At 73.7% G+C, this 45,713-nt stretch carries 42 protein-coding genes, 4 tRNA genes and 1 pseudogene; 29 read left to right on the top strand and 18 right to left on the bottom strand.

What is annotated here, in order from left to right:
- Positions 1-33 precede the first annotated feature (33 nt).
- From nuoI to FHL80_RS13555, 8 genes are all read left to right on the top strand, one after another.
- Positions 34-675, top strand: a complete 642-nt coding sequence (gene nuoI, locus FHL80_RS13520; RefSeq protein WP_138733929.1) for an NADH-quinone oxidoreductase subunit NuoI — start codon at positions 34-36, stop codon at positions 673-675.
- Positions 672-1,565 (top strand): NADH-quinone oxidoreductase subunit J, encoded by an 894-nt coding sequence (locus FHL80_RS13525; protein WP_138733930.1) that lies wholly within the window; start codon positions 672-674, stop codon positions 1,563-1,565. The genes nuoI and FHL80_RS13525 overlap by 4 nt, the downstream gene beginning before the upstream one ends.
- Complete coding sequence (nuoK, locus tag FHL80_RS13530; RefSeq protein ID WP_138733931.1) at positions 1,562-1,861, top strand: NADH-quinone oxidoreductase subunit NuoK; 300 nt, start codon at positions 1,562-1,564, stop codon at positions 1,859-1,861. Before FHL80_RS13525 ends, nuoK begins: the two co-directional genes overlap by 4 nt.
- A gap of 13 nt (positions 1,862-1,874) precedes the next feature.
- Positions 1,875-3,779, top strand: a complete 1,905-nt coding sequence (nuoL, locus tag FHL80_RS13535; protein ID WP_216870702.1) for an NADH-quinone oxidoreductase subunit L — start codon at positions 1,875-1,877, stop codon at positions 3,777-3,779.
- A gap of 28 nt (positions 3,780-3,807) precedes the next feature.
- Positions 3,808-5,433 (top strand): NADH-quinone oxidoreductase subunit M, encoded by a 1,626-nt coding sequence (locus FHL80_RS13540; RefSeq protein ID WP_138733932.1) that lies wholly within the window; start codon positions 3,808-3,810, stop codon positions 5,431-5,433.
- Positions 5,433-6,977: an NADH-quinone oxidoreductase subunit NuoN gene (nuoN, locus tag FHL80_RS13545; protein WP_138733933.1), complete on the top strand. Its 1,545-nt coding sequence runs from the start codon at positions 5,433-5,435 to the stop codon at positions 6,975-6,977. The genes FHL80_RS13540 and nuoN overlap by 1 nt, the downstream gene beginning before the upstream one ends.
- A gap of 124 nt (positions 6,978-7,101) precedes the next feature.
- Positions 7,102-8,112 (top strand): polyprenyl synthetase family protein, encoded by a 1,011-nt coding sequence (locus FHL80_RS13550; protein ID WP_246078659.1) that lies wholly within the window; start codon positions 7,102-7,104, stop codon positions 8,110-8,112.
- A 60-nt stretch (positions 8,113-8,172) separates the two neighbouring features.
- Positions 8,173-9,381 (top strand): PQQ-dependent sugar dehydrogenase, encoded by a 1,209-nt coding sequence (locus FHL80_RS13555; RefSeq protein ID WP_246078660.1) that lies wholly within the window; start codon positions 8,173-8,175, stop codon positions 9,379-9,381.
- Here the strand turns inward: FHL80_RS13555 and FHL80_RS13560 are convergent.
- From FHL80_RS13560 to FHL80_RS13570, 3 genes are all read right to left on the bottom strand, one after another.
- Entirely contained in the window at positions 9,353-10,678 is a 1,326-nt protein-coding gene (locus FHL80_RS13560; protein ID WP_246078661.1) for a cytochrome P450, read from the bottom strand. The two genes, FHL80_RS13555 and FHL80_RS13560, sit on opposite strands and share 29 nt — an antisense overlap.
- A 142-nt stretch (positions 10,679-10,820) precedes the next feature.
- Positions 10,821-11,939 (bottom strand): 2-oxoacid:ferredoxin oxidoreductase subunit beta, encoded by a 1,119-nt coding sequence (locus tag FHL80_RS13565; protein WP_246078662.1) that lies wholly within the window; start codon positions 11,937-11,939, stop codon positions 10,821-10,823.
- Positions 11,936-13,915 carry a 2-oxoacid:acceptor oxidoreductase subunit alpha gene (locus FHL80_RS13570; protein ID WP_246078663.1) on the bottom strand — a complete coding sequence of 660 codons (1,980 nt, stop codon included), beginning with the start codon at positions 13,913-13,915 and terminating at the stop codon, positions 11,936-11,938. The genes FHL80_RS13565 and FHL80_RS13570 overlap by 4 nt, the downstream gene beginning before the upstream one ends.
- A 212-nt stretch (positions 13,916-14,127) precedes the next feature.
- Between FHL80_RS13570 and htpX the strand changes: the two genes are divergently transcribed.
- Both htpX and FHL80_RS13580 read left to right on the top strand, forming a co-directional pair.
- Positions 14,128-14,988 carry a zinc metalloprotease HtpX gene (gene htpX / locus FHL80_RS13575; protein WP_138733934.1) on the top strand — a complete coding sequence of 287 codons (861 nt, stop codon included), beginning with the start codon at positions 14,128-14,130 and terminating at the stop codon, positions 14,986-14,988.
- A gap of 88 nt (positions 14,989-15,076) precedes the next feature.
- Positions 15,077-15,859, top strand: coding sequence for an SGNH/GDSL hydrolase family protein (locus FHL80_RS13580; RefSeq protein WP_138733935.1), 783 nt, complete (start codon positions 15,077-15,079; stop codon positions 15,857-15,859).
- Between the two features lie 93 nt (positions 15,860-15,952).
- Here FHL80_RS13580 and FHL80_RS13585 read toward each other — a convergent pair whose 3' ends face one another.
- Positions 15,953-17,227, bottom strand: coding sequence for an MFS transporter (locus FHL80_RS13585; RefSeq protein WP_216870704.1), 1,275 nt, complete (start codon positions 17,225-17,227; stop codon positions 15,953-15,955).
- Positions 17,228-17,330: 103 nt separating this feature from the next.
- A complete protein-coding gene (locus FHL80_RS13590) occupies positions 17,331-17,726 on the bottom strand; it encodes an ArsR/SmtB family transcription factor (protein WP_138733937.1) in 396 nt (131 codons plus the stop codon).
- Positions 17,727-17,824: 98 nt separating this feature from the next.
- Here FHL80_RS13590 and arsB point away from each other — a divergent pair, with 98 nt between their 5' ends.
- Positions 17,825-18,955, top strand: a complete 1,131-nt coding sequence (gene arsB / locus FHL80_RS13595; protein WP_138733938.1) for an ACR3 family arsenite efflux transporter — start codon at positions 17,825-17,827, stop codon at positions 18,953-18,955.
- 59 nt (positions 18,956-19,014) lie between these two features.
- Positions 19,015-19,434, top strand: a complete 420-nt coding sequence (locus tag FHL80_RS13600) for an arsenate reductase ArsC (protein WP_138733939.1) — start codon at positions 19,015-19,017, stop codon at positions 19,432-19,434.
- Between the two features lie 57 nt (positions 19,435-19,491).
- Here the strand turns inward: FHL80_RS13600 and FHL80_RS13605 are convergent, their stop codons facing one another.
- On the bottom strand, positions 19,492-20,721 hold the full coding sequence (locus FHL80_RS13605; protein WP_246078664.1) for an MFS transporter: 1,230 nt from the start codon (positions 20,719-20,721) through the stop codon (positions 19,492-19,494).
- Positions 20,718-22,130, bottom strand: a complete 1,413-nt coding sequence (locus FHL80_RS13610) for an FAD-dependent oxidoreductase (RefSeq protein WP_138733940.1) — start codon at positions 22,128-22,130, stop codon at positions 20,718-20,720. The genes FHL80_RS13605 and FHL80_RS13610 overlap by 4 nt, the downstream gene beginning before the upstream one ends.
- Positions 22,131-22,229: 99 nt before the next feature.
- On the opposite strand from FHL80_RS13610, the gene FHL80_RS13615 reads away from it, so the two are divergent.
- Together FHL80_RS13615 and FHL80_RS13620 are read left to right on the top strand one after the other, a co-directional pair.
- Positions 22,230-22,589: an ArsR/SmtB family transcription factor gene (locus FHL80_RS13615; protein ID WP_138733941.1), complete on the top strand. Its 360-nt coding sequence runs from the start codon at positions 22,230-22,232 to the stop codon at positions 22,587-22,589.
- 55 nt (positions 22,590-22,644) lie between these two features.
- On the top strand, positions 22,645-23,088 hold the full coding sequence (locus FHL80_RS13620) for a MerR family transcriptional regulator (protein ID WP_138733942.1): 444 nt from the start codon (positions 22,645-22,647) through the stop codon (positions 23,086-23,088).
- 692 nt (positions 23,089-23,780) lie between these two features.
- Here the strand turns inward: FHL80_RS13620 and FHL80_RS13630 are convergent.
- Positions 23,781-24,272 carry a YajQ family cyclic di-GMP-binding protein gene (locus FHL80_RS13630; RefSeq protein ID WP_138733943.1) on the bottom strand — a complete coding sequence of 164 codons (492 nt, stop codon included), beginning with the start codon at positions 24,270-24,272 and terminating at the stop codon, positions 23,781-23,783.
- Positions 24,273-24,366: 94 nt separating this feature from the next.
- On the opposite strand from FHL80_RS13630, the gene FHL80_RS13635 reads away from it, so the two are divergent.
- Positions 24,367-24,448 (top strand) — tRNA-Tyr (locus FHL80_RS13635).
- 64 nt (positions 24,449-24,512) lie between these two features.
- Here the strand turns inward: FHL80_RS13635 and FHL80_RS13640 are convergent.
- The gene (locus tag FHL80_RS13640) at positions 24,513-24,953 is read right to left on the bottom strand and encodes a pilus assembly protein TadG-related protein (RefSeq protein ID WP_138733944.1); all 441 of its coding nucleotides are present in this window, start codon (positions 24,951-24,953) and stop codon (positions 24,513-24,515) included.
- A gap of 163 nt (positions 24,954-25,116) precedes the next feature.
- Here FHL80_RS13640 and FHL80_RS13645 point away from each other — a divergent pair, with 163 nt between their 5' ends.
- The 9 genes and pseudogenes from FHL80_RS13645 (at position 25,117) to FHL80_RS13685 (ending at position 33,388) form a co-directional block, all read left to right on the top strand.
- On the top strand, positions 25,117-25,398 hold the full coding sequence (locus FHL80_RS13645) for a WXG100 family type VII secretion target (RefSeq protein WP_138733945.1): 282 nt from the start codon (positions 25,117-25,119) through the stop codon (positions 25,396-25,398).
- Positions 25,395-27,413, top strand: coding sequence for a hypothetical protein (locus FHL80_RS13650; protein WP_138733946.1), 2,019 nt, complete (start codon positions 25,395-25,397; stop codon positions 27,411-27,413). The genes FHL80_RS13645 and FHL80_RS13650 overlap by 4 nt, the downstream gene beginning before the upstream one ends.
- Positions 27,414-29,031: 1,618 nt before the next feature.
- Positions 29,032-30,416 (top strand): annotated as a pseudogene (locus FHL80_RS26265) (putative bifunctional diguanylate cyclase/phosphodiesterase).
- Between the two features lie 165 nt (positions 30,417-30,581).
- Positions 30,582-30,654 (top strand) — tRNA-Thr (locus FHL80_RS13660).
- A gap of 50 nt (positions 30,655-30,704) precedes the next feature.
- Positions 30,705-30,778, top strand: a tRNA-Met gene (locus tag FHL80_RS13665).
- A 117-nt stretch (positions 30,779-30,895) separates the two neighbouring features.
- Positions 30,896-31,060: a 50S ribosomal protein L33 gene (rpmG, locus tag FHL80_RS13670; RefSeq protein ID WP_026844873.1), complete on the top strand. Its 165-nt coding sequence runs from the start codon at positions 30,896-30,898 to the stop codon at positions 31,058-31,060.
- Positions 31,061-31,092: 32 nt separating this feature from the next.
- Positions 31,093-31,539 (top strand): MaoC family dehydratase N-terminal domain-containing protein, encoded by a 447-nt coding sequence (locus FHL80_RS13675; RefSeq protein WP_138733947.1) that lies wholly within the window; start codon positions 31,093-31,095, stop codon positions 31,537-31,539.
- The gene (locus tag FHL80_RS13680; RefSeq protein WP_138733948.1) at positions 31,536-31,958 is read left to right on the top strand and encodes a MaoC family dehydratase; all 423 of its coding nucleotides are present in this window, start codon (positions 31,536-31,538) and stop codon (positions 31,956-31,958) included. Before FHL80_RS13675 ends, FHL80_RS13680 begins: the two co-directional genes overlap by 4 nt.
- Before the next feature lie 20 nt (positions 31,959-31,978).
- Positions 31,979-33,388, top strand: a complete 1,410-nt coding sequence (locus FHL80_RS13685; RefSeq protein ID WP_138733949.1) for a gluzincin family metallopeptidase — start codon at positions 31,979-31,981, stop codon at positions 33,386-33,388.
- Between the two features lie 11 nt (positions 33,389-33,399).
- Here the strand turns inward: FHL80_RS13685 and FHL80_RS13690 are convergent, their stop codons facing one another.
- Positions 33,400-34,677: a pyridoxal phosphate-dependent aminotransferase gene (locus FHL80_RS13690; RefSeq protein WP_216870705.1), complete on the bottom strand. Its 1,278-nt coding sequence runs from the start codon at positions 34,675-34,677 to the stop codon at positions 33,400-33,402.
- Between the two features lie 201 nt (positions 34,678-34,878).
- Between FHL80_RS13690 and FHL80_RS13695 the strand changes: the two genes are divergently transcribed.
- The 5 genes from FHL80_RS13695 to rplA all read left to right on the top strand — a co-directional run bounded on the left by FHL80_RS13695 (position 34,879) and on the right by rplA (position 37,807).
- Positions 34,879-34,954: transfer RNA gene (locus tag FHL80_RS13695), tRNA-Trp, on the top strand.
- A gap of 32 nt (positions 34,955-34,986) precedes the next feature.
- On the top strand, positions 34,987-35,472 hold the full coding sequence (gene secE, locus FHL80_RS13700; RefSeq protein WP_138733950.1) for a preprotein translocase subunit SecE: 486 nt from the start codon (positions 34,987-34,989) through the stop codon (positions 35,470-35,472).
- A gap of 44 nt (positions 35,473-35,516) precedes the next feature.
- On the top strand, positions 35,517-36,413 hold the full coding sequence (nusG, locus tag FHL80_RS26735; RefSeq protein WP_138733951.1) for a transcription termination/antitermination protein NusG: 897 nt from the start codon (positions 35,517-35,519) through the stop codon (positions 36,411-36,413).
- 109 nt (positions 36,414-36,522) lie between these two features.
- Entirely contained in the window at positions 36,523-36,951 is a 429-nt protein-coding gene (gene rplK, locus FHL80_RS13710) for a 50S ribosomal protein L11 (RefSeq protein ID WP_138733952.1), read from the top strand.
- 136 nt (positions 36,952-37,087) lie between these two features.
- On the top strand, positions 37,088-37,807 hold the full coding sequence (gene rplA, locus FHL80_RS13715) for a 50S ribosomal protein L1 (protein WP_138733953.1): 720 nt from the start codon (positions 37,088-37,090) through the stop codon (positions 37,805-37,807).
- Positions 37,808-37,868: 61 nt separating this feature from the next.
- Here the strand turns inward: rplA and FHL80_RS13720 are convergent, their stop codons facing one another.
- The 8 genes from FHL80_RS13720 to FHL80_RS13755 form a co-directional block, all read right to left on the bottom strand.
- Positions 37,869-38,222: a histone-like nucleoid-structuring protein Lsr2 gene (locus tag FHL80_RS13720; RefSeq protein ID WP_026847317.1), complete on the bottom strand. Its 354-nt coding sequence runs from the start codon at positions 38,220-38,222 to the stop codon at positions 37,869-37,871.
- 140 nt (positions 38,223-38,362) lie between these two features.
- Positions 38,363-39,958, bottom strand: coding sequence for a lysine--tRNA ligase (gene lysS / locus FHL80_RS13725; protein ID WP_246078665.1), 1,596 nt, complete (start codon positions 39,956-39,958; stop codon positions 38,363-38,365).
- Positions 39,959-39,968: 10 nt separating this feature from the next.
- Positions 39,969-40,781, bottom strand: a complete 813-nt coding sequence (locus tag FHL80_RS13730) for a type III pantothenate kinase (protein WP_138733954.1) — start codon at positions 40,779-40,781, stop codon at positions 39,969-39,971.
- A gap of 3 nt (positions 40,782-40,784) precedes the next feature.
- Positions 40,785-41,720, bottom strand: coding sequence for a carboxylating nicotinate-nucleotide diphosphorylase (nadC, locus tag FHL80_RS13735; RefSeq protein ID WP_138733955.1), 936 nt, complete (start codon positions 41,718-41,720; stop codon positions 40,785-40,787).
- A 70-nt stretch (positions 41,721-41,790) separates the two neighbouring features.
- Positions 41,791-43,461 (bottom strand): L-aspartate oxidase, encoded by a 1,671-nt coding sequence (locus FHL80_RS13740; protein ID WP_138733956.1) that lies wholly within the window; start codon positions 43,459-43,461, stop codon positions 41,791-41,793.
- Positions 43,458-43,964, bottom strand: coding sequence for an aspartate 1-decarboxylase (gene panD, locus FHL80_RS13745; RefSeq protein WP_138733957.1), 507 nt, complete (start codon positions 43,962-43,964; stop codon positions 43,458-43,460). Before panD ends, FHL80_RS13740 begins: the two co-directional genes overlap by 4 nt.
- Positions 43,961-44,803, bottom strand: a complete 843-nt coding sequence (panC, locus tag FHL80_RS13750) for a pantoate--beta-alanine ligase (protein WP_138733958.1) — start codon at positions 44,801-44,803, stop codon at positions 43,961-43,963. The genes panD and panC overlap by 4 nt, the downstream gene beginning before the upstream one ends.
- The coding region (locus tag FHL80_RS13755; protein WP_439331093.1) for a Rossmann-like and DUF2520 domain-containing protein at positions 44,800-45,713 on the bottom strand (914 nt) is incomplete at its 5' end. The genes panC and FHL80_RS13755, both read right to left, overlap by 4 nt.

Genomic DNA, 45,713 nt, shown 5'->3' on the forward strand with positions numbered 1-45,713 from the left:
CCACCGACCCCGCCCCCACCAGCGAGGACGGCGATGTCTGAGAACACCCCGGCCCGGCGCCAGTCCGGTGAGCTCGACCGGCCCACCGGCGGCGCGGCCCCGGCGTCCACCGGCAAGCGCACCAGCTGGCTGCCCGGCCCCGCGCAGGGCTTCGGCGTCACCTTCGCGACGATGTTCAAGAAGGTGACGACCGAGGAGTACCCCGACGTCCCGAAGCAGACCAAGCCCCGCTACCACGGCCGGCACGTGCTGAACCGGCACCCCGACGGCCTGGAGAAGTGCGTGGGCTGCGAGCTGTGCGCCTGGGCCTGCCCGGCCGACGCGATCTACGTCGAGGGCGGCGACAACACCGAGGAGGCCCGCTTCTCACCCGGGGAGCGGTACGGCCGCGTCTACCAGATCAACTACCTGCGCTGCATCTTCTGCGGGCTGTGCATCGAGGCCTGCCCGACCCGGTCGCTGACGATGAGCAACGACTTCGAGCTCGCCGACGACGACCGGCAGGCCTTGATCTACACCAAGGAGCAGTTGATGGCCCCGCTGCTGCCCGGGATGGAGCAGCCGCCGCACCCGATGCGGCTCGGGAACGACGAGAAGGACTACTACGTGCGCGACCCGCGGGCAGCGGCCCCGGCGGCGCAGCCCGCCGAGCCGGTGCTGGAGGAGCGGGCATGAGCGTGCTGGCCGCCGCGGCCGACACCGGCGTGCAGATCGGCACCGGGGAGGCCGTCGTCTTCTGGGTGCTCGGGCCGATCGCGCTGGCCGGGGCGCTGGGCATGGTGCTGTCGAGGAACGCCGTCCACTCGGCGTTGTGGCTGGTCAACACGATGCTCGCGCTGGGCGTGCTCTACGTCGTCCAGGAGGCGCCGTTCCTCGGCGCGGTGCAGATCATCGTCTACACCGGCGCGATCATGATCCTCTTCCTCTTCGTGCTCATGCTGGTCGGCCGGGACACCTCCGACTCGGTGGTCGAGACGCTGCGCGGGCAGCGGGTCGCCGCGATCGTGCTGGGCATCGGGTTCGCCGGGCTGGTCGGCGCCGGCATCGCCGAGGCCACCCGGGACACCCCGGTGACCGGCCTGGAGTCGGTGCAGGGAGGCGCCGGGGGAGCGGCCGACGGCAACGTCCAGGCGATCGCCGAGCTGCTGTTCACCCGCTACCTGCTGGCCTTCGAAGTCACCAGCGCGCTGCTGATCACCGCCGCGGTGGGCGCCATGGTGCTGGCGCACACCGAGCGCGAGCCCGGCACCCGGCAGTCGCAGAAGGAGCTCTCCCGGGCCCGCTTCCTCACCGCGCACCACCCGCAGACCCTGCCCGGCCCCGGCGTGTACGCGCGGGCCAACTCGATCGCCGCCCCCGGTCGGCTGCCCGACGGCCGCCCGTCGCAGGCCAGCTTCAGCACCGGCGTCGAGCCGCAGGTGGTCGACGAGCTGCCGCCGACCGGCTCGACCGGCGCCGAGCGGTCGGGGTTGTCGCACGCCGGCGGGACCGACGCGGCGCTGGGCACGCTCGGCGGCCGGACCACCGGACCCACCCCCGGCAGCGGAGAGGCAGCGCCCCGATGAGCATCGCGAACTACCTGGTGCTGGCGGCGGTGCTGTTCACCATCGGTGCCGTGGGCGTGCTGGTGCGGCGCAACGCCATCGTCGTCTTCATGTGCGTCGAGCTGATGCTCAACTCGGTGAACCTGACGCTGGTCACCTTCGCGCGGTCCACCGGGACGGTCGACGGCCAGCTCATCGCCTTCTTCGTGATGGTGGTGGCCGCAGCCGAGGTCGTGGTCGGCCTGGCGATCATCATGAGCGTCTACCGGACCCGCCGTTCGGCGTCGGTCGACGACGTCAACCTGCTGAAGTACTGAGCGGAGCCGGCTGATGGAGACCCTCCCCGCGACCGGGCTGCTCAGTGCGTCCTGGTTGCTCATCGCGCTGCCCCTGGCGGGTGCCGCCGTGCTGCTGCTCGGCGGCCGGCGCACCGACCGCTGGGGCCACCTGCTGGGCACCGGCACCGTCGTCGCCGCCTTCGCCCTCGGGCTGGCCTGCACCGTGCAGCTGGCCGGGCTGGACGAGCGGTCGGCGGACGTCGACCTGTTCACCTTCATCTCCACCGGCAACCTCGACGTCGGGGCCGGACTGCTGTTCGACCCGCTGTCGGCGGTCTTCGTCCTGCTGATCACCGGCGTGGGTGCGCTGATCCACGTCTACTCGATCGGCTACATGGCGCACGACCCCGCGCGCCGGCGGTTCTTCGCCTACCTGAACCTGTTCGTCGCGGCGATGCTGCTGCTGGTCCTCGGCAACAGCTACGTGGCCCTCTACGTCGGCTGGGAGGGCGTCGGTCTGGCGTCCTACCTGCTCATCGCCTTCTGGTACACCCGCCCGGCCGCGGCCACGGCGGCGAAGAAGGCCTTCATCATGAACCGGGTCGGCGACGTCGGCCTGGCGCTGGCCATCTTCCTGATGTTCGCCCAGCTCGGGACGACGTCCTACGCCGGCGTCTTCGGCGAGGTCGGGCTGCTGGCCGGCGGCACCGTCACCGCGATGGGGCTGCTGCTCCTGCTCGGCGCCTGCGGCAAGTCCGGCCAGTTCCCGCTGCAGGCCTGGCTGCCCGACGCGATGGAGGGCCCCACGCCGGTCTCCGCGCTGATCCACGCCGCGACCATGGTCACCGCCGGGGTCTACCTGATCGCCCGCAGCGCCCCGGTGTTCGACGAGACGCCGACCGCCCGCACCGTCGTCCTGGTCGTCGGCGCGATCACGCTGATGATCGGCGCGATCGTCGGCTGCGCCTACGACGACATCAAGAAGGTGCTGGCCTACTCCACGGTCAGCCAGATCGGCTACATGTTCCTGGCCGTGGGGCTGGGCCCGGTCGGCTACGCCGCCGGGATCGCGCACCTGCTGGCGCACGGCTTCTTCAAGGCCGGGCTGTTCCTCGGCGCCGGGTCGGTCATGCACGCGATGAACGACCAGGTCGACATGCGCCGCTACGGCGGGCTGGCGAAGAAGCTGCCGGTCACCTTCGTCACCTTCGGGTTGGGCTACCTGGCGCTCATCGGCTTCCCGCTGCTGTCGGGCTGGTGGACCAAGGACGCCATCATCGAGGCGGCCCTCGACCGGGGTGGGGCCTCCGGCTGGCTGCTCGGCGGGGTCGCCGTCCTCGGCGCCGGGCTCACCGCGTTCTACATGACCCGGCTGATGCTGATGACCTTCTTCGGCCGGGCCCGGTGGGAGGAGGGGGTGCACCCGCACGAGTCGCCCCCGGTGATGACCGCGCCGATGGTCGTGCTGGCGGTCGGCTCGGTCCTCGCCGGTTTCCTGCTGGTGCAGGCCTTCCCGCTGCAGGCGTGGCTCGAGCCGGTCTTCGGCGAGCCGGAGGAGGCCGCCCACGTGGTCGCCCCGGTGACCGTCGGGCTCGTGGTGTTCCTCGTCATGGCGCTCGGCATCGGCGCGGCGTGGCTGTTCGTCGGCCGTCGCGAGGTGCCCACCACCGCGCCGGCCCGGGTCTCGCCGGTGGTCGTCGCCGCCCGCCGCGGGCTCTACGCCGACGCGGTCAACGAGTCGCTGTTCATGCGCCCCGGCATGTGGCTCACCCGCGCGCTCGTCTGGCTGGACAACCGCGGCGTCGACGGCGTCGTCAACGGGACGGCGGCGGCCCTCGGCGGCTCGTCGTCCCGGCTGGGTCGCGCGCAGACCGGCTTCGTCCGCAGCTACGCCCTGGGCATGCTCGGCGGCGCGGTGCTGGTCGCCGGCGCACTGGTCGCGGTGACGACGGCATGACCGTCGCCGGATTCGGAGGAGTGACCCGGTGAGCGACTTCCCGTTCCTGCTGGCGATGATCGTCGTGCCCGCGGTCGGTGCTGCGGTCCTGGCCGCCCTGCCGCCGACCCGGCAGGCGCTGGCCCGGCAGCTGGCCATGGCGGTGAGCCTGCTCGTGCTGCTGCTCGCGGTGCTGGCCACGGTCGCCTTCGACCCCGCCGGCGACCGGTTCCAGCTGACCACCTCGGTCACCTGGATCGCGGACTTCGGGGTGAGCTTCGCCCTCGGCGTCGACGGCATCGCCCTGGTGATGCTGCTGCTGATCGGGGTGCTGGTGCCCGTGGTCATCGGCGCGTCCTGGGACGAGCAGGCCGAGTCGGACGGGAAGCGCGGTCCCAGGTCGATGCGCACCTACTGGGCCTGGCTGCTGCTGCTCGAGTCGATGATGGTCGGGGTCTTCGCCGCCACCGACGTCTTCCTGTTCTACGTCTTCTTCGAGGCCATGCTCATCCCGATGTACTTCCTGATCGGCAGCTTCGGCGGTCCGAACCGGCAGTACGCCGCGGTCAAGTTCTTCCTCTACAGCCTGCTCGGCGGGCTGGTCATGCTCGCCTCGGTCATCGGGCTGTACGTGGTCAGCAACTCCCAGCTCGGCCAGGGCACGTTCGCCTTCGACGCGCTGCGCCAGCTGGACATCGACCCGAACGTGCAGAAGCTGCTGTTCCTGGGCTTCTTCGTCGCCTTCGCCATCAAGGCACCCCTGGTGCCCCTGCACACCTGGCTGCCCGACGCCGGTGCCGAGGCCCCCGTCGGCAGCGCCGTCCTGCTGGTCGGCGTGCTGGACAAGGTGGGCACCTTCGGGTTCCTGCGCTACTGCCTGCCGCTGTTCCCCGACGCCTCCCGCGACCTGGCCCCGCTGGTCCTGGTGCTGGCGGTGATCGGGGTGCTGTACGCCGCGCTGGTGGCGATGGGGCAGTCGGACATGAAGCGGCTGGTGTCCTACACCTCGATCGCGCACTTCGGCTTCATCGCGCTGGGCATCTTCGCCTTCAGCACCGAGGCGGCCACCGGCGCGGTGCTGTACATGGTCAACCACGGCATCGCGACCGGCCTGCTGTTCCTGGCCGTCGGCATGGTGATCACCCGCGGCGGTTCCCGGCAGATCCGCGACTACGGCGGCCTGGCCGCCAAGGCACCGCTGCTGGCCGGGGTGTTCCTGCTCGCCGGCCTGGCGTCGCTCGCGCTGCCCGGGACCAACAGCTTCGTCAGCGAGTTCCTGGTGCTCATCGGGTCGTTCCCGCGGGAACCGGTGTTCACGGTCCTGGCCACCGTCGGGATCGTGCTGGCCGCGCTCTACGTGCTGCTGATGTACCAGCGGGTCTTCCACGGGCCGCCCCGCGAGGTGCTCGGCGACGCCGAGGCGCAGCCCGAGGCGACGGGCGGCGGCTCGACCGCCGTGCTCACCGCGCCGGCCCCGGCCCGGACGTCGCGGGTGCTGGACCTGTCCCGGCGGGAGCTCGCCGTCGTGGCGCCGCTGGTGGCGCTGGTCATCGGGCTCGGCGTGTACCCGCAGCCGCTGATCGACCTGATCGACCCGGCGGTGCAGGCCACGATGAGCGACGTCGGCGTCGACCCCGGGGGCAGCGCTCCCGAAGCCCCCGGAGGAACCGACTGATGGGTCCGATCACCGCCCCCTCGCTGTCCTACACCGCGCTCTCGCCGCTGCTGTTCGTGTTCGGCGCCGCCGCGGTCGGGGTGCTGGTCGAGGCGTTCGCGCCCCGCGCCGTCCGGCACCCCGTGCAGGTGGCGCTCGCGCTGGTCGGCACCGTCGGGGCGTTCGTCGCCACGCTGCTGCTGGCCGGCACGGAGGAGGTCACCGCCGGCGGGGCGCTCGCCGTCGACGGCGCCGCGCTGTTCCTGCAGGGCACGATCGCCGTCCTCGGGGCCCTGTCGGTGCTGCTGTTCAGCGAGCGCGCGGTCGACCCGGCGCGCTCGGCGTTCGTCGCCGTCGCCGCGGTGCCGGCCGGCAGCGTCCGCGACCGCGAGCTGGCGACCTCGTCGCGGGTGCAGACCGAGGTCTACCCGCTGGCGACCTTCGCCATCGGCGGGATGATGCTGTTCACCGCGTCGAACGACCTGCTCATCATGTTCGTCGCGCTCGAGGTGCTCAGCCTGCCGCTGTACCTGCTCTCCGGGCTGGCCCGGCGGCGCCGGCTGCTGTCGCAGGAGGCCGCGGTCAAGTACTTCCTGCTGGGCGCCTTCGCCTCCGCCTTCTTCCTGTACGGGCTGGCGCTGGTCTACGGCGCTACCGGCAGCGTCCGGCTCAGCGCCATCCGGGACGCCGCGGTCACCGAGGGCGGGGACACCCTGCTGGTGCTGGGCCTGGCCCTGCTGGTGGTCGGCCTGATGTTCAAGGCCAGCGTCGCGCCGTTCCACACCTGGACGCCGGACGTCTACCAGGGCGCCCCGACGGCGGTCACCGCGTTCATGGCCGCGGCCACCAAGGTCGCCGCGTTCGGTGCGGTGCTGCGCCTGCTGTACGTCGCCTTCGGCACCGCCGACTGGACCTGGCGGCCGCTGGTCTACGGCCTGGCCATCGTGTCGATGCTGGTCGGGGCCGTCCTCGGGCTCACCCAGACCGACCTCAAGCGGATGCTCGCCTACTCCTCGATCGCGCACGCCGGCTTCCTGCTGACTGGCGTGATCGGGCTGGGGCCCGGCGACAGCGGGTACGGGCTGGCCGCCACGATGTTCTACCTGCTCATCTACGGCCTGACCACGCTGGGCGCCTTCGGGCTGCTCACCCTCGTCCGGGACGGCGACGGCGAGGCCACCCACCTCTCCCAGTGGGCCGGGCTCGCCCAGCGCTCCCCGGTCGTCGCCGCGCTGATGGCCTTCTTCCTGCTGGCCCTCGCCGGGATCCCGCTCACCAGCGGCTTCACCGGCAAGTTCGCCGTCTTCCGAGCGGCGATCGAGGACGGTGCCTGGCCGCTGGCGGTCGTCGGGCTGGTGGCCAGTGCGATCGCCGCCTTCTTCTACCTGCGGGTCGTCGTCCTCATGTACTTCTCGCCGGCGGCGCCGGACGGGCCCACCGTCGGCGTGCCCGGTCTGCCCACCACGATCGTGCTGGCGATCACCGCGGCCGCCACGCTCGTGCTCGGCGTCCTGCCGGGGGCGGTGCTGGACCTGGCCGAGTCGGCCGCGGTCCTGGTCGGCTGAGCTGCCCGCTCGGAGGTCGTCCATGAGGACCCGGGGCGGCGGGCTGTATCTTCAGCGGTTGATGACCGGAGCCGGTACCACCAGCCCTCGGGCCCGTGGACGCACTGACCACCAGGAGACCCCGTTGCGCCGGCCTTCCACGCCCGCCTCGACCATCGGGCCCTGGCTGCCCGAGGGTGAGCTGGGGGACGCGCTGGCCGAGGGGATGGCGCGGGTCGAGGCGTCGCTGGGCACCGCGGTCACCAGCGACCACTCCTTCGTGAGCGAGGCGGCCGGTCACCTGATGGCCGCCGGTGGCAAGCGGCTGCGCCCGATGCTCGCCCTGCTCGCCGCCCAGCTCGGGGACGCCGACGCGCCCGAGGTCGTCCAGGCGGCCGTGGTCTGCGAGCTCACCCACCTGGCCACGCTGTACCACGACGACGTGATGGACGAGGCGTCCGTGCGCCGCGGGGCGCCCAGCGCCAACAGCCGGTGGAGCAACAGCGTCGCCATCCTCACCGGCGACTTCCTCTTCGCCCGGGCGTCGGACCTGCTCGCCGACCTCGGTCCCGAGGCCGTGCGGGTGCAGGCGCAGACCTTCGAGCGGCTGGTGATCGGCCAGCTCCGGGAGACCGTCGGCGCACGCCCGGGCGAGGACCCGGTCGACCACTACCTCGGCGTGCTGGCAGACAAGACCGGCTCGCTGGTCGCCACCTCGGCCCGCTTCGGGGCCGCCTTCGCGGGCGTCCAGCCGCAGATGGTGACCGCCCTGACCTCCTTCGGCGAGGAGTTCGGCGTCGCCTTCCAGCTCTCCGACGACCTGATCGACATCGTGAGCGAGGGCGGGACGTCGGGGAAGTCGCCGGGCACCGACCTGCGGGAGGGGATCGCCACCCTGCCGGTGCTGTTCGCCCTCGCCGGGGACGACCCGGCCGAGGCCCGGCTGCGCGAGCTCGTCGCCGGACCGGTCGTCGACGAGGCCGAGCACGCCGAGGCCCTCGAGCTGCTGCGCCGGTCGCCGTCGCTGGCCCGGGCCACCGCTGTGCTGGGCGACTACGCCGACCGGGCCCGCGCCCGGCTGGACGCCGTCCCGGACGGCCCGGTGCGCGAGGCGCTGGCCGCGCTGTGCACCTACGTGGTCACCCGCACCAGCTGAGGAAGGACCCCCGTGCCCCCCGCCCTTCGCAGGCTCAGGGCGGGACCCTGCACGGGGGCCGTGGTGCTCTCCGCCGTGCTGCTCGTGCTCGCTGCCTGCGGCGGTGACGCCCCTGGCGCGGAGGGGGACGAGGCGGCCACCGACGTGCCGGACCGCGCGCAGCCCTCGTCGACGGCCGGCGTCCCGGCGCTCGACGTGCAGGTGCTCGCCGACGGCCTGGACCACCCGTGGGACGTGGCGCAGGCGCCGGACGGGACGCTGCTGGTCGACGAGCGCGGTGGCGGGTTCACCGCCGTCCGCCCCGACGGGTCGGTCCGCTCGGTCGACGCCGACCTCGACGACCTCTTCGCCACCGGGGAGACGGGCCTCATGGGCCTGGTGCTCGACCCCGCCTTCGCCGACAACCGGCGCTTCTACACCTGCCAGGGCGTCCAGCAGGACGGCGACGCCGAGATCCAGGTCATCGCCTGGACCGTCGACGAGGGCTGGAGCTCGGCCACCCGGGTCGCCGACCCGCTGCTCGGCGGCATCCCGGTCAACCAGCGCAGCGGCCGGCACGGCGGCTGCCGCCCGCGGTTCGACCCCACCGGGCAGCTGCTCGTCGGCACCGGCGACAACGCGGTGGGCAGCAACCCGCAGGACCTCGGCACGCTGGCCGGCAAGGTGCTGCGGATCGACCCGCAGACCGGGCAGCCCTCGGCCGGCAACCCGTTCCTGGACGCCGACGACCCGACCACCCGGCTGATCTGGAGCTACGGGCACCGCAACGTCCAGGGCATCGCGACCCAGCCGGGGACGCAGCAGGTGTACACGGTCGAGCAGGGCACCGACCGCGACGACGAGGTCAACCGGTCGGTCGCCGGTGGCGACTACGGCTACGACCCGGACGGCCCACCCCCCGGCCCCGACGGCAGCTACGACGAGAGCGTGCCGATGACCGACCCGGACATCCCGGGCGCCATCCCCGCCGTGTGGTCCTCCGGGGACCCGACGATCGCCACCAGCGGCGCGACCTTCCTCGACGGCGCCCCGTGGGGCGGGTACGCCGGGGTGCTGCTGGTGGGCGTGCAGAAGGACACCGGGGTGCTCGGGCTGCGCATCGACGACCAGGGGCAGCTGGTCGAGCAGTTCCGGGTGCCCGAGCTGGAGGACTCCTACGGCCGGGTCCGCTCCCCGGTGCTGGGCTCGGACGGCGCGCTGTACCTCACCACCGACAACGGCGACGGTGCGGACCAGCTGCTCAGGGTGCGGCCGTCACCGGCAGGCTGAGCGGTCCGCGGAGCACCGTCGCGACCCGGGGCACCGCACGGCCGGCCAGGCGCAGCCGTGGCGCCCGCTCGGCCAGCACGCGCAGCGCCACCTCCCCCTCCAGCCGGGCCAGGGGCGCACCCAGGCAGTAGTGCACCCCGCCGGAGAACGCCAGGTGCGGCGCCGCCTGCTCGCGGTGCAGGTCGAACCGGTCCGGGTCCGGGTGCACCGCCGGGTCGCGGTTCGCGGCGGCCAGCAGCACCAGGACGCCGCTGTCCCGGCGCAGCGGTACGCCGCCGACCTCGACGTCGGCGTGCGCGAACCGGGCGGTCAGCTGGACCGGCGGGTCGTAGCGCAGCGTCTCCTCCACCGCGGCCGCCGCGAGGGACGGGTCCTCGACCAGCGCGGCCCACTGGCCGGGCGTGCGCTGCAGGGCCTGCACCGCGTTGCCGATCAGGTTGGTGGTGGTCTCGAAGCCGGCGACGAGCAGCAGCTGGGCCAGCGCCAGCACCTCGTCGGCCGTGGCGGTGCCGCCGTCGACGGCGGCGGCGAGGGTCGAGACGACGTCCTCGCCCGGGTGCGCGCGGCGCTGGTCGAGCAGGTCCGCGAAGAGCCGGCGCAGTGAGCCGGTGGCCTCGGCGAGCTCGCGGGCGTGGCCGGGGGAGCGGACGCCGTCCAGGGCCGAGCCGACGGCGCGTCCCCAGCGGGCGAACCGCTCGCTGTCCACGTCCGGCACGTCGAGCAGGGCGGCGATGACCGTGATCGGCAGCGGGGAGGCGAGGTCGCGGACCAGGTCGAAGCGGCCCTCGCGGCGGCCCCGGGCCAGGGCGTCGTCCAGCAGCTCCGCGGTGACCCGCTCGGCCACCGCCCGGTAGTGCTCGAGCCGGCGCGGCGCGAAGGCGGGTTGGGCGAGCCGGCGCAGCCGGGTGTGGTCGGGCGGGTCGAGGGTCAGCAGCGAGAGGTCGACCGGCTCGAGCAGTGAACCGCCCCCGGCCTCCTCCGCCGTCCCGCCGAGCCGGCTCGCTCCCGCGGAGGGCTGGACGCCGAACCGGCGGTCACGGAGCACCGCCTCGCACGAGGCGTGCGTGGCCACCGAGGTCAGCCCGGTGCGGCTGCGCACCGGACCGCCGCGGACCTCGGCCTCCCGCAGCGACGCGAGGACCGGGTACGGGTCCAGCCGCCACGGCCGGTGCAGCAGCCGCGCGACGCCGTCCCCGCGGACGGCCAGGGCCAGCCCCCCGGCCCGTATCGCCCCGAGCCGGGCCCCCAGCACGACGTCCGAGCGGAGCCGGCTCACTCGCTGTCGTGCGGTCTCCACACGTCGGAGTGTGCCTGCCGTGCGAGGACCGGATGGCACCGCGTAGCGGGTGACGCTGAGCGGGGGGCCGGAGGCCCTCCCGAGGTGGCACGGCCAACGGCTCAGCGCCGCCCGGGACGGCTCCTGGCCGCGGTGTCATCCGTCAGGATGACGATGTCACCACCCAGCTGTCGTTGCCGGCGAGCAGGGCGTCGAGGTCGGCCGGCTGCTGCGCGGCGGCGTCCTCGAGCTGGTCGGCCATCATCCGGTCGTAGCTGGGCTTGGCGACCCTCCGGAAGACGCCCATCGGGGTGTACCGCAGGTCCTGGCTGGACAGCCGGGACAGCGCGAACGCGTAGGACGGGTCCTCGCGGTGCGCGTCGTGCACCACGATCTGCGACGCGTCCACCTGGTTGGTCTCGGCGATCCGCAGCCCGCCGAAGTCGTCGCGGACGACGCACGAGGCACCGCCCGGGCCGAAGACCAGCGGCTCGCCGTGGACCAGCGGGATCGTCCACATCGGACCGGTGGTCGGGTCCTTGAGCAGCTCGAACGCGCCGTCGTTGAAGATGTTGCAGTTCTGGTAGATCTCGACCAGCGAGGTGCCCTGGTGCTCGGCGGCCTGCCGCAGCACGTCGGTGAGCCCCTTGCGGTCGGAGTCCATCGCCCGACCGACGAAGGTGGCATCCGCGCCGAGCGCGAGCGAGACCGGGTTGAACGGGTGGTCCAGCGAGCCCATCGGGGTGGACTTGGTGACCTTCCCGACCTCCGACGTCGGCGAGTACTGGCCCTTGGTGAGCCCGTAGATCCGGTTGTTGAACAGCAGGATCGTCAGGTTCACGTTGCGGCGCAGGGTGTGGATCAGGTGGTTGCCGCCGATGGAGAGCGCGTCGCCGTCGCCGGTGACGACCCAGACCGACAGGTCCGGGCGGGACGCCGCCAGGCCGGTCGCGATGGCCGGGGCGCGGCCGTGGATCGAGTGCATCCCGTAGGTGTTCATGTAGTACGGGAAGCGGCTCGAGCAGCCGATGCCGGAGACGATGACCATGTCCTCGCGGGCGATGCCGAGGCTGGGCAGGAAGCTCTGGACCGCGTTGAGGATGACGTAGTCACCGCACCCGGGGCACCAGCGCACCTCCTGGTCGGTCTTGAGGTCCTTCGCCCTCAGCTCGGTCTGCTTCGGGCCGTTCGCCGCGATCGAGGCGTCGATCGCACCGGAGACGGTGGTGAGGTCGGGGCCGGCGGGCATGCCGAGGTCGTGCACGTGCGGGCTGGCGGTCACAGGACTGCTCCGTTCGAGGCGGCCCCGACGGTGTGCTCGGCGGGGATCGCGGAGGGGATCGCGGTGGGGGTGGTGCCGGTGCTGTCGATGACGTCCTGCAGGACGGCGGCCAGCTCGGCAGCCCGGAAGGGCAGCCCGCGGACCTGGGTGTGGCTGTGCACGTCGATGAGGTACTTGGCCCGCAGCAGCAGGGCCAGCTGGCCGAGGTTCATCTCGGGGCAGACGACGCGGTCGTAGCGGGCGAGGATCTCGCCCAGGTCGGCCGGCAGCGGGTTGAGGTGGCGCAGGTGCACCTGGGCGACCGACCGGCCCGACGCCCGGATCCGCCGGCAGGCGGCGCCGATCGGGCCGTAGGTGGAGCCCCAGCCGATGACGGCGACCGTCGCGTCGCCGGCCGGGTCGTCGACCTCGGTCGCCGGGATCGACGCGGCGATGCCGTCGATCTTGGCCTGGCGGGTGCGGGTCATGAAGTCGTGGTTGGCGGGGTCGTAGGAGATGTTGCCGGTCTTGTCGGCCTTCTCCAGCCCACCGATCCGGTGCTGCAGGCCGGCGGTGCCCGGCACCGCCCAGGGGCGGGCCAGCGTGTCCGGGTCGCGGAGGTAGGGCAGGAACTGGCCCTCGGTGCCGTCCTCGGCGCTGCCGTTGGGCGCGCTCGCGAACTCCACCCGCAGGTCGGGCAGCTCGTCCACGGCCGGGATCGACCACGGCTCGGCGCCGTTGGCCAGGTACCCGTCCGACAGCAGGATGACCGGGGTCCGGTAGGTCAGGGCGATCCGGGTCGCCTCGAGCGCGGCGTCGAAGCAGTCACCGGGGGAGCGCGGTGCGATCACCGGGACCGGGGCCTCGCCGTTGCGGCCGAACAGCGCCTGCAGCAGGTCCGACTGCTCGGTCTTGGTGGGCAGACCGGTCGAGGGGCCGCCGCGCTGCACGTCGACGATGAGCAGCGGCAGCTCGGTCATGACCGCCAGACCGATGGTCTCGGCCTTGAGGGCGACACCCGGACCGGACGTCGTCGTCACGCCCAGGGCCCCGCCGAAGGAAGCGCCGAGCGCGGCACCGATCCCGGCGATCTCGTCCTCGGCCTGGAAGGTGCGCACGCCGAAGGACTTGTGCCTGGACAGCTCGTGCAGGATGTCGCTGGCCGGGGTGATCGGGTAGGCGCCGAGGAAGACCGGCAGGCCCGAGCGCTGCCCGGCGGCGACGATCCCGTAGGCCAGCGCCTGGTTGCCGGAGATGTGCCGGTACTTGCCCGGGGCCATCGGGGCCGGCTTGACCTCGTAGGAGACCGCGAAGGCCTCCGTCGTCTCGCCGTAGTTGAAGCCGGCGCGGAAGGCGGCGATGTTGGCCGCGGCGATCTGCGGCTTGCGGCGGAACTGGCGCTCGAGGAAGCGGATGGTGCCCTCGGTGGGCCGGTGGTACATCCAGCTCAGCAAGCCGAGGGTGAACATGTTCTTGCTCCGCTCGGCCTCCTTCTTGCCGAGCCCGGAGTCGGCGAGCGCGTCGGTGGTCATCGAGGTCAGCGGCACGCTGACCAGCTGCCACTTGTCCAGCGAGCCGTCCTCGAGCGGGTTGGACGCGTAGCCGACCTTCGCCAGGTTGCGGGGGGTGAACTCGTCGGAGTCGGCGATGAGCAGGCCGCCGCCGGGGAGGTCGACGAGGTTGGCCTTCAGCGCCGCGGGGTTCATCACGACCAGGACGTCGGGTGCGTCACCCGGCGTCATGATGTCGTGGTCGGCGAAGTGCAGCTGGAAGGAGCTGACACCCGGCAGGGTCCCCGTTGGTGCCCGGATCTCGGCGGGGAAGTTGGGCAGGGTCGACAGGTCGTTGCCGAACGTGGCGGTCTCGCTGGTGAAGCGACCGCCGGTCAGCTGCATGCCGTCCCCGGAGTCGCCGGCCAGCCGGATGACGACGCGGTCGAGCTCGACGACGCTCTTGACGAGGCCACCAGGGGCAGAGCTGTGGGCTGCGCGGTCCATGTCGGTGGCAACGCCGCTCGCGGCGGGGCTGATTCCGGGGTTCGTGCCAGTCATGTGTGAGGTACCTCCGACCGGTCAGGTTACGTGCGGGCCGCCAGGTCCGACCGGCGAGCGGGGGAACGTGAGGCAACCCACACAGGGTCGCCTTGCCTCGCCCGGGCAGGGGCGCTGGTCAGGGGAACGGCGGCTGCGCCGACCGCGTTCTACCCGGCGTGCAACGGTGGAACAACGGGTGCAAGACCGCGGTGCTGCTCGGCCTCATGGCCGGCGTCATCGTGGGAGTCGGCAGCTTCTTCGGCCGGGGCGGGCTCGTCATCGCCCTGGGGGTCGCACTCGGCGTCAACGGCTGGGCGTACTTCCACTCCGACAAGCTGGCGCTGCGGGCCATGCGCGCCTTCCCGGTCACCGAGACGCAGGCACCGCAGATGTACGCGATCGTGCGGGAGCTGGCCACCGAGGCCCGCCAGCCGATGCCGCGGCTCTACGTCAGCCCGACCAACCAGCCCAACGCCTTCGCCACCGGCCGCAACCCGCGCAACGCCGCGGTCTGCTGCACCCAGGGGATCCTCGAGCTGCTCGACCGTCGCGAGCTGCGCGGCGTGCTGGCCCACGAGCTCTCGCACGTCTACAACCGCGACATCCTGATCAGCTCGGTCGCCGGGGCGATGGCCACGGTGATCACCTACCTGGCGCACATGGCGATGTTCGCGTCGCTGTTCGGCGGCCGCTCCGACGACCGGGAGGGCGGCAGCGCGCTCGGCGGGCTGCTGCTGGTCTTCCTCGGCCCGGTCGCCGCCGGCCTGGTCCAGATGGCGGTGAGCCGCAGCCGGGAGTACCAGGCCGACGCCTCGGGTGCGCAGCTGTCGCACGACCCGCTGGCGCTGGCCAGTGCCCTGGCGAAACTCGAGCGGGGCGTCGCCGCCCGGCCGCTGCCCCAGGACGACCGGCTGGTGACCCAGAGCCACCTCATGATCGCCAACCCGTTCCGCGGTCAGGGGATGGCCTCGATGTTCGCCACCCACCCGCCGATGGCGGAGCGGATCGCCCGGCTGCAGCAGATGGCCCGGGATTAGAAGGACCCCGCTGCCCCCCACCACTCGCTCCGCTCGCGGCGGGCCCCTGCAGCGGGGCCGGCCGGGCACTGCTGCCTAGGCTCGGGTCGTGTACTACGTGGCGATCGGGGACAGCTTCACCGAGGGCCTGGGCGACGAGCTGCCCGACGGCTCGGTCCGCGGCTGGGCCGACCTGGTGGCGGCCGGGCTGGCCGCCACGTCGGACCAGCCGGTCCACTACGCCAACCTCGCGGTCCGCGGCCGACTGCTCGCCCCCGTGGTCAGCGACCAGCTGGAGGCAGCGCTCGCGCTGAGCCCGGCACCGACGCTGCTCACCCTCAACGGCGGGGGCAACGACATGATGCGGCCCGGCTGCGACGTCGACCGGCTGGTCGGGCTCACCGAGCAGGCGGTCCTGCGGTGCGCCGACGCCGGCGTGCGGCTGGTGCTGCTGAGCGGGGCCGACCCCACCGCGCGGCTTCCTTTCGGCAGCATGATGCACCGCAGCGGCGTCGCCCTGACCGCCGCGGTCGCCGAGCTGGCGGCGCGGCACGACGTGCTCTTCGTCGACGCGTTCAGCGACGAGGAGCTGCGCCGTCCGGAGTACTGGTCGCCGGACCGGCTGCACCTGGGGCCGCCCGGCCACCGCCGGGTCGCCGGGCTGGTCCTCGCCGCGCTGGGGCAGCCCGGGGCGGCGCACGTCGTCGACCCCGGCCCGGACGAGATCCGGCGACTGCGCACCGAGGCCCGCTACTACCGCGAGCACGTGCTGCCCTGGGCGCTGCGCCGGGTGCTCCGCCGCTCGTCCGGTCACGGCCGCACCGGCAAGCACCTGGACTGGGTGGAGGTCACCGCGGGCCCCTCCGTCCGGCAGGGCGAGCCGAGCCGCTGAGCCCCGCGGCCACCCGACCTGACCGACGATCGTGGACGGTCCGCCCGGCCCCGACGGCGGGGGAGCCTGCCGGTCCGGTGCGGCCCGGTCTCCTCAGGCAGGCCGCGCGCGGAGGGTGCTGATCAGCAGCACGAGGGCTGCCAGCTGCAGGACGCCGACGACCGCCACCAGCGCCGGCACGGACCGGGCCGACAGTTCCCCGGCCAGCGCGCCGCCGGCCAACGCGGCCACCCCCTGCACCGCGGCGAAGAACCCGTAGCCGGTGGCCCGGCGCCGGCTCGGCACGAGCTGGGCGACCAGCGCCTTGACGGTGGAGTCCTGCAGGCCGGCCGCCGCACCCCACAGGAGCACGCCGACGACGACGAGGCCGAGGGAGTCGGAGAACGCCAGCGCCGGCACGGCGGCGACCAGGGCGGGCAGCACGAGCAGGCCGCGGCCCCCGAACCGGTCGTGCGCCCAGCCGGTGGCCAGCGCCGCCACCGCCTCGGCGGCCATCGCTGCGGCGTAGACCAGCGGCACGGCTGCCGTGGACACCAGCCCGTCGGTGACCAGGTGGTAGGAGATGACGCCGAAGGTGACCAGTCCGGCCGTGGCCAGCCCCGCCGATGCGGCGAACACCCAGAAGGCCCGGGGCAGCTGGGCGGCCGCCTGCCGCAACGACGGCCCCGGCCCGGTCTCCGAGGCACCGAGGGCCTGCTCGCGCAGCGGGTCGCCGGTCCGGCGGCGCAGCCACAGCAGCAGGCCGATGGCGGCCGCGCCGGGTACGGCGAGCACGATCAGGGCCGGCCACAGCAGGCCGGTGAGCCCGGCCACCGCGGCGACCAGCAGCGGGCCGGCGAACGCGCCGATCTGGTCCAGCGCCTTGTGCACGCCGAACCCGCGGCCCAGGCCGACCGGTCCCGCCGCGTGGGCCAGCAGCGTGGACTTGGCCGGGCTGCGGACCGCCTTCCCGGTCCGTTCGGCGAGCACCAGCAGGCAGCCGACCGTCAGTCCGGCGGCGCCGAGGAACGGCGTGAGGGCGAGCGCCGGCACCGAGACGGCGGTGAGTGCGTAGCCGGCGATGGTCGCGTTCCAGTACCCGCCGGAGCGGTCCACCCGGGAGCCGAAGGGCAGCCGCAGCACCAGCGCCAGCGCCTCCCCGGCGCCGGTGACCAGGCCGACGAGCAGCGCAGAGGCACCGAGCGAGGCCAGCAGCGGTCCGGTGACCGACCGGGCGCCTTCGTAGACCATGTCCGCGGCCAGGCTGACCACGCCGAACCCGACGACGGCCCGCCACGGTGACCAGCCCGGTCGCGGGCCCGGGACTTCGCCGGGGGAAGGCTCGGGGTCGGCGGGGGCCGGCAGGGTGCCGCCGGGGTGCTCGGACACTGTCCTCCTCGTGGGCGCGGTGTCCTCCATCATCACCTCGGTGCGACGGCGGCCTCACGGCAGGCGGTCACTCCCCGTTGCGTCCCCAGCAGCGCTGGGGGTCTCAGCAGGAGGGCGTCAGAGCCGAGCTGCGCGCCGTTGTGTCGCCCGCCGTGCTCAAGACCGCGGCCAGCGAGTCCAGCGCGCCCGGCACCAGGGCGAAGTAAGCCCACACGCCGCGCTTGTCACGGGTCAGCAGGCCGGCGTCGACGAGCACCTTCAGGTGGTGGGACACCGTCGGCTGGGAGAGCCCGAGCGGCTCGGTGAGGTCGCAGACGCAGGCTTCACCGTTCTCGTGCGCTGCGACGAGCGAGAGCAGTCGGAGCCGAGCCGGGTCTGCGATCGCCTTCAGTGTGCGAGCGAGGTCGGTCGCCTCGGCAGCTGCGAGGGGCTGGCGGACCAAGGGGGCGCAGCAGGCGCCGTCCACCGATGACGGGTAGGCCAACAGCTCGGTGCTCACCGCGCCATCATGCGGCGTTCATTGACTTGTGTCGATACCTCGGTCAGGGTGACATCGACAGACGTCGATTGCCCGACCCAGAAGGGCACCACCTGCTGATGAGCGACACCGTCGCCGAGACCCCCCGGTCCAACACCGACCTGGACACCCCGGTCCTCGCCAGGCTGTCCACGCTGGACAGGTTCCTGCCCGTGTGGATCATCGCCGCCATGGCGGCCGGCCTGCTGTTGGGTCGGCTCGTCCCCGGCCTGGACGACGCGCTGGACGCGGTGGAGGTGGGCGACGTCAGCCTGCCGATCGCGGTGGGCCTCCTGCTGATGATGTACCCGGTCCTCGCGAAGGTCCGGTACTCGGAACTGGACCGGGTGACCGGCGACCGGAAGCTGCTGGTCGCCTCGCTGGTGCTGAACTGGCTGGTCGGCCCGGCGCTGATGTTCGCGCTGGCCTGGCTGCTGCTGCCCGACCAGGCCGAGTACCGCACCGGCCTGGTCATCGTCGGGCTTGCCCGTTGCATCGCCATGGTCCTGATCTGGAACGACCTGTCCTGCGGCGACCGCGAGGCCGCCGCCGTCCTGGTCGCGATCAACTCGGTCTTCCAGATCGTCGCCTTCGCCGCGCTCGGCTGGTTCTACCTGCAGGTGCTGCCCGGCTGGCTCGGCCTGTCCACCACCTCGGCGGAGTTCAGCGTCTGGGCCATCGTGCTCTCGGTGCTCGTCTTCCTCGGCATCCCACTGCTGGCCGGGTTCCTCACCCGCACGATCGGGGAGCACACCGTGGGCCGCAGCCGGTACGAGAGCCGCTTCCTGCCGAAGATCGGCCCGGTCGCCCTCTACGGGCTGCTGTTCACCATCGTCATGCTCTTCGCCCTGCAGGGCGACGCCATCACCACCCAGCCCTGGGACGTCGTCCGCATCGCGCTGCCGCTGCTGGCCTACTTCGCGCTGGTGTTCGGCGGTTCGTTCCTGCTCGGCATGCGGCTGCGCCTGGGCTACGCCAAGACCGCGACCCTGGCCTTCACCGCCGCCGGCAACAACTTCGAACTGGCCATCGCCGTCGCGATCGGCACCTTCGGTGTCACCTCCGGACAGGCCCTGGCCGGGGTCGTCGGGCCGCTCATCGAGGTGCCGGTCCTGGTCGCCCTCGTCTACGTCTCGCTCTGGGCCGCCCGGCGCTTCTTCCCCGACGACCCGACTGTTCCGGCTCGTGGTGACGGGGGAGCGTCACTGTGACCCAGCCCCACCAGACGCCGGCGCTGGCCGAGCGAGTTCCCACCATCAGGGAGGACCCCATGAGCGACCGACCCAGCGTGCTGTTCGTGTGCGTGCACAACGCAGGCCGATCCCAGATGGCCGCCGGCTGGCTGCGGCACCTCGCCGGTGACGCCGTCGAGGTCCGTTCCGCCGGCTCCATCCCCGGTGACCAGGTCAACCCCGCGGCGGTCGCGGCCATGGCCGAGGTGGGCATCGACATCTCCGACCAGCGGCCCAAGGTGCTCACCACGGACGCCGTCGAGGCCTCCGACGTGGTCATCACCATGGGCTGCGGGGACGCCTGCCCGATCTTCCCGGGCAAGCGGTACCTGGACTGGGCGCTCGAGGACCCGGCCGGTAAGGGCGTGGAGTCCGTGCGGCCCATCCGCGACGAGATCGAAGGCCGGATCCGGGGCCTGCTCACCGAGTTGGACGTCCCGGTCAGCAACGCCTCCTGAGGGGCAAGCCCAGCGTCCTCTGGTGGTGACCCTCGACCCGGCAGGCAGCCTGACCGGTCAGAGCCGGGAGCTCGAGGCGGCGGCGCCGGCCGCCACCGCGACGAGCACGGCGAGGCCGACGAACATCGACGGGTAGCTGCCCAGTGCCTCGGCGAGCGCCGTGCCCGCCCACGGGGCGAGGGCGGCCGCGCCCGTGATGGGTGCGGCGAACCAGCCGGACAGGGCGCCGTAGCGGGCGCTGCCCCACCGGTCGGCGACGACGGTGGCCTGGAGCAGCGTGCCCGCCCCGCGCGCCGCCCCGGCGAAGACGGCCAGTCCGACCAGCAGCACGGCCGGGCCGGGGACGACGGCCAGCAGGGCGATCGCCAGCGCGGACGCCGCCACGATGGCGACTGTGCGGGCAGCGGGGCTGGTCCGAGCGGTCAGCGGCGCATAGCCGATCCGGCCCAGCAGCTGCCCGGCGCCCAGCAGCCCGAGGGTCGTGGCGGCCAGGGAGGCGGACATGCCGCGCCCGGTGAGCAGTGGGATCAGCGTCAGGCTGGCCGAGTACATGCCGAACGCAGTGAGGGTGAGCGCTCCGGACAGCAGCAGGAAGCCGGGGCTGGACACGATCGACCGCACCGGGGCGGGGGAGTCGTCGCGGTGGTCGTGCTCCGGTGCCGGCGTCCACGGCGGCGTGAGTGCCAGGGCGTGCAGCGGGACGGTCACCAGGGCCAGGACGACGGCCAGCGCCAGGTAGGTCGCCCGCCAGCTGAGGTGGTCCAGCAACAGGCTGGTCAGCGGCGCGAAGATCGTGCTCGCCAGGCCGGCCACCAGTGTCAGGGTGGTGAGCGCCCGCACCCGGGCCGGCCCGTACCAGCGGGTGAGCGCGGCGAAGCCGGCCTGGTAGAAGACCGCCGCCATCGCCACGCCGGCGACCAGCCATGCGGAGACGAACCACGCCAGGTTCGGCGCCAGCCCGATCGCCGCCGCGGCGGGCGCGGCCAGCAGGGAACCGGCGGTCATCACCCGCCGCGGACCGAACCGGTCCAGCCACCGCCCGACCGGGATCCCGGCCAGCGCGGAGACCACCAGCCCGCCGGAGAACGCCGCGGTGGTGGCCGACGCCGACCAGCCGGTGTCGGCGGTGATCGAGGCCAGCGCGACCGGGAAGGCGTAGTAGAGGACGCCCCAGCTGACGACCTCGGTGACGCACAGCGCGGCCAGCACCCGCCGCGGCGGACGGTGGACGCCGTCCGCCCCGGCAGTGCTGGACGTTGCCGGCCCGCCGGCCGGTTGCCCGGTCAACAGTTCGACGCGGGAGCTCCGATGGTCACCGGCTGCGGGGCCGCGCCGCAGCAGCCGGCCGCCGCGGGCTCCTGCGCCGAGTACCCGTGCTCGCTGCCGGTGGGGAAGCCGACGCCACAGGACTCCGCAGCTTCGCGGTCACCGAGGTCGGTGCTGCACACGCCCGTGCTCGGCAGGTGCAGCTGCACCGAGTCCGCAGCCTCGGTGTCCCCGGCCAGGGCGGCGGCGATCGAGCGGACCTGCTCGTAGCCGGTGGCCAGCAAGAACGTCGGGGCGCGGCCGTAGGACTTCATCCCGACCAGGTAGAAGCCCTCGTCGGGGTGGGTGAGGTCGCGGTGCCCGTGCGGCGGGACCGTGCCGCAGGAGTGGGAGTTGGGGTCGATCAGCGGGGCGAGCCGGGTGGGTGCCTCGACGCCGGGGTCCAGGTCGAGCCGGACCTCCCGCAGCACGTCCAGGTCCGGGCGGGAGCCGGTGGCTGCGGCGACGGTGTCCACGGTCAGCGTCAGGGGCTCCCCGTCGCGGCCGGTGCCGGTCACCTGCAGCTGCCCGCCGTCGGCCGGGGTCAGCTCGGTCAGCGTCACCTCGCGGTGCAACTCGACGTGCCCGGCCTGCACTGCGGCCTTCAGCGTCGACCCGAGCAGGCCGCGGGCGGGCAGGCCGTCGGAGTCGCCGCCGCCGTACAGCCGGGCCGGGGAGCGGCCGCGGATGGCCCAGCTGATCCGGGTGCCCGGCTCGGCGCGCTGCAGTTCGACCAACGCGAGGAGGGTGTTGGCCGCGGAGTGGCCCATGCCGACCACCAGGGTGTGCTTGCCGGCGAACCGGGCCCGGTCGGTGCCCAGCACGTCGGGCAGCGGCCCGACCAGCCACGGGCTGGCCCCCTGCTCCCCGACCGCAGGCAGCCCCGCGGTGCCCAGCGGGTTGGGCTGGCCCCAGGTCCCCGAGGCGTCGATGACCGCGCGTGCCGTCACGTCCTCGACCCGGCCGTCGGCGACGGTGCGCACCAGGTAGGCGCGGCCCTCACGGCCGACGGTGCGGGTCTTGTCCACCCCGACCCGGGACACCGCGACCACCCGGGTGCCGGTGTGGATGCGTCCGGTCAGCTGCGGGGTGGTGGCGAGCGGAGCCAGGTAGCGCTCGACCAGCTCGGCGCCGGTGGGCAGCTCGGCTGGCTCCGGGGACTGCCAGCCGGTCGGCTCCAGCAGGCGGGCGGCAGCGGGGTCGACGTCGTACTCCCACGGCGAGAACAGCCGCACGTGGCCCCACGACCGCACCGCGGCCGCCGGCTGGTCCCCGGCCTCCAGGACCAGTGGCTCCAGGCCCCGCTCGAGCAGGTGGGCTGCGGCCGCCAGCCCCACCGGGCCGGCGCCGATCACCACGACCGGCAGATGGTCCGTCGCGTACGCGCTCATCGTGTGCTCACGTCCTCGTTCGTCAGGCGATCGTCCAACGTCCACGCACGTTAACAACATCGACTGTTGATAGCAATGGACGTGTGACATGATGTCGTCATGCGCCAGGACCTGGACGTGCGACTGCTCGACGTCGACGAGCTGACCTCTCCCGCGGATCGTGCCCGGTTGCTCGCTCCCCAGCTCAAGGCGCTGTCCGACCCCAACCGTCTGCACCTGGTCCTGCTGCTGGCAGAAGGGCCACGCACCGTCCGCGAGCTCACCGACGCGGCAGGCATGAGCCAGACGCTGGTCAGCCACCATCTCGCCCCGCTCCGCGAGCAGGGGCTCGTGACCATCACACCCAAGGGGCGCAGCAACGTCTACGCGCTCTGCTGTGAGGCACTCGCGGGGCCGGTGAAGGCCCTGGCCACGATCGCCGCGCTGACCCCCGAGGGTGCCGACGCCTGCTGCTCCTGATCCGTCATGGAGATGCTTGACCTTGGACCCGGGTCCAAGGTGCAGGGTGGTCCGCATGACGACGACGGCCGCGCGCGGACTCCGGATCGCCGAGCTGGCCCGGGCCGTCGGCGTACCGACGGACACGGTCCGCTACTACGAGCGGGTCGGACTGCTGCCCCCGCCGAAGCGGACGCCGGGGGGCTACCGGGACTACGAGGTGAGCGCTGTCGACCGGCTGCAGTTCATCCAGGGTTCGCAGCGGCTGGGACTCCGACTGGTCGACATCGGCCACCTGCTCGCCGTCCGGGACACCGGGCGATGCCCGTGCGAGCCGGCGGGGGAACTGCTCCGCCGTCGTCTGGCCGACGTCGACGCCCAGATCGCTCAGCTCACCGCCCTGCGCGCGGAGATGGCCGCCATGGCCGCCGCCCTGCCGCAGGCCGAGTGCCCCGACCCCACGCCCGGCACCTGGTGCCCACCGGAGGAGGAGGGAGGTGAGTGCGCATGCTCCAGCTGACGTGTCCCTGCGACCCGGACTGCACCGACTGCGAGTGCAGCAGCGGTTGCTGCTGAGCGAGCAGCTCCGACTCCGTACCGAGGACGGCCATCGTCGGGACGGTGACCGACCGGCAGGGATGGCCGTCCCTGCCGGTCGGGTCGGACGCATCACGCTGCTGATCGGTGGGTCAGCAGACCTTCGACAGGCTGAGCCGGCGGCGGTGGTGCTCGAAGTGGAGGTTCGGGTACCGGTGGACCTCGGCCAACGTCATCCGCGCCTGGGAGTACGGATCCCAGCTCGTCGGGAAGGGTATCCCTCGCCGGAGGGCGGACTCGGACTCACGCTGCAGCCGACGCTGCAGGCCGGCGATGGTGCGGTCGCAGAGGCAGCCGAAGACCAGGTGGAACAGCGGCTGCTCGTTGGTCCACCGGGTGCCCTTGCTCGCAGACGATCGCGGCGCGATCGACCGCCGGCCGTGGGGGAGCGGGATCCGAGGGGGCGGGACTCCGCACCCGGCCAGGATGGTCGTGCCCGGCGGTCGCAGGCGACCCTCGCCGGCGCCGGTCCTGGGCGCACGTCGAGCGTCTGCGCCCACCTCTGCCCCACGGGCGCCGGAGCGGGCGGCCTGATGGCCGCCGCGCTCGGCGCTCGTGCGGACTGTGTGCGGACTGGTCAGAGCTGACGAGCTCTGACCTGCGGGAGCATCCGGGTCAGCGGTAGTTGTCGAACTGCAGGGCGATCTCGAAGTCCTTGCCCTTGAGCAGCTGCTGGACCGCCTGCAGGTCGTCGCGCTTCTTGCCGCTGACCCGGAGCTGGTCGCCCTGGATCTGCGCCTGCACGCCCTTGGGGCCCTCGTCGCGGATCGCCTTGGCGATCTCCTTGGCCTTGTCCGAGGCGATCCCCTGCTTGATGGTGGCGGAGATCTTGTAGACCTTGCCCGAGGACTGCGGCTCGTCGGCGTCCAGCGCCTTCATCGAGATGCCGCGCTTGACCAGCTTCTCCTTGAAGACCTCGAGCGCGGCGGCGACCCGCTCCTCGGTGTCGGCCTGCAGGCTGACCGCCTCCTCGCCGGCCCAGGTGATGGTCGCGTTGACCCCGCGGAAGTCGAAGCGCTGCGAGAGCTCCTTGCCCGCCTGGTTCAGCGCGTTGTCGACCTCCTGGCGGTCGACCTTGCTGACGACGTCGAACGACGCATCGGCCATGACTGTCTCCTCTCTCGCGCCGTGGAGCGGGCTCGCCGGGGACCTCCCCGACCGCCGTCCACCGTCTTGTAGGCTCATCCGGCACCAGCACGGCGGCGGGTTGCCCGAGTGGCCAATGGGAGCGGACTGTAAATCCGTCGGCTTAGCCTACGAAGGTTCGAATCCTTCACCCGCCACACCCGGTGCGACGGCCCCCGACCTCACGGTCGGGGGCCGTCCTCGTTGCCGGGGCCCGCCGGTTCAGCCGACGGTCGGCGCGCGGGCGCTGGCCACCGCCGTGCGGTCCAGCGGCCGCCCGCCCAGGAACAGCCAGTCGAAGGCGATGTGCACCGAGCGCGTGCACCGCACGGTCACCTCGGCCCCGTCGGTCTGCGCCGACCACGCGTCCAGCTGCACCCCGGCGTCGGCGAGCTGGTCGGCGACCGCGGCCTCGGCGGTCGACCGGGTCAGCGGCAGGTGGGCGCCCGCACCCTGGGCGTAGACGGCTGCCGCGTCGGCCTCGTTCGCCGCCGCCAGCGCCGCGCCGTCGCAGGCCGACTGGACCTCCTGCTGCTCCAGGAACGCGTCCGAGGCGGCGATGGCACCGAGCACCATCAGTGCGGCGACCAGCCAGCAGACCAGCACGAACGGCAGCGTCGACCCGGCCTCGGGGTCGGTGAGCTGCTGGCTGTCCGGTCGCACGCGGGGAGCGTAGAGGGCGCGGCGGCCGGTCGGCACGGTTGTCCACCGGTTGTGGACAGCGCCTGTGGACGATGTGGACGACGCGGCCGGGTCTCCGTGTAGTCGGCACAGGGGCTGTGGACGACGCCGTCCTGGCCCGTGCCCGGCCAGCAGACTGGCCGGCATGACGATCGAGGTGGTCCCCGCGCAGCTGTACGCGCTGGCCGGCGTGCTCGACGGGGCGGCGGTCCAGGCGGCCCGGGTGGGCACCACGCCGGCCGACGACCCGGTCGGCGGGCCGCTCGGCCCGGCGGTGGCCGGGTTCTGCGAGACCGCCCGCACCACCGGCCGCTGCCTGGCCGGCGAGCTGACCTGGCTGGGGGAGGCGGTGACCGCTGCGGCGGACTCCTGGCTCGGGTTGGACGGGCGGCTGCTGCCGGTGCCCGGCCGGGGTGTCCCGGGGTGACCGTCCCGCTCCCGCCCCCGGTCGCGCTGCCCGCGCCGCCCGGTTCCCCCGACGCCCTCGGCTCGGTGGTCGACCAGCTGACCTCGGCGGCGTACGCCGCAGGCCTGACGGTGTACCTGCTGCAGCCCGCGGGCGTGCTGAGCGGCTGGCAGGGTGCCGATGCCACCGTCGCCGCAGCCGAGGTGGTCGCCGCGCGGGCCGTCGCCGCCGACCTGCACGAGGCCGTGGCCGCGGCCGCCAGCCGGCTCGCCGACCACCACGAGCTCTGGCTGACCGTGCTCGCCCGGGTGATGACCCTGCGGGACGACCAGCGCTCCCGGTTCGCCGACGCCGGTGCCCGGTTGGCCGCGCTGGTCGGCATCCCGCTGGAGAGCGGGAGCGCGGCGACGCCCGCCGAGGCGGTGGCCCTGGCCCGGGCCGTGGCGGACGAGGACGCCGGCCGCGGCGTGGAGCACCGGGCGCTGCTGGAGCTGCTCGCCGAGGACGCCGCGGTGGCCGCTGCGGTGCTCGCTGGTGCCACCCGGCCGTTCGGGGGCACCGGCCGGCCCGGGGGCACCGCGGCGGTCACCGTCCGGCTCGCCGTGCAGCTGCCCGGCTGGGGAGCGGGGGCCCTCGCCGCGCTGGGCGAGGAGGCCGCCGACCAGCTCACCCGTCCCGGCACCGCGGAGGGGCTGACGACGGCGGTGCAGCGCTGGCGGCCCTACGCCTCGGTGCCCGGCTTCGCCGACGCGCTGGTCGGTCGGCTCGGAGCCGACGGCGTCACCTGGCTGCTGTCCGTGCTCGCCGGGCTGGCCGGCACGGGGGAGGAGGAGCCGTTGGCCGGTCTGCTGGCCGGCGCGCTCGGCGGTCCCGGCAGCCTCGACGGCCCGGCCGGTGAGGTCCTCGACGCGGTGCACCTGAGCCCCGACGACCCGGACGGTGCCGCCGACGACCAGGCGGTGGCCATGGGGCTGGTCCTGGCAGCGCCGGGGGCCGGGTCGGCGCTGCCCGCCGTCTGGGGTCGTCAGCTGCTGGACCGGGAGACCGCCCGGGGAGCACGGGCCGGAGCGGCCGGCACCCGGGGCGGCCTGCTGCCCGACCCGGTCGAGGCGTCGCTGACGGTGCTGGCCCGCTCCGGCGACGCGGGGTCCGCGGCCCTTCTGCTCGACGACCCGGTCGCCTGGACCACGCTGCTGTCCCGCCCCTGGCCGGCGGGCGCCGATCCCCTCAGGGCCGTGGTCGAGCTGGCGGCGTCCGGGCCGGAGGCCGGTCGCGCCGCGCGGGCTGCGCTGCTCGCGCTGGGTGCGGGGCTGGGCCGCGACGGCACCGGGCGGGTGCTGGACGACACCGGTGCCCTGGCGCAGGTCCGCGGCGGCGTGACCGACCTGGTCGCCGGTCAGCCGGGCGTGCTGCTGCCGGTGCTCGGCGCAGCGGTCGCCGGGGGAGCCCTCGACGCCCGGGACGACACCGCGCTCCGCGGGCTCGGCTACCTGGTCACCGACGCCGGGTCGGCGAGCCAGGTCACCGCGGCGGTCGGGACCGCACTGCAGGCCGGTGCCGCGGGGGCCTCCGCCGCCGAGGTCGCCGGCGCGCACGTGGCCGTGCTCGAGTACGGCGAGCGGCTGCGGTACGCGCTGGCCTGGGGCCACACGCAGAGCCGAGCGGTGGACGCCCAGATGCTGTGGGAGCTGGGTGTCAGCCAGCCGCTGTCGCTGGTGTCGGGCCGGGCCGGTGAGCTGCTGGACGTGATCGAGGCCCCGGTGGCCGACCTCCTCGACGTGGACGGCGACGTCGAGATCGGGCCGGACACCGGTCGGGTGCGCACGGCCGAGGACGCGGTGGACTTCGCGGGTGCTGTCCTCGGGCCGGACGTGGCGCCCGGCGCGTTCCTCCCCTCCGGTGCGGCCGCCCGGGCCGGGTTCGAGCGGACGGCCGACCTGCTGGGCAGGCTCGTCGCCCCCAGCGAGTCGCAGCTCGACCAGCTCCGCGACATGCCGCTGCCCGATCTGTCGTCGCGGCCGCGGCGGGGTGGATGATGTTGCTCGACCGGGTGGATCAGCGGGTTCCGTCACTCTGTCGGCAGAACTGCTCGGCTGATGGTTGCGCAGAGTGACGACACGACGAAGATCACTTCACCCGTGCGTGTCAACGCTTGCCTCGTGTGGGTGACCCGCTGCAGTCTCCTGGCTGCGGTCTGTGCCGGACGACGCTCTGCCCCCGCGTGGGCGGCTGCCGCGACTCCCCGCAGTCCGTCATGCCCTCAGGAGGCGTCATGTCCACCCTCAGCTCCGTCTCGACCACGCGTTCCGCTGCTGCCGACCGGGGTTGGAAGTGGAACCGCGGCTGGAAGTGGAACCGCTGACCGCCTGCCCGGCCCGTCGGGCCGGGACGTTCGTCGAGGCATGACCGGGATCACCCCCTGAGGGGTGAGCCTGCTGCCGGGCGGGGCTGGGCGCTGTTACCTTCGGCCTGACCGCCCCCCTGACAGACAGGCCCACCTTGGCCGAGCCCATGGTCCCCGAGCAACTGGGGACTCCGTTCCTCCGGCGGCCTTGGACGATCGCGCTCCTCGGCGGCGTCGTGGCCCTCGTCTTCGCCGTGCCCACGCTGCCCGGGGCTTGGTCCACGCCCCCGTACTGGGCGGTCGTCGCGGTGCTCGTCGCGTTCGTCCTGACGGAGTCGGTCCAGCTGGACCTCGAGTTCCGTCGGCAGACCTTCGCCATCTCGCCGTCCGAGGTCGCCATGGTGGTCGGTCTCGTCGAGGTGGGTGGCGTCTGGACCGCGGTGGTGCGGGTGGCCGTCATGGTGCTCATCGGCGCCCGTCAGTCGCTTCCGCTGCCGAAGGTGGCGTTCAACGCGGCCAACTCGGTCGTCGAGGTCTGCACGGCGCTGCTCGTGCTCTCGCTGCTGCCTGAACTGGACCTCGACGACCCGCTGACCTGGCTGTGCCTGGTGTTCGCCCTGGTGGCCGCCACCGTGGTGGGGATGCTGCTGACCTGCGCGGCGATCAGCCTCAGTGACGGCTGGCCCGGGCGGCAGATGGTCCTGTCCGCCGTGCCGGCGCTGGTCGTGGCGCCGATGAGCGTGATCGTCGGCGTCATCGCGCTGCTGCTGACCTGGGAGACGCCCTGGGCCTGGGCGCTCATCGTCCCGCTGGTGATCGGTGTGGTGGCGATCTTCCGGCAGTCCACGCACGCCGTCCGCGAGCGGCGCACCGTCCAGCGGGTCTACGACTTCGCCCGCCGGGTCGAGCTCGTCACGCCCGACGAGGCGGGCACCCGGGAGATCGTGAACGCGGTGCGCGAACTGCTCAACGCCGACCGGGTGGCGCTGTGGCTGCCGCCCTACCTCGACGAGGGCCCACAGCTGGTCGTCGACGCTGCCGACGGTGAGCTGGGGTGGTACGACGGCCCCGGAGACCCCGACGACCTGCTCCGCCGTCGTGCGCTGGCCCCCGACTGCGGGGGCCCGGTGCTCTCCTCGGCCGCCCGGGCCGACGGTGCCGAGCTCGCCGCACTGGTCCGCCGGGGTGCCCGTGAGGTGCTCGGTGCCCCGGTGACGACCGCCGCGGGTGAGCCCGGCTACCTCGAGGTCTGCGACCGGCGCAGTGACGTGGTCACCTTCGACCCGGGCGACCGGGGCGCCCTGGACTCGATGCTCACCCACGTCAACGCGGCGATCCGGCAGCAGCAGCTGCTGAGCCAGATCCGGCACGACGGCGACCACGACCGGCTGACCGGGCTGCCCAACCGTCAGCGGCTCGCGGTCGAGATCGACGCCGTGCTGGTCGCCGAGCCGGCGACCGCCCGGGCGGGGCTGGTCCTCGCGACGCTGGACGGCTACACCAACGTCACCGACACCCTCGGGCACGCGGCCAGCGACGAGCTGCTGCTGGTCACCGCCGGACTGCTCAGGGAGCACGCGCCACCGCAGGCCGTCGTCGCCCGGATGGAGGGCGGCCAGTTCGCCGTCCTGCTGCCGGGGCTGTCGCTGCCGGCCACCGAGCGGGCCGCCCGTCGGCTCCGCGAGGCGGCCTCCACCCGCGCCCGGGTCGCCGGGCTGGACCTCGAGGTGTCGCTGACCATCGGTGTGGCCGCCGCGCCGGTGCACGGCACCGACTCCGGGACCCTCATCCAGCGGGCCGACGTCGCCCTGCTGGCCGCGCACAGCTCCGGCGGGGTCGCCACCTACCACCCGGTGCTGGACCAGCAGAGCCTGCGCCGGCTGCAGCTCGGCACCGAGCTGGAGACGGCGATGGCGGAGGAGCAGATCACCGTCGTCTTCCAGCCGATCGTGGACGCCCGGACGGCCGACATCGTCTCGGTGGAGACGCTGGTCCGCTGGGCGCACCCGCGCTACGGCGACGTCCCGCCGGACGACTTCATCAGCCTGGCCGAGCAGATCGGCCGGATCGGGCCGTTGACCGACCACGTCCTGGACCGCGCCCTGGACCGCTGCCGCCGCTGGCTGGACCAGGACATCGCGATCTCCGTGGCGGTCAACCTCTCCGCGCGCTGCCTGTCCGAGCCCGACCTGGTCGCCCGGGTGCGCGGGGCGCTGCGGCACCACGGGGTCCCCGGCGAGCTGCTGACCCTCGAGCTCACCGAGGGCAGCGTCGTCGATACACCGTCCGCAACAGCAACGTGCTGGGCGAGCTGCACGCGCTGGGGCTGCGGCTGTCGATGGACGACTTCGGCACCGGCTACTCGTCGCTGTCCCAGCTCCGGCAGCTGCCGATCGACGAGCTGAAGATCGACAAGTCGTTCGTGCTGGGCATGTCCACCAGCCAGAACGAGTCGTTCATCGCCCGGTCGATCGTCGAGCTGGCGCACAACCTGGGGCTGCGGGTGGTCGCCGAGGGCGTCGAGGACGAGGTGACCCGCGACCTGCTGGCCCAGATGGGCTGCGACAAGCTGCAGGGGTTCCTGGTCAGCCGGCCGCTGCCGGAGGACCGGCTGGAGGGCTGGCTGCTGGCCAGGACCGGCGTCCGCAGTGCCGCACCGGGAGCCAGGCACCGCCGGCTGTTCGTCCGGACCTGACGAAGGACCCCGCGTCCCCCACCACTCCCGAGCTCGTGGCGGGGCCCTGACGCGGGGCCGCTCCAGGGCGTCACCGAGCGGCTGTTACAGTCGTCGGGCACGGTCCGAGGGGGTCCGCCGGTCGCCGAGAACGGCTTGGTAGAGTCTCCTCCGCTCCCGAGCAACGCCCCTTTAGCTCAGTCGGCAGAGCGTCTCCATGGTAAGGAGAAGGTCTACGGTTCGATTCCGTAAAGGGGCTCGTAGGAACGACCAGCGGGCCAGTCGAGAGACCGGGCCGCCCGGTCACCCGGCGGTGTAGCTCAGCCTGGTAGAGCAAGCGGCTCATAATCGCTGTGTCACCGGTTCAAGTCCGGTCACCGCTACCCCCGGACGGACCCCGCGAGCGGGGTCCGTCGTCGTGTGCGGCACCCGCCGCGCACGAGCAGCACCCAGCACGTCGAGGCACTCTCGACACACAGAACAAGGCGAGGACAGCGCTCATGGCAGCCACAGACGTCCGTCCGAAGATCACCCTGGCCTGCCAGGAGTGCAAGAACCGCAACTACATCACCCGCAAGAACCGTCGGAACGACCCCGACCGGATCGAGCTCAAGAAGTACTGCCCGACCGACCGTCGGCACACGGTCCACCGCGAGACGCGCTGATCCCAGCGGTCGCGAGGCGAGAGGGCGGGAGCATGGCGCTGGACGCAGGACTGGTCGGGCGCAGCTACCCGCCCTCTGCCGTGTACGAGGTCGGGCGCGAGAAGATCGCCGAGTTCGCCGCGGCCCTGGGCGACCCCGACCCGGTGTACCTCGACCCGGCGGCCGCCCGCGCCGCCGGTCACCCCGACGTCATCGCCCCGCCGACGTTCGCCATCGTGCTGAGCCTCGGTGCGGGCAACGTCGTGGTGGAGGACCCCGACGTCGCCATCGACTACAGCCGGGTCGTCCACGGGGAGCAGCGGTTCACCCACCACCGGCCCATCGGTGCCGGCGACCGGCTGGTCGCCACCGCCACCATCGACGCGGTGAGGACCGTCGCCGGCAACGACATGCTCACCACGCGGGTGGACCTCGCGACCGAGGACGGCGAACCGGTCTGCACCACCCGCTCGATGCTCGTCGCCCGGGGCGGAGCGTGAGCCGCCGTCTGGCCGACGTCGAGGTCGGCGCCGAGCTCCCCGAGCAGACCTCCCGGGTCACCCGCGCGGACCTGGTCCGGTACGCAGGTGCCTCCGGGGACTTCAACGTCATCCACTGGAACGAGCGGGTCGCCCGCGAGGTGGGTCTGCCCGACGTCATCGCCCACGGCATGCTCACCGCCGGGATCGCCGTGCGCGCGGTCACCCGCTGGGCCGGTGACCCGGGGGCCGTCGTGGACTACCAGGTGCGGTTCTCCCGCCCGGTCGTCGTCCCGGACGACGGGTCGGGTGCCGAGCTGACCGTCCGCGGGCGGGTCGCGGCGGTGGGGGAGGACGGCCGGGTGCGCGTCGACCTGACCGTCACCAGCAACGGGGACAAGGTGCTGTCCCTGGCCCGCGCCGTCGTCGCGCTGAGCTGACCCGGCGGGCGGGGGCGAGGATGCGCCGGGCCCCGGTCGTCCTGGCCGCACTGCTGCTCACCGCCGGCTGCGGCGCGACCGGGCCGGAGGCGTTCCCCGCCCCGACCAGCGCCGCGCCGGACACCGGTGCCGGGAGCTGCCCCGGCGAGCGCGCCGCGCCCGACCCCGACCGGCCCGCCGTCGACCTCGCCTTCCGCCTCGACGACGACCTGCGGACGGTGACCGGCACAGAGACCGTCGCCTTCACCCCCGACCTGCCGACCGGGGAGCTCGTCTTCCGGCTGGTGCCCAACGGGCCCGACGCCACCGCGCTGGGCAACCAGCTGACCGTCACCGGGGTGCGCGGCGCGGACGTCGCCGGCAGCGGGTACGAGAGCGCGGCTGCGGCCGCCCCGGGTGGGCTGTACGTCGTCACCCTGGCCGACCGGCTGGCCGCGGGGGAGTCCACCGAGGTCGCGCTCGACTTCACGCTCCGGCTCGGCGGTGGCGGCTTCGAGCGGCTGGGCACCGCCGCGGGCGTCTCCTGGTGGGCCAGCGGCGCGCCGCTGCTGGCGTGGGAGCCGGGGGTGGGCTGGGCGCGCGACCCGTTCGTGGCCCTCCTCGGCGAGACCGCCAGCAGCCCCGTCAGCGACACGACCATCTCCGTCGACGCACCGGCCGCGCTCACCGTGCTGATGACCGGTGACCAGGACGAACCGACCCGCGAGCGCGGCGGCAGGCGCACCTGGACCTCCCACGAGCCGGTCGCCCGGGACGTCAGCGTGGCCGCGGGCTCCTTCGTCACCGCAGAGACCGAGGTGGCCGGCGTCCGGGTGACCACCGGGGTGCTCCCCGGTTCCGGTCGTGACCCGGCCCGGCTGGCCCGGGCGACGGGGCAGGCGATCGAGCAGCTCGCTGCCCGCTTCGGCGCGTTCCCCTATGCGACCCTCACCGTGCCGTGGCTGCCGGACTTCGGCGGCGGGATCGAGTACCCGTCGTCGATCCTGCTGGCGAGCGAGGACGAGACCGTGCTGGTGCACGAGGTCGCGCACATGTGGTTCTACGGCATGGTCGGTGACTCCCAGTTCCGCGACCCGTGGCTGGACGAGGCGTTCGCCAGCTACGCGGAGTCGGTGACCGGCGACCCGCCCCCGGCCCGGGTGAGCCGGCTGCTGGCCACCGACGGGGACGTCGGCGGTTCGATGGCGTCCTTCCCCGACGACCGCCGCTACGTCACCGCGGTCTACGGCAAGGGCGCCGCCGCGCTGCTCACCGCGCGCCAGCAGGCCGGCGCCGAGGCCTTCGACGCGGCCCTGCGCTGCTACGTCGACGCCCGGGCCTGGACCATCGCGACCCCGGCCGACGTCGGGACGGCGCTGGCCGACCTGCCGGCTGCGCTCGCCGTGCTGCAGCAGGCCGGGGCGCTCGACCCCGAGGACCTGCCCCGCTGACGGCGTCGCGCTCAGCCGGCGGAGCCGAGCAGCCGCTGCATCCGGGAGACGCCCTCGACGAGGTCGTCGTCGCCGAGGGAGTAGGACAGCCGCAGGTAGCCGGGGGTCCCGAACGCCTCACCGGGGACGACGGCGACCTGCGCCTCCTCCAGCAGCAGCTCGGCAAGCTCGACGCTGGTGTGCACGGTGCGCCCGGCGATCGGCCGACCGAGCAGCGCCTTCACCGACGGGTAGGCGTAGAAGGCGCCCTGCGGCTCGGGGCACGCGATCCCCGGGATCTCCCGGAGCATCCCCACCATCGTCTGCCGGCGGCGGTCGAAGGCCGCGCGCATGGTGGCGACGCCGGACTGCTCGCCGGTGAGCGCCGCGACGGCGGCCAGCTGGGAGACGTTGGCGACGTTGGACGTGGAGTGCGACTGCAGGGCGGTGGCGGCCGCGACGACGTCGGCGGGTCCGAGCAGCCAGCCCACCCGCCAGCCGGTCATCGCATAGGTCTTCGCGACGCCGTTGACGACGACGCAGCGGGGCTGCAGCTCGGGCACCAGCGCAGGCAGCGACGGTGCGGTGGCCCCGCCGTAGACGAGGTGCTCGTAGATCTCGTCGGTCAGCACCCACAGCCCGGTGTCGAGGGCCCAGTGACCGATCTCGGAGACCTCCTCCGCCGGGTGCACCGCTCCGGTGGGGTTGGCCGGGGAGCAGAACACCAGCAGCCGGGTGCGCGGGGTGCGGGCGGCCTCCAGCTGGCCCACCGAGACCAGGTACCCGCTGGCCTCGTCGGCGACCACGGGCACCGGCACCCCGCCGGCCAGCCGGATGGCCTCCGGGTAGGTGGTCCAGTACGGGGTCGGCAGCAGCACCTCGTCGCCGGGGTCGATCATCGTGGCGAGGGCCTCCTGCACCGCCTGCTTGCCGCCGTTGGTGACCAGCACGTCGGCCGGGCGGGCGGAGAGCCCGGAGTCGCGCAGCGTCTTGGCGACGATCGCCTCCTTGAGCGCGGGCAGCCCACCCGCCGGGGAGTACCGGTGGTTCGCCGGGTCCTGGGCGGCGGCCACCGCCGCGACGACGACGTGCGGCGGCGACGGGAAGTCGGGCTCACCCGCGGCGAAGCCGATGACGGGGGAGCCGGCGGCCCGCAGCGCCTTGGCGCGGGCGTCCACGGCCAGCGTCGCCGACGGGGTGATCGCAGCGACCCGCCGGGACACGCGGCGCTCGGCCGGCCGGACCGGGCCCGGTGGCGGGCCCGGTGGCGGGACCGGGACCGGGGAGTCCGGCACGGGGGCGGTGGTCATGGCGGCGATCGTGTCAGACCCGGGCGCGCCGGTCCTGCGGGATCGGGCCCTCGTGGGAGGGGGCTCACCTGCCGTGTTGGCCGTCGCTCCCGGCGGTCCCGTACACTCGACGACCTGGGGCCAGTGGGACCCCGCCACCGGCGTGCCCCGGGGCTCCTCTCGAGGAGCTCGGTCGCGCCGTGACGCGGCCCGGCGTCCCCTAGGGGTGTAGCTCAATTGGCAGAGCAGCGGTCTCCAAAACCGCAGGCTGCAGGTTCAAGTCCTGTCACCCCTGCCACCACCTGACCGACGACCGAGGAACGAGGCGCTGTGAGCGAGGAGAAGGACGGCGGGCCGGACGACGGCGCCCGCGCCGACGACGAGCTGACCGCTGAGCAGATCGACGCCGAGACCCCCGGGGTCGAGGACGCCGCCGAGCTCGAGGCCGCCGAGGCCGAGCTCGCCGACGAGGCCGAGTCCGACGAGGACAAGGTCGTCGCCACACCCACGCGTCGCCGGCAGCGCAGCACCTCGGACCGGCCGGCCAACCGGTCCACCGGGGTCACCCGCGCCGGCGAGGGCACCCGGTCCCGCGCCGACGCCGAGCGGGCCCGCGCCGCCGAGCTGCGCGACAAGCGCAGCATCGGCCGGTTCCTCCGCGAGGTCGTCGCCGAGCTCCGCAAGGTCATCTGGCCCGGCCGCAAGGAGCTGATCACCTACACGACCGTGGTGATCGTCTTCGTCGCGGTCATGGTCGCGCTGGTAGCCGGCCTCGACATCGCCTTCGCCCAGGGCGTGCTCGCCGTCTTCGGCTGACCCCGCACCCTGGCCTGCACCGCACCCGACAAGGAAGAGACCCAGTGACGGACCCCCGCGAGCCCTTCGAGACCGACAGCGCGGTCGAGGGCATCGACCTCGACGACGCGCGTGCGGACGTCCGCGGCAGCGTCGACCTCGAGACGGGCGCCGGCGAGACCGGCTCCGCCGAGGGCTCCAGCGACACCGCCGACCAGGACACCGCCAGCGGGGTCGCCGACGTGACCCCCGTCGTCGAGACCGGCAGCCAGGACAGCCTCGTCGGTGACCCGCTCGCCGAGCCGGCGCCCGACCACGACCCGCTGGTCACCGAGACCCTCGAGGCCGCCGCCGAGCACGACGAGGACCCGGCCGAGGCGCTGCGCTCGACGCTGCGCAGCCAGTTCGGCGACTGGTACGTGATCCACTCCTACGCGGGCTACGAGAACAAGGTGAAGACCAACCTCGAGTCCCGGATCACGTCGCTGGACATGGAGGACTACATCTTCCAGATCGAGGTGCCCACCGAGGAGGTCACCGAGATCAAGAACGGCAAGCGGACCCAGGTCAACCGCAAGAAGCTGCCCGGGTACCTGCTGGTCCGGATGGACCTCAACGACGAGTCGTGGGGCGCGGTGCGCAACACCCCCGGCGTCACCGGCTTCGTCGGCGCCACCTCCAAGCCCTCCCCGCTGAGCATCGACGAGGTCGTCAACCTGCTGGTGCCGGCGGTCACCGAGAAGCCGGCCGCGGCCGCCGAGGCCGCACCCGCCGCCTCCGCGACCACCGTCGTCGAGTTCGAGGTCGGCGAGTCCGTCACCGTCATGGACGGCCCGTTCGCGACGCTGCCGGCCACCATCAACGAGATCAACCCCGAGCAGCAGAAGCTCCAGGTCCTCGTCTCCATCTTCGGCCGCGAGACACCGGTCGAGCTGTCGTTCACGCAGGTCACCAAGATCTAGCCGAAGGACCCGGTCGCCCCCCACCACTCGCAAGCTCGCGGCGGGGCCCTGCGACCGGGCCGTTCCAGTCACTCTCACGCCGTTCCATCCAGTCACCAAGAAGGAAGTCATGCCCCCCAGGAAGCGGTTGACCGCGGTCATCAAGCTCCAGATCAACGCCGGCGCGGCCACCCCTGCGCCGCCCGTGGGCCCGGCCCTCGGTCAGCACGGCGTGAACATCATGGAGTTCTGCAAGGCATACAACGCTGCGACCGAGTCGCAGCGCGGCAACGTCATCCCGGTCGAGATCTCGGTCTTCGAGGACCGGTCGTTCACCTTCGTCACCAAGACGCCGCCGGCAGCGCGCATGCTGCTCAAGGCCGCCGGGGTGGAGAAGGGCTCGGGCGAGCCGCACAAGACCAAGGTCGCCACCGTCACCCGTGACCAGGTCCGGGAGATCGCCCAGACCAAGATGGCCGACCTCAACGCCAACGACCTCGAGCAGGCCGAGAAGATCATCGCCGGCACCGCCCGGTCGATGGGCATCACGGTCCGATGAAGGACCTCGGTGCCCCCCAGCCCTCGCTCCGCTCGAGCCGGGGCCCTGCACCGAGGCCGTTCCAGTAACTCATTCGTGGGAGGGCCGGCCAGGCCCGTTCACCACACGACCCCGTCCCGGGGAAGGGAGCACCACCATGGCCAAGCACGGCAAGAACTACCGCAAGGTCGCCGAGCTCGTCGACGACGGCACGCTCTACAGCCCGCTGCAGGCCGCCGGCCTCGCCAAGCAGACCTCGACCACCACGTACGACGCCACCGTCGAGGTCGCGATCCGCCTCGGGGTCGACCCCCGCAAGGCCGACCAGATGGTCCGCGGCACGGTCAACCTGCCGCACGGCACCGGCAAGACCGCCCGCGTCATCGTCTTCGCGACCGGTGACAAGGCCGCCCAGGCCGAGGCCGCCGGCGCCGACGTCGTGGGCTCCGACGACCTGATCGAGCGGATCCAGGGCGGCTTCCTGGACTTCGACGCCGCGATCGCGACGCCCGACCAGATGGCCAAGGTCGGCCGGATCGCCCGCATCCTCGGCCCCCGTGGCCTGATGCCGAACCCGAAGACCGGCACCGTGACCCCCGACGTCACCAAGGCCGTCAACGACATCAAGGGCGGGAAGATCAACTTCCGCGTCGACAAGCAGGCCAACCTGCACCTGGTGATCGGCAAGACCTCCTTCGACGAGGCCAAGCTGGTGGAGAACTACGCCGCCGCGCTCGACGAGGTGCTCCGCGCCAAGCCGTCGGCCGCCAAGGGCCGGTACGTCAAGAAGGTCACCGTCTCGACCACCATGGGCCCGGGCATCCCGGTCGACCCGAACCGCACCCGCAACCTGCTGGTGGACGAGCCCGCCGTCTGACGGAACGCCCCCTGCCCCCCACCACTCGCGAAGCTCGCGGAGGGGCCCTGCAGGCAGCCCGTTAGTGGGCGGCTTCGAAGGCCTCGACGACGCTGGCCGGGATGCGGCCGCGGTCGCTCACCTCGTGGCCGTTCTTGCGGGCCCACTCGCGGATGGCGCCGGCCTGCTCGCGGTCCATCCGGCCACCGCCGCCGGTCGCCCGGGAACGGCCCGCACCGGAGGCGCGGGTACCGCGGCTGCTGACCTTGCGCGCGGCCGAGACGTACTTGCCGAGCACGTCGCGCATCTCGTTGGCGTTCTTCTCGGAGAGGTCGATCTCGTACGTCGTCCCGTCGAGGGCGAAGGAGACGGTCTCGTCAGCGGAGATGCTGTCATCGAGGTCGTCGCTCAGGATGACCTGGACCTTGCGTGCCATTTGTCTGCTGCTTCCTGTTGCGCCGGGCATGTGGACTGTCGTATTACCGCCCCGTGATCGACAACCCATTCCACCACACCTGCGTGCGTTGACACCAATGTCCGCGCAATTGCTCGCCGGAATGACCCCGAACAGGTGACCTATTGGTGCAGCGGACGAACGAGGGGGAACAGGATCGTCTCCCTGATGCCCAATCCGGTGAGCGTCATCATCAGCCTGTCGATGCCCATCCCGACACCGGCGGTCGGCGGCATGCCGTACTCGAGGGCCTCCAGGAAGTCCTCGTCGAGGACCATCGCCTCGGGGTCGCCGGCGGCGGCGAGCAGCGCCTGCTGGGTGAACCGCTCCCGCTGGGCCACCGGGTCCACGAGCTCGGAGTAGCCGGTGCCGCGTTCGATGCCGCCGATGTACAGGTCCCACTTCTCGGCCAGGCCCGGCTGGGACCGGTGTGCCCGGGTGAGCGGCGAGGTGTCCAGCGGGTAGTCGATGACGAACGTCGGCGACTGCAGCGTGTGCTGGACCAGCGCCTCGAAGACCTCCTCGACCACCTTGCCGGGCAGCCAGGCCGGGTCGACGCCGACGTCGTGGGCGGCGGCGAGGGCGCGCAACTGCTCGACCGGGGTCTGCGGGGTGACCTCCTCCCCCACCGCCTCCGACACCGCGGTGTAGAGCGGGATCTGCGGCCACTCTCCGGAGAGGTCCAGTTCCGTGCCGTCGTGATGACGCGCCACGTGGTCGCCGAACAGGGCCGCACAGCATTCCTGGACGAGCTCACGGGTGATCCGGGCGCCGTCGGAGTAATCGCCGTACGCGGCATAGAACTCGAGCATCGCGAACTCCGGCGAGTGCGAGGAGTCAGCGCCCTCGTTGCGGAAGTTGCGATTGATCTCGAACACGCGGTCCAGCCCGCCGACGATGCAGCGCTTGAGGAACAACTCCGGTGCGATGCGCAGGTACAGGTCGAGGTCGAAGGCGTTCATGTGCGTGCGGAACGGTCGCGCGGCAGCGCCGCCGTGCACCGTCTGCAACATCGGCGTCTCGACCTCGAGGAACCCGCGACCGGTGAGCCCCGCGCGCAACGAGCTCATCACCGCCGCCCGTTCCTGGACGGTCCGCCGCGCCTCGTCGCGCACGATGAGGTCGACGTACCGGCGGCGGACCCGCAGTTCCTCGCTCATCGGCTTGTGCGCGACCGGCAGCGGGCGCAGCGCCTTGGCCGCGAGCTCCCAGGAGTCGGCGAAGACCGACAGCTCACCGCGTCGCGACGTCCCGACCTCACCGGTGACGAGGACGTGGTCGCCGAGGTCGACGTCGGCCTTCCAGGCCGCGAGCGCCTCCTCCCCCACCCGGTCGCGGGAGAGCATGACCTGCAGCTCGGTGTCGCCCTCGCGCAGCGTCGCGAAGCAGAGCTTGCCGGTGTTGCGGGAGAAGATGACCCGGCCGGTGACGCCCACCTGCTCGCCGGTCATGGTGTCCGGCTCGAGGTCGGGGTGCTCGGCGCGCACGTCGGTGAGGCTCGCGGTGCGGGCCACGACGACGGGGTACGGGTCGATCCCGGACTCGCGGAGCCGGTCGAGCTTTGCCCGCCGGACCCGCAGCTGCTCGGGCAGCTCGTCCTCGGGTGCTGCGACCTGGCCGGGGCCCTGGTCCGACCCCGCGCCCCGATCCGCTCCTCGCTCGTTCCTCGCCGCGGTGCTCCCGGGGCTGTCGTCGGACGGACGTGCTTCCTCACTCACGGCGACGAGCCTACGGGCGGGACGACGGCGTCCCCCCACCGCTGGCCTGGTGGCGCTCGAAGGCCAGCCGCAGGCCGTGCACGGTGAGATCGGGCTCACGCTCGCCGATCGACCGGCAGCTGTCCACCACCAGCGGGTGCAGCCCGCCGGTGGCCACGACCACCGGCGACGCGCCGAACTGGGCGATGAGCTCCGCGGCGATCCGCGCGACCAGCCCGTCGACCAGGCCGGCGAAGCCCAGCACCACACCCGACTGCAGCGCTGCGACGGTGTTCTTGCCGATGGCGTGGGTCGGCACGGTCAGCTCGACCGAACGCAGCTGGGCCGCCCGGTTCGCCAGCGCCTCCAGGCTCACCTCGAGTCCGGGTGCCAGTGCCCCGCCGAGGAACTGCCCGTCCGGTCCCACGGCGTCCACGTTGGTCGAGGTGCCGAAGTCGACGACGACGACCGGCCGCCCGTGCCCGTCGGGTCGCTTCCCGAACAGCTCGTGCGCGGCCAGCGCGGTGACCACCCGGTCCGCGCCGACCTCCCGCGGGTTGTCCACGTGCAGCGGGACGCCGGTGCGCACGCCCGGGCCGATCAGGGTGACCGGGACGGCGAGCCGGTCCAGCAGCTGGCGCAGCGCCGGCAGCAGCGCAGGCACGGTGGAGCAGACCGCCACGCCGGTGACCTCGGTGTCCCGGAGCAGCGCGCGCCAGAGCATGTGCAGCTCGTCGGAGGTGGCCCGTGCGTGCGTGGTGACCCGCCAGCAGCCGACCCGCCGGTCACCGTCGAAGGTGGCCAGCACGGTCTGGCTGTTGCCGACGTCCACCGCGAGCAGCACCGCTCACTCCTCCCGCAGGTCGAGGGCGAGGTCGAGGACCGGCGAGGAGTGGGTGAGCGCGCCGACGGAGAGGAAGTCCACCCCGGTGTCGGCGACCTCCCGGGCCAGGTCGAGGGTCAGCCCGCCGGTGGCCTCGAGCTCCACGTCGAGGTCCCCCACCAGCGCGACCACCGCCCGCAGCTGGTCGGGGGTCATGTTGTCCAGCAGCAGGAAGTCCGCGCCGGCGTCCACCGCCTCGCCGACCTGCTCGATCGTGTCGCACTCGACCTGCACGGTGATCCGCGGTGCGCGCTCGCGGACCAGCGCGACCGCCGCGGCCACCGAGCCGGCGGCCGCCACGTGGTTGTCCTTGACCATCGCGACGTCGTAGAGCCCCATCCGCTTGTTCGACCCCCTGCCGCAGCGCACCGCGTACTTCTCCAGCGGGCGCAGGCCCGGGGTCGTCTTGCGGGTGTCCAGGACCACGGCGCCGGTGCCGGCCACCGCGTCGGCCCAGGCGCGGGTGTGCGTGGCGATGCCGCTGGCCCGGCTGGCGATGTTCAGCGCGCTGCGCTCGGCGGCCAGCAGCGCCCGCACCGGGCCGCGGACGGTGAGCAGCACGTCCCCGCGGCGCACCCGGTCACCGTCGGTCGCGCCGGCGGTCAGCGCGGCGCCCGGGGCCAGCCGGGTGAAGACGCGGGCGGCCACGGGCAGGCCGGCGACCACCCCGTCGGCGCGGGCGACGAGGTCAGCCGTGCCGTACTGCGCGCCGGGCACGGTGGCCGCGCTGGTGACGTCGTAGCTGACCGCGACGTCGGGCTCGCGCGGCAGTGGGGCGCCGCCGGTGAGGTCCTCCGTGAGGGTGCGCTCGACCAGCTCGTCGACCCAGCCGGCGGTCAGGCCCGTGCCGGTCAGGTCGGTCGGGTCGGTGGGCAGCGCCCTCGTCACGGGCTCGCTCACCGCGTCATGCCTCGCTCCGCTCGGTGGTTCGTCCCGCTCCTCGCTCGCTGGCGCTCGCTGCGATGCTCGCTCACCAGGACACCTCCACGGCTTCCCCCACGGGGCGGCGGGTCAGCGCCACCTCGCCGTCGCCGTCCAGCCGGACGTCCAGGTGCACGCGCCACTCCTCCTCCGCCTCGGGGTGGTCCTCCCGCCAGTGGCAGCCGCGGGTCTCCTCGCGTGCGGCCGCCGCGGCGGTGATCGCGGTCGCGACGGTGAGCAGGTCGGTGGTCTCCCAGCCGGGCACCCCGGGGACGGCGGTGGTCCGCTCCCCCAGCGCGGCCAGCCGCCCGGCGGCCTCCGCCAGCCCGGTGCCGCTGCGCAGCGCCCCCACCCGCGCGGACATCGTGCCGGTGAGGCCGGCGCGGGCCGCGGCGTCGACGAGCGCCTCCGGACGGGCGTCGACCCGCTCGGCGGGTGCGGGCACCGGCAGCTCCCGGGCCAGTGCCTCGCCGATCCGCCCGGCGAAGACCAGCCCCTCGAGCAGCGAGTTGGACGCCAGCCGGTTGGCACCGTGCACGCCGGTGCAGGCCACCTCGCCGCAGGCGTAGAGCCCGGGCACCGTGGTGCGGCCGGACAGGTCGGTGGCCAGCCCGCCGGAGGCGTAGTGCGCGGCCGGGGTGACCGGGACCAGAGCTGTCGTCGGGTCGATGCCGGCCTCGCGGCAGCGGGCCACGATGGTCGGGAACCGCGTGGCCAGCCCGGGGACCCCGCGGGCGTCGAGCTCCACGTGGTCGACGCCGTCGCGCAGCTGCACCCGGGTGATCGCCTTGGCCACCACGTCGCGCGGCGCCAGCTCGGCCAGCGGGTGGGTGCCGACCATGAACCGCTCGCCGGCGGCGTCGCGGAGCACGGCACCCTCCCCCCGCAGCGCCTCGGAGACCAGCGGCTGCTGTCCGCGCGCGCCCGGCCCGAGGTACAGGGCGGTGGGGTGGAACTGGACGAACTCGAGGTCGGTGGCGACCGCACCGGCCCGCAGCCCGAGCGCGACGCCGTCGCCCGTGGAGACCGCCGGGTTGGTGGTGGCGGCGTACACCTGGCCCATCCCGCCGGTGGCCAGCACGACGGCCCGCGCGCGCACCGCCCCGACGCCGTCGGCGCTGCCCTCGCCGAGCACGTGCAGGGTGACGCCGGCGACCCGGCCGGTGACGTCCCGGACGACGTCGAGCACCATCGCGTGCTCGATCAAGGTGGTCCCGGGGTCTGCGGCGACGGCGTCCCGGAGGGCGCGCTGCACCTCAGCGCCGGTGGCGTCGCCGCCGGCGTGCACGATCCGGTCGGTGGAGTGCCCGCCCTCGCGGGTGAGCAGCAGGTGACCGGCGCCGTCGCGGTCGAAAGCCGCCCCCCAGTTGATCAGCTGGTGCAGCCGGTCCGGCCCCTCGGTGACCAGGGCCCGCACCGCCGCCGGGTCGCACAGCCCGACCCCGGCGACCTCGGTGTCCCGGGCGTGCGCCGCCGGGGTGTCGGTCGCGCTGAGGACGGCGGCGATCCCGCCCTGCGCCCAGCGGGTCGAGCCGTCGTCGACCTCGACCTTGGTGACGACGGCGACCGACAGCCCCGCCGCCCGGGCGTGCAGGGCCACGCAGAGCCCGGCGACGCCGGACCCGACGACGCAGACGTCCGCGGACAGCTCCCAGCCGGGTGCCGGTGCCCGCAGCCGCAACGGCAGCCCGGTGGCCCGGGCGACCGCCGACCCGGTCAACGGACCGGTACGCCCAGCGGAGGAAGGACCCCGTCCTGCCCTCCGCTCGCCAGCTCGCGAGGGAACCCGGGACGGGGCCGGAGACCATCGACCGCGAGCGGACTCCGTTGGTGGTCCGTGGCACCGGGCACCGGGGCGGAGGGGTCACCGCCGAGCTCGACGATGCGGTTGTCGGCGTCGACGTGCACCACCCGGGGGAGGTGGCTCTTCGCCTCGGACTCGTCCATCTGCCCGTAGCTGATCAGGATGACCAGGTCGCCGGGGTGCACCAGGTGCGCGGCGGCGCCGTTGATGCCGATGACCCCGGTGCCCCGCTCCCCGGGGATCACGTAGGTCTCCAGCCGGGCACCGTTCGTGACGTCGACGATCGCCACCTGCTCGCCGGGCAGCAGGTCTGCGGCGTCCAGCAGGTCCTCGTCGATGGTCACCGAGCCGACGTAGTGCAGGTCGGCCTGGGTCACCGTGGCCCGGTGGATCTTGCTCTTGAGCATGGTGCGCATCATCGGGGGTCCCCCAGGTCGATCGCGGTGTTGTCGATGAGCCGGGTGCTGCCGGCGCGGGCGGCGACCAGCAGGCGGGCGGGTCCGGCGCCCGGCGCGGGGCCGAGGTCGGGGTCGGTGAGCTCGAGGTAGTCCGGCACGAGGGCGGGTGCGGCGGCCAGCACGGACCGGGCGGCGGCCAGGACGGCGTCCGGCCCGTCCGACCCGGCGGCCGCACCGGCCCGCAGCGCGGCGGAGATCGCCGCGGCGGCGGTGCGCTGCTCCGCGCTGAGGTAGCGGTTGCGGCTGGACAGCGCCATGCCGTCGGCCTCGCGGACGGTCGGCACGCCGACCACCTCGACACCGAGCGCCAGCTCCCGGGCCATGGCCCGGACGAGGGTCAGCTGCTGGTAGTCCTTCTCCCCGAAGACGGCGACGTCCGGGCGCACGAGGCCGAGGAGCTTCGCCACCACGGTGAGCACGCCGGTGAAGTGCCCGGGGCGGACGGCGCCCTCCAGCACGTCCCCGAGCGGACCCGGCTGCACGGTCACGCCGGCCGAGCCGGGCGGGTAGACCTCCTGCACCGGGGGGTGGAACACCAGGTCGGCGCCCTCCTCCGCGAGCGCGGCGAGGTCGGCGTCCCAGGTGCGCGGGTAACGGTCGAAGTCCTCGCCCGGGGCGAACTGGGTGGGGTTGACGAACACCGAGACCACCACGCTGCCGCCCAGGGCCCCTGCCGCCCGGACCAGGGTCCGGTGCCCCTCGTGCAGCGCGCCCATGGTGGGCACCAGCACGACCGGGGCCGGCAGCTCGTCGCGGAGCTTGCGCAGGTGGGCGGTGGTCTCCGCCACCTGCGGGCTCATCGCGCAGCCTCCTCGGCCGAGCCGTCGAGCAGGTCGAGCAGCGGTGCGCCCTCGTGCCGCTTGAGCCGGCCGGCGGCCAGCGCCCGCTCGGTCGTGCGCCGGGCCAGCGCGACATAGGCGTCCACGGAGGACGGCGCCCGCTCGGTGAGCGTCTGCAGGTGCTGGGCGACGGTGCCGACGTCGCCGCGGCTGACCGGCCCGGTGAGGCCGCGGTCGCCGCGACGGAGCCCGTTGTCCAGCGCGGCGGTGAGCAGCGGGGTCAGCACCCGGGCCGGGTCGGTGACGCCGGCGGTGCGCAGCAGGTCCGCGGCCTCGGCGACCAGGGTGACCAGGTGGTTGGCGCCGGTGACCAGGGCGGCGTGGTAGAGGCCGCGGTCGGCCTCCGCCACCCAGAACGGCTCCCCGCCCATCTCCAGGACCAGCGTCTCGGCGACCGGGCGGTGCTCCGGGCGGCTGGTGACACCGAAGGGGGCGGCCACCACCCGGTGCAGGTCCTCGGGCCCGCCGGAGAAGGTCATCGCCGGGTGCAGCGCCAGCGAGAGGACCCCGGCCCGCTCGGCCGGTGCCAGCACGGTCAGGCCGTGCGCGCCGGAGGTGTGGAAGAGCAGCTGGCCGCGGCGCCAGGCACCGGTCTCGGCCAGACCGGCAACGAGGCCGGCGAGGATGTCGTCCGGCACGGCCAGGACGACGAGGTCACTCGCGGCGACCACCTCGTCGGCGGGCAGCAGCGGGACGCCGGGCAGCAGCCGGGCGGCACGCTCGGACGAGGCGGCGGACAGGCCTGAGGCGGCGACCACGTCGTGGCCGGCGGCGGCGAGCGCGGCACCGAGGACGGCACCGACCCGTCCGGCTCCCACGACGCCGACCCGGAGCCGGGCGGGGGCCTCGTCAGCCGGCAGCAGTCCGGGGG

This window comes from Modestobacter excelsi, from assembly GCF_005930495.1.
Lineage (GTDB): Bacteria > Actinomycetota > Actinomycetes > Mycobacteriales > Geodermatophilaceae > Modestobacter > Modestobacter excelsi.

Coding starts and splice junctions, on each gene's coding strand:
- nuoI (WP_138733929.1), top strand. CDS start 34: ATGTCTGAGAACACCCCGGCCCGGCGCCAGTCCGGTGAGCTCGACCGG.
- FHL80_RS13525 (WP_138733930.1), top strand. CDS start 672: ATGAGCGTGCTGGCCGCCGCGGCCGACACCGGCGTGCAGATCGGCACC.
- nuoK (WP_138733931.1), top strand. CDS start 1,562: ATGAGCATCGCGAACTACCTGGTGCTGGCGGCGGTGCTGTTCACCATC.
- nuoL (WP_216870702.1), top strand. CDS start 1,875: ATGGAGACCCTCCCCGCGACCGGGCTGCTCAGTGCGTCCTGGTTGCTC.
- nuoN (WP_138733933.1), top strand. CDS start 5,433: ATGGGTCCGATCACCGCCCCCTCGCTGTCCTACACCGCGCTCTCGCCG.
- FHL80_RS13570 (WP_246078663.1), bottom strand. CDS start 13,915: ATGGACCGCGCAGCCCACAGCTCTGCCCCTGGTGGCCTCGTCAAGAGC.
- arsB (WP_138733938.1), top strand. CDS start 17,825: ATGAGCGACACCGTCGCCGAGACCCCCCGGTCCAACACCGACCTGGAC.
- FHL80_RS13600 (WP_138733939.1), top strand. CDS start 19,015: ATGAGCGACCGACCCAGCGTGCTGTTCGTGTGCGTGCACAACGCAGGC.
- FHL80_RS13610 (WP_138733940.1), bottom strand. CDS start 22,130: ATGAGCGCGTACGCGACGGACCATCTGCCGGTCGTGGTGATCGGCGCC.
- FHL80_RS13615 (WP_138733941.1), top strand. CDS start 22,230: ATGCGCCAGGACCTGGACGTGCGACTGCTCGACGTCGACGAGCTGACC.
- FHL80_RS13620 (WP_138733942.1), top strand. CDS start 22,645: ATGACGACGACGGCCGCGCGCGGACTCCGGATCGCCGAGCTGGCCCGG.
- FHL80_RS13630 (WP_138733943.1), bottom strand. CDS start 24,272: ATGGCCGATGCGTCGTTCGACGTCGTCAGCAAGGTCGACCGCCAGGAG.
- FHL80_RS13645 (WP_138733945.1), top strand. CDS start 25,117: ATGACGATCGAGGTGGTCCCCGCGCAGCTGTACGCGCTGGCCGGCGTG.
- rpmG (WP_026844873.1), top strand. CDS start 30,896: ATGGCAGCCACAGACGTCCGTCCGAAGATCACCCTGGCCTGCCAGGAG.
- FHL80_RS13675 (WP_138733947.1), top strand. CDS start 31,093: ATGGCGCTGGACGCAGGACTGGTCGGGCGCAGCTACCCGCCCTCTGCC.
- FHL80_RS13685 (WP_138733949.1), top strand. CDS start 31,979: ATGCGCCGGGCCCCGGTCGTCCTGGCCGCACTGCTGCTCACCGCCGGC.
- FHL80_RS13690 (WP_216870705.1), bottom strand. CDS start 34,677: ATGACCACCGCCCCCGTGCCGGACTCCCCGGTCCCGGTCCCGCCACCG.
- rplK (WP_138733952.1), top strand. CDS start 36,523: ATGCCCCCCAGGAAGCGGTTGACCGCGGTCATCAAGCTCCAGATCAAC.
- rplA (WP_138733953.1), top strand. CDS start 37,088: ATGGCCAAGCACGGCAAGAACTACCGCAAGGTCGCCGAGCTCGTCGAC.
- FHL80_RS13720 (WP_026847317.1), bottom strand. CDS start 38,222: ATGGCACGCAAGGTCCAGGTCATCCTGAGCGACGACCTCGATGACAGC.
- panD (WP_138733957.1), bottom strand. CDS start 43,964: ATGATGCGCACCATGCTCAAGAGCAAGATCCACCGGGCCACGGTGACC.
- panC (WP_138733958.1), bottom strand. CDS start 44,803: ATGAGCCCGCAGGTGGCGGAGACCACCGCCCACCTGCGCAAGCTCCGC.